Annotated in this window: 57 protein-coding genes and 1 tRNA gene (2 of these 58 running past the window's edge); 36 read left to right on the top strand and 22 right to left on the bottom strand. The window is 50.5% G+C overall.

Features of this window, described 5'->3' with window-relative positions; genetic code table 11:
• The 4 genes in view from AJ81_RS02990 to AJ81_RS02975 are tightly spaced (at most 3 nt apart) and all read left to right on the top strand, a layout consistent with a single transcriptional unit that may run on beyond the window.
• Positions 1–558 carry the final stretch of a nicotinate phosphoribosyltransferase gene (locus tag AJ81_RS02990; protein ID WP_031503942.1) on the top strand. It extends 744 nt beyond the left edge of the window, so 558 of the gene's 1302 nt are visible here — the last part of the coding sequence; its start codon lies off the left edge, out of view; it ends in the stop codon at positions 556–558.
• A gap of 2 nt (positions 559–560) precedes the next feature.
• Positions 561–1439 carry a pyridoxal 5'-phosphate synthase lyase subunit PdxS gene (gene pdxS / locus AJ81_RS02985; protein ID WP_031503940.1) on the top strand — a complete coding sequence of 293 codons (879 nt, stop codon included), beginning with the start codon at positions 561–563 and terminating at the stop codon, positions 1437–1439.
• A gap of 3 nt (positions 1440–1442) precedes the next feature.
• Positions 1443–2027 carry a pyridoxal 5'-phosphate synthase glutaminase subunit PdxT gene (pdxT, locus tag AJ81_RS02980; RefSeq protein ID WP_031503938.1) on the top strand — a complete coding sequence of 195 codons (585 nt, stop codon included), beginning with the start codon at positions 1443–1445 and terminating at the stop codon, positions 2025–2027.
• On the top strand, positions 2011–2676 hold the full coding sequence (locus tag AJ81_RS02975) for a nucleotidyl cyclase domain-containing protein (protein WP_031503935.1): 666 nt from the start codon (positions 2011–2013) through the stop codon (positions 2674–2676). Before pdxT ends, AJ81_RS02975 begins: the two co-directional genes overlap by 17 nt.
• 23 nt (positions 2677–2699) lie before the next feature.
• Here AJ81_RS02975 and AJ81_RS02970 read toward each other — a convergent pair whose 3' ends face one another.
• Positions 2700–3611 carry a D-2-hydroxyacid dehydrogenase gene (locus tag AJ81_RS02970; protein ID WP_031503933.1) on the bottom strand — a complete coding sequence of 304 codons (912 nt, stop codon included), beginning with the start codon at positions 3609–3611 and terminating at the stop codon, positions 2700–2702.
• The gene (locus AJ81_RS02965; RefSeq protein ID WP_096325179.1) at positions 3608–4759 is read right to left on the bottom strand and encodes a pyridoxal-phosphate-dependent aminotransferase family protein; all 1152 of its coding nucleotides are present in this window, start codon (positions 4757–4759) and stop codon (positions 3608–3610) included. The genes AJ81_RS02970 and AJ81_RS02965 overlap by 4 nt, the downstream gene beginning before the upstream one ends.
• Positions 4760–4984: 225 nt before the next feature.
• On the opposite strand from AJ81_RS02965, the gene AJ81_RS02960 reads away from it, so the two are divergent.
• The 9 genes from AJ81_RS02960 to AJ81_RS02920 are packed head-to-tail and all read left to right on the top strand — an operon-like array spanning position 4985 to position 12465.
• Positions 4985–6199 (top strand): aminotransferase-like domain-containing protein, encoded by a 1215-nt coding sequence (locus AJ81_RS02960; RefSeq protein WP_031503929.1) that lies wholly within the window; start codon positions 4985–4987, stop codon positions 6197–6199.
• Positions 6196–7263, top strand: coding sequence for a butyrate kinase (gene buk, locus AJ81_RS02955; RefSeq protein WP_031503927.1), 1068 nt, complete (start codon positions 6196–6198; stop codon positions 7261–7263). Before AJ81_RS02960 ends, buk (AJ81_RS02955) begins: the two co-directional genes overlap by 4 nt.
• Entirely contained in the window at positions 7256–8140 is an 885-nt protein-coding gene (locus AJ81_RS02950; RefSeq protein ID WP_031503926.1) for a bifunctional enoyl-CoA hydratase/phosphate acetyltransferase, read from the top strand. The genes buk (AJ81_RS02955) and AJ81_RS02950 overlap by 8 nt, the downstream gene beginning before the upstream one ends.
• A 13-nt stretch (positions 8141–8153) precedes the next feature.
• Positions 8154–9260 (top strand): butyrate kinase, encoded by a 1107-nt coding sequence (gene buk / locus AJ81_RS02945; protein WP_031503925.1) that lies wholly within the window; start codon positions 8154–8156, stop codon positions 9258–9260.
• Complete coding sequence (locus AJ81_RS02940; protein ID WP_031503924.1) at positions 9236–9886, top strand: hypothetical protein; 651 nt, start codon at positions 9236–9238, stop codon at positions 9884–9886. Before buk (AJ81_RS02945) ends, AJ81_RS02940 begins: the two co-directional genes overlap by 25 nt.
• Positions 9883–10122: a 4Fe-4S dicluster domain-containing protein gene (locus AJ81_RS02935; RefSeq protein WP_031503923.1), complete on the top strand. Its 240-nt coding sequence runs from the start codon at positions 9883–9885 to the stop codon at positions 10120–10122. The genes AJ81_RS02940 and AJ81_RS02935 overlap by 4 nt, the downstream gene beginning before the upstream one ends.
• Complete coding sequence (locus AJ81_RS02930; RefSeq protein WP_031503921.1) at positions 10119–11171, top strand: 3-methyl-2-oxobutanoate dehydrogenase subunit VorB; 1053 nt, start codon at positions 10119–10121, stop codon at positions 11169–11171. The genes AJ81_RS02935 and AJ81_RS02930 overlap by 4 nt, the downstream gene beginning before the upstream one ends.
• Before the next feature lie 2 nt (positions 11172–11173).
• On the top strand, positions 11174–11929 hold the full coding sequence (locus tag AJ81_RS02925) for a thiamine pyrophosphate-dependent enzyme (RefSeq protein WP_031503919.1): 756 nt from the start codon (positions 11174–11176) through the stop codon (positions 11927–11929).
• Complete coding sequence (locus AJ81_RS02920) at positions 11926–12465, top strand: 2-oxoacid:acceptor oxidoreductase family protein (RefSeq protein ID WP_031503916.1); 540 nt, start codon at positions 11926–11928, stop codon at positions 12463–12465. Before AJ81_RS02925 ends, AJ81_RS02920 begins: the two co-directional genes overlap by 4 nt.
• A 197-nt stretch (positions 12466–12662) precedes the next feature.
• On the opposite strand, the gene AJ81_RS02915 is transcribed toward AJ81_RS02920, so the two are convergent.
• From AJ81_RS02915 to AJ81_RS02895, 5 genes are all read right to left on the bottom strand, one after another.
• The gene (locus AJ81_RS02915; RefSeq protein WP_051368800.1) at positions 12663–14216 is read right to left on the bottom strand and encodes a S8 family serine peptidase; all 1554 of its coding nucleotides are present in this window, start codon (positions 14214–14216) and stop codon (positions 12663–12665) included.
• Positions 14217–14473: 257 nt separating this feature from the next.
• Positions 14474–15430 (bottom strand): DUF1175 domain-containing protein, encoded by a 957-nt coding sequence (locus AJ81_RS02910; protein ID WP_031503912.1) that lies wholly within the window; start codon positions 15428–15430, stop codon positions 14474–14476.
• Positions 15369–15839 (bottom strand): hypothetical protein, encoded by a 471-nt coding sequence (locus tag AJ81_RS02905; protein WP_231845400.1) that lies wholly within the window; start codon positions 15837–15839, stop codon positions 15369–15371. Before AJ81_RS02905 ends, AJ81_RS02910 begins: the two co-directional genes overlap by 62 nt.
• A complete protein-coding gene (locus tag AJ81_RS02900) occupies positions 15817–20433 on the bottom strand; it encodes an MG2 domain-containing protein (RefSeq protein WP_031503907.1) in 4617 nt (1538 codons plus the stop codon). The genes AJ81_RS02905 and AJ81_RS02900 overlap by 23 nt, the downstream gene beginning before the upstream one ends.
• Positions 20430–21422, bottom strand: a complete 993-nt coding sequence (locus AJ81_RS02895; RefSeq protein WP_051368801.1) for a methyltransferase domain-containing protein — start codon at positions 21420–21422, stop codon at positions 20430–20432. The genes AJ81_RS02900 and AJ81_RS02895 overlap by 4 nt, the downstream gene beginning before the upstream one ends.
• Positions 21423–21662: 240 nt before the next feature.
• Here AJ81_RS02895 and AJ81_RS02890 point away from each other — a divergent pair, with 240 nt between their 5' ends.
• Genes AJ81_RS02890 through hydF form a run of 5 tightly spaced genes read left to right on the top strand, consistent with a single transcriptional unit; the run spans position 21663 to position 25778 of the window.
• Positions 21663–21905 (top strand): TM1266 family iron-only hydrogenase system putative regulator, encoded by a 243-nt coding sequence (locus tag AJ81_RS02890; protein ID WP_038059677.1) that lies wholly within the window; start codon positions 21663–21665, stop codon positions 21903–21905.
• 9 nt (positions 21906–21914) lie between these two features.
• Positions 21915–23339, top strand: coding sequence for a [FeFe] hydrogenase H-cluster radical SAM maturase HydG (hydG, locus tag AJ81_RS02885; RefSeq protein WP_407636273.1), 1425 nt, complete (start codon positions 21915–21917; stop codon positions 23337–23339).
• Positions 23326–23607: a hypothetical protein gene (locus AJ81_RS10860; RefSeq protein WP_031503900.1), complete on the top strand. Its 282-nt coding sequence runs from the start codon at positions 23326–23328 to the stop codon at positions 23605–23607. Before hydG ends, AJ81_RS10860 begins: the two co-directional genes overlap by 14 nt.
• Complete coding sequence (gene hydE / locus AJ81_RS02875) at positions 23555–24607, top strand: [FeFe] hydrogenase H-cluster radical SAM maturase HydE (RefSeq protein ID WP_051368802.1); 1053 nt, start codon at positions 23555–23557, stop codon at positions 24605–24607. Before AJ81_RS10860 ends, hydE begins: the two co-directional genes overlap by 53 nt.
• The gene (hydF, locus tag AJ81_RS02870) at positions 24582–25778 is read left to right on the top strand and encodes a [FeFe] hydrogenase H-cluster maturation GTPase HydF (RefSeq protein ID WP_031503898.1); all 1197 of its coding nucleotides are present in this window, start codon (positions 24582–24584) and stop codon (positions 25776–25778) included. The genes hydE and hydF overlap by 26 nt, the downstream gene beginning before the upstream one ends.
• Here hydF and AJ81_RS02865 read toward each other — a convergent pair.
• Complete coding sequence (locus AJ81_RS02865) at positions 25762–26721, bottom strand: potassium channel beta subunit family protein (RefSeq protein WP_031503896.1); 960 nt, start codon at positions 26719–26721, stop codon at positions 25762–25764. The genes hydF and AJ81_RS02865 overlap by 17 nt on opposite strands.
• Before the next feature lie 86 nt (positions 26722–26807).
• Between AJ81_RS02865 and AJ81_RS02860 the strand changes: the two genes are divergently transcribed.
• Positions 26808–27350, top strand: a complete 543-nt coding sequence (locus AJ81_RS02860; protein WP_051368803.1) for a DUF6115 domain-containing protein — start codon at positions 26808–26810, stop codon at positions 27348–27350.
• Here AJ81_RS02860 and AJ81_RS02855 read toward each other — a convergent pair.
• The 6 genes from AJ81_RS02855 to AJ81_RS02830 all read right to left on the bottom strand — a co-directional run bounded on the left by AJ81_RS02855 (position 27301) and on the right by AJ81_RS02830 (position 33007).
• Complete coding sequence (locus AJ81_RS02855; RefSeq protein ID WP_031503891.1) at positions 27301–28560, bottom strand: HD-GYP domain-containing protein; 1260 nt, start codon at positions 28558–28560, stop codon at positions 27301–27303. The two genes, AJ81_RS02860 and AJ81_RS02855, sit on opposite strands and share 50 nt — an antisense overlap.
• A 207-nt stretch (positions 28561–28767) precedes the next feature.
• Positions 28768–29340 carry a ribosome biogenesis GTP-binding protein YihA/YsxC gene (yihA, locus tag AJ81_RS02850; protein WP_051368804.1) on the bottom strand — a complete coding sequence of 191 codons (573 nt, stop codon included), beginning with the start codon at positions 29338–29340 and terminating at the stop codon, positions 28768–28770.
• The gene (gene lon, locus AJ81_RS02845) at positions 29313–31667 is read right to left on the bottom strand and encodes an endopeptidase La (protein WP_031503887.1); all 2355 of its coding nucleotides are present in this window, start codon (positions 31665–31667) and stop codon (positions 29313–29315) included. Before lon ends, yihA begins: the two co-directional genes overlap by 28 nt.
• Positions 31654–32127, bottom strand: coding sequence for a tRNA (adenosine(37)-N6)-threonylcarbamoyltransferase complex ATPase subunit type 1 TsaE (tsaE, locus tag AJ81_RS02840; RefSeq protein WP_031503885.1), 474 nt, complete (start codon positions 32125–32127; stop codon positions 31654–31656). Before tsaE ends, lon begins: the two co-directional genes overlap by 14 nt.
• Positions 32128–32886 (bottom strand): inositol monophosphatase family protein, encoded by a 759-nt coding sequence (locus AJ81_RS02835; RefSeq protein WP_031503883.1) that lies wholly within the window; start codon positions 32884–32886, stop codon positions 32128–32130.
• Between the two features lie 46 nt (positions 32887–32932).
• Positions 32933–33007 (bottom strand) — tRNA-Val (locus AJ81_RS02830).
• Positions 33008–33173: 166 nt separating this feature from the next.
• Between AJ81_RS02830 and AJ81_RS02825 the strand changes: the two genes are divergently transcribed.
• The 7 genes from AJ81_RS02825 to argF all read left to right on the top strand — a co-directional run bounded on the left by AJ81_RS02825 (position 33174) and on the right by argF (position 42179).
• Positions 33174–35213: a methyl-accepting chemotaxis protein gene (locus tag AJ81_RS02825; protein ID WP_031503881.1), complete on the top strand. Its 2040-nt coding sequence runs from the start codon at positions 33174–33176 to the stop codon at positions 35211–35213.
• Between the two features lie 147 nt (positions 35214–35360).
• Positions 35361–36548, top strand: a complete 1188-nt coding sequence (locus tag AJ81_RS02820; protein ID WP_096325178.1) for a metallophosphoesterase — start codon at positions 35361–35363, stop codon at positions 36546–36548.
• Between the two features lie 4 nt (positions 36549–36552).
• Complete coding sequence (gene argS / locus AJ81_RS02815; RefSeq protein ID WP_031503878.1) at positions 36553–38190, top strand: arginine--tRNA ligase; 1638 nt, start codon at positions 36553–36555, stop codon at positions 38188–38190.
• Positions 38191–38195: 5 nt separating this feature from the next.
• Positions 38196–39482, top strand: coding sequence for an adenylosuccinate lyase (gene purB, locus AJ81_RS02810; protein ID WP_031503876.1), 1287 nt, complete (start codon positions 38196–38198; stop codon positions 39480–39482).
• A 15-nt stretch (positions 39483–39497) separates the two neighbouring features.
• Positions 39498–40691, top strand: coding sequence for an adenylosuccinate synthase (locus tag AJ81_RS02805; RefSeq protein ID WP_306452429.1), 1194 nt, complete (start codon positions 39498–39500; stop codon positions 40689–40691).
• An 11-nt stretch (positions 40692–40702) separates the two neighbouring features.
• Entirely contained in the window at positions 40703–41224 is a 522-nt protein-coding gene (locus tag AJ81_RS02800) for a nitroreductase family protein (protein ID WP_031503872.1), read from the top strand.
• Between the two features lie 13 nt (positions 41225–41237).
• A complete protein-coding gene (argF, locus tag AJ81_RS02795) occupies positions 41238–42179 on the top strand; it encodes an ornithine carbamoyltransferase (RefSeq protein WP_031503870.1) in 942 nt (313 codons plus the stop codon).
• Between the two features lie 43 nt (positions 42180–42222).
• On the opposite strand, the gene AJ81_RS02790 is transcribed toward argF, so the two are convergent.
• Positions 42223–42426, bottom strand: coding sequence for a cold-shock protein (locus AJ81_RS02790; protein WP_031503868.1), 204 nt, complete (start codon positions 42424–42426; stop codon positions 42223–42225).
• A 243-nt stretch (positions 42427–42669) separates the two neighbouring features.
• Between AJ81_RS02790 and AJ81_RS02785 the strand changes: the two genes are divergently transcribed.
• Genes AJ81_RS02785 through AJ81_RS02770 form a run of 4 tightly spaced genes read left to right on the top strand, consistent with a single transcriptional unit; the run spans position 42670 to position 47325 of the window.
• Positions 42670–42924 carry a double zinc ribbon domain-containing protein gene (locus AJ81_RS02785; RefSeq protein WP_038059674.1) on the top strand — a complete coding sequence of 85 codons (255 nt, stop codon included), beginning with the start codon at positions 42670–42672 and terminating at the stop codon, positions 42922–42924.
• 9 nt (positions 42925–42933) lie between these two features.
• The gene (gene iadA, locus AJ81_RS02780) at positions 42934–44097 is read left to right on the top strand and encodes a beta-aspartyl-peptidase (RefSeq protein ID WP_031503867.1); all 1164 of its coding nucleotides are present in this window, start codon (positions 42934–42936) and stop codon (positions 44095–44097) included.
• A 36-nt stretch (positions 44098–44133) separates the two neighbouring features.
• The gene (locus AJ81_RS02775; RefSeq protein ID WP_031503865.1) at positions 44134–44763 is read left to right on the top strand and encodes a redox-sensing transcriptional repressor Rex; all 630 of its coding nucleotides are present in this window, start codon (positions 44134–44136) and stop codon (positions 44761–44763) included.
• Positions 44764–44823: 60 nt separating this feature from the next.
• A complete protein-coding gene (locus tag AJ81_RS02770; RefSeq protein ID WP_031503863.1) occupies positions 44824–47325 on the top strand; it encodes an adenosylcobalamin-dependent ribonucleoside-diphosphate reductase in 2502 nt (833 codons plus the stop codon).
• Positions 47326–47369: 44 nt separating this feature from the next.
• Here the strand turns inward: AJ81_RS02770 and AJ81_RS02765 are convergent, their stop codons facing one another.
• The gene (locus tag AJ81_RS02765; RefSeq protein ID WP_031503861.1) at positions 47370–47693 is read right to left on the bottom strand and encodes a DUF1292 domain-containing protein; all 324 of its coding nucleotides are present in this window, start codon (positions 47691–47693) and stop codon (positions 47370–47372) included.
• A 205-nt stretch (positions 47694–47898) separates the two neighbouring features.
• On the opposite strand from AJ81_RS02765, the gene AJ81_RS02760 reads away from it, so the two are divergent.
• From AJ81_RS02760 to AJ81_RS02735, 6 genes are read left to right on the top strand one after another with little or no spacing between them, the layout of a single operon-like run.
• On the top strand, positions 47899–48876 hold the full coding sequence (locus AJ81_RS02760) for a BMP family ABC transporter substrate-binding protein (RefSeq protein ID WP_031503859.1): 978 nt from the start codon (positions 47899–47901) through the stop codon (positions 48874–48876).
• Positions 48873–50378, top strand: coding sequence for an ABC transporter ATP-binding protein (locus AJ81_RS02755; RefSeq protein ID WP_051368805.1), 1506 nt, complete (start codon positions 48873–48875; stop codon positions 50376–50378). Before AJ81_RS02760 ends, AJ81_RS02755 begins: the two co-directional genes overlap by 4 nt.
• Positions 50375–51400: an ABC transporter permease gene (locus AJ81_RS02750; RefSeq protein WP_031503855.1), complete on the top strand. Its 1026-nt coding sequence runs from the start codon at positions 50375–50377 to the stop codon at positions 51398–51400. Before AJ81_RS02755 ends, AJ81_RS02750 begins: the two co-directional genes overlap by 4 nt.
• On the top strand, positions 51381–52274 hold the full coding sequence (locus AJ81_RS02745) for an ABC transporter permease (protein ID WP_031503853.1): 894 nt from the start codon (positions 51381–51383) through the stop codon (positions 52272–52274). Before AJ81_RS02750 ends, AJ81_RS02745 begins: the two co-directional genes overlap by 20 nt.
• A complete protein-coding gene (locus tag AJ81_RS02740; RefSeq protein ID WP_031503851.1) occupies positions 52271–53119 on the top strand; it encodes a MurR/RpiR family transcriptional regulator in 849 nt (282 codons plus the stop codon). The genes AJ81_RS02745 and AJ81_RS02740 overlap by 4 nt, the downstream gene beginning before the upstream one ends.
• A complete protein-coding gene (locus AJ81_RS02735) occupies positions 53109–54512 on the top strand; it encodes a xylulokinase (protein WP_031503849.1) in 1404 nt (467 codons plus the stop codon). Before AJ81_RS02740 ends, AJ81_RS02735 begins: the two co-directional genes overlap by 11 nt.
• On the opposite strand, the gene AJ81_RS02730 is transcribed toward AJ81_RS02735, so the two are convergent.
• The 6 genes in view from AJ81_RS02730 to gyrA are tightly spaced (each overlapping or abutting the next) and all read right to left on the bottom strand, a layout consistent with a single transcriptional unit that may run on beyond the window.
• Positions 54513–55481, bottom strand: coding sequence for a histone deacetylase family protein (locus tag AJ81_RS02730; RefSeq protein ID WP_031503848.1), 969 nt, complete (start codon positions 55479–55481; stop codon positions 54513–54515).
• On the bottom strand, positions 55478–55918 hold the full coding sequence (rpiB, locus tag AJ81_RS02725) for a ribose 5-phosphate isomerase B (protein ID WP_031503847.1): 441 nt from the start codon (positions 55916–55918) through the stop codon (positions 55478–55480). The genes AJ81_RS02730 and rpiB overlap by 4 nt, the downstream gene beginning before the upstream one ends.
• Positions 55919–56275 (bottom strand): STAS domain-containing protein, encoded by a 357-nt coding sequence (locus AJ81_RS02720; RefSeq protein ID WP_031503845.1) that lies wholly within the window; start codon positions 56273–56275, stop codon positions 55919–55921.
• Positions 56268–56867 (bottom strand): transcriptional repressor LexA, encoded by a 600-nt coding sequence (lexA, locus tag AJ81_RS02715; RefSeq protein ID WP_031503843.1) that lies wholly within the window; start codon positions 56865–56867, stop codon positions 56268–56270. The genes AJ81_RS02720 and lexA overlap by 8 nt, the downstream gene beginning before the upstream one ends.
• The gene (locus AJ81_RS02710; protein ID WP_031503841.1) at positions 56864–57241 is read right to left on the bottom strand and encodes an archease; all 378 of its coding nucleotides are present in this window, start codon (positions 57239–57241) and stop codon (positions 56864–56866) included. Before AJ81_RS02710 ends, lexA begins: the two co-directional genes overlap by 4 nt.
• A protein-coding gene (gene gyrA, locus AJ81_RS02705) for a DNA gyrase subunit A (RefSeq protein WP_031503840.1) crosses the window boundary here: on the bottom strand, positions 57226–57246 show its final stretch. Its footprint extends 2409 nt past the window's final position; the window shows 21 of its 2430 coding nt (coding positions 2410–2430); the start codon falls outside the window, past its right edge; it ends in the stop codon at positions 57226–57228. Before gyrA ends, AJ81_RS02710 begins: the two co-directional genes overlap by 16 nt.

The following is a 57246-nucleotide window of genomic DNA, read 5'->3' as shown; positions in this document are numbered from 1 at the left end:
GCAGCGGCCATAGCTTTCGACAAGCACATGCCTGAGAACGTCAAACGAATCGTACTCGTGGATTGGGACAATGACGTGATAGGCACAACGTTCAGAGTCGTGAAGGCGTTTTACGAGTACCACATGAAGAGACCATTCAAACTCGGCGAGACAGACCCCTCGCCTATCATTGGTGAGGGTAAGGGGAAGATTTGGGGCGTCAGATTCGATACTTCTGGAAACATGAGGGACGCTTCGGTCGTACCGAGAGACGAATCTTCACTCGGTGTGTGCCCCGAATTGGTCTGGCGCGCGCGTCAGGAATTCGATAGGGTGGGTTTGAAGGATCTGAAGATAGTCGTTTCCGGTGGATTCGATGCGAAGAAAATAGAGCTTTTTGAAATACTCAACGTTCCAGCGGACGTTTATGCGGTTGGCTCAAAACTCTTGAGGCAGAAGGTGGACATCACGGCGGACGTGGTGGAAGTAAACGGTAAACCTTGTGCGAAGGCTGGTAGGTTCAAACGGGATCTGTCTCGTCTCGAATTGGTACCGAAACGTTACTGGGAGGAGGTGTGAACATGATAGAGAAAGGCACGTGGCTTGTGAAAAAGGGGTTCGCTGAAATGTTCAAGGGTGGCGTCATCATGGACGTCACCGATGCAGAGCAGGCGAAGATAGCCGAGGAAGCTGGAGCGGTCGCAGTTATGGCTTTAGAGCGTGTCCCGGCTGATATAAGGAAAGCCGGCGGTGTTGCAAGGATGGCAAGCATAGCGAAGATAAAAGAGATCATGGATGCTGTGAGCATACCGGTTATGGCGAAAGTGAGAATAGGACACATTGCGGAGGCAAGAATTCTCGAAGCACTCGGGGTGGACTTCATCGATGAATCCGAGGTTCTCACGCCTGCCGATGATAGGTTCCACATCAACAAACACGAGTTCAAGGTTCCATTCGTTTGCGGTGCCAGAGACCTCGGAGAAGCACTGAGAAGGATTGCAGAAGGTGCAGCCATGATCAGGACGAAGGGTGAGGCAGGTACGGGTAACGTGGTTGAAGCTGTGAAACACATGAGAAGAGTGATGGACGAGATCAGGCGTGTTCAAACCATGGCCGATGAGGAACTCGTGAGCTATGCTAAGGAAATAGGAGCGCCCGTGGAATTGGTCAGGGAAGTGAAAAGGCTCGGGCGTCTACCCGTGGTGAACTTTGCAGCGGGTGGTATCGCAACACCAGCGGATGCGGCGCTCATGATGATGCTCGGTGCAGACGGTGTATTCGTCGGTTCGGGAATATTCAAATCCAAGGAACCCGCAAAGATGGCACGGGCGATGGTCCTTGCCGTGACGTACTGGAACGATCCAGAGATGTTGTTGAAGATCTCTGAAGACATAGGTGAACCAATGCCGGGTCTGGAAATAGGAACTCTCGAAGTACACATGCAGGAGAGAGGGTGGTAAAGCTTGCTCATTGGCGTGCTCGCACTGCAAGGAGATTTCAGAGAACACATTTGGGCGTTACAGAGGCTTGGTGTTGAAGCGTTTGCCGTTAAGAGTCTCTCAGAACTGGAGAAGGTCGATGGCCTGATTATACCCGGTGGTGAATCGACGAGCATCGGCAGGATCGCACAGGTGACTGGTATCGGAGAGCGGATAGTTCAACTCGCAAAGGAAGGTCTCCCCATATACGGAACCTGCGCCGGTATGATCCTGTTGGCAAAGAAGATCGTGGATCACCCGAATCAGTACACTTTTGGTCTCATGGACATCAACGTTCAGCGAAACGCTTATGGAAGACAGATCGAAAGTTTCGAGGTCTACCTCGATGTCGCAAAATTTGGCAGAGTGAAGGCTGTCTTCATTAGGGCACCGAAAATAGTGGAACTGGGCAAGGACGTCGAAGTTTTGGCAAGTTATGACAACACACCCGTCTTGGTTCAGCAAGCCAATCTGCTCGCAAGTTCTTTCCATCCAGAACTCACGGACGATCTGAGGATACATGAATATTTTGTCAAGATGGTAGCTGATCGTCATGAGAGTGTACGTTGAACTGTCGGACAAAGATACTTTTGAAAAGCTTTGCTCAGCGATATCTTTGAGTGGCGGAGTGGTCGTTGCGCGCCAGATCGATGCAGACTTGTTTGTTGGTGAAAAGATTCATTCGTTTCTCGGCACAGTGCTCATTGCGAACGAAGTGCCGGAAGATCTCACTGGCGTGATCGATGTTTTGCTGCCATCACGGTCGCTCGAATACTATTTGCTCAAGTTCAGAATGATATTTTACAGCTTGGCGTACGGAGTGAGTTTGGAAGACTTTCTGAACGAAGAGATCTACAAATCGCACAGGTACAACTTTCCACTGAGTGTTCTCATGGCTCGATTGATGAATTTCGACGTTCACTTTCTGCAGAGAATCTACAACGTTTTCAAGACCCAAGCACGTGAGTCCGACAAACTCTTTGTCCATGACAGCTCAATAATCGGGGTTCTTCCCTACACAGACTTGGAAGGCGCAAAAGTTTTTGCCAAGAGAGTGCTGAGGAGATCGAGAACCGTAAACTACAGCGGGAAAACGCCTGAACTGGTCATTTCCGTAGCTCAAGTTTCACGGGACGATGAGGCGTTTGATCTGCTTGGCAAGCTTAAGTTTATTATCGAAAGAGCGATCCAGACGGGGCAGAGAATCGTGTTAGCTTGAAAAGAAGGGGGCGTGTGCCCCCTTCATATTTTCAGTTCCTCAAAGAGCTTTTGCAGCAATTCTTTCGCCACCCTTGATTGTGCTTCGATCGTTGATGCACCAATGTGTGGTGTCGCAACCACGTTGGGTAATTGCAGCAGTTTCTTTCTCAGCTCATCGTTCGGTGGTTCAACTTCAAAGACGTCCAGCGCAGCGGCGTAAACTTTTCGAGCAACGAGCGCATCGTAGAGTGCTGCTTCATCTATGACACCGCCACGTGACGCGTTCACGATGATGACTCCGTCCTTCATCTTCGCTATCGTGTCGGCGTTTATCAGATGCTTCGTCTCCTTCGTCAGAGGAACGTGTAGAGTGATGAAATCGGAAACAGCGTAGAGTTCATCCAAATTGGTAAGTTTGACTCCTTCGAAGTGCTTGACGTACGGATCGTAAGCCACGACGCTCATCCCAAAAGCGATGGCCCTCTTCGCGACTTCTTTGCCAATCGTTCCAAGCCCTATGATGCCCAGCGTCTTGTTGAACAACTCGACTCCCTCGAGTTCTTTCTTCGTCCACAAGCCGTTCTTCAGGTCCATCGTTCCCCTGGCGATGTGCCTTGCGGCCGAGAGCATCAAACCGAAGGTGAGTTCGGCCACCGATATCGCGCTCGCACCAGGCGTGTTCAGAACTTTTATTCCTCTTTTTTGAGCAGCTTCGACGTCTATGTTGTCCAAGCCCACACCTGCCCTGCAGATCAGCCTGAGCTTGGTGCCTTTCTCTATCAACTCGGAGGTTACCTTCGTTGCACTTCTGACTATGAGAACTTCGATTTCTGGCATGACAGCGAGGAGCTTGTCCTTGTCGAGATGTTCGCAGGTGACCTCGAGTTGGGGTTTCGATTTGAGAACCTCCATGGCTTCCTTTTCCAGTGGATCGTTCACATGGACCCTTATCATCCGGCGACACCTTCTTTATGGAACGTTTCCATGGCGGCCCTGACACCTTCACCGAACTTCACCGGATAACCCAGCTCGTGCAGAGTGAACTCCAGAGCGCTGATGGCCGATATCGTATCGAACAGAGACACATAGCCAAGGTGTGCGATCCTGAAGATGGTGTTCGAAATCTTGCCTTGACCACCCGCTATGGTCACACCGTATTTGTCCCTCATGAGCTTGGTTATCTTCTTTGACTCCAGTCCTGCGGGGACTTTGACGGCTGTGCACACGTTCCCAGGCCTTTTCGAAAACAGCTCCAAACCGAGCGCTTTAACAGCGTTTCGCGTTGCTTCGCCTAAGATTCTATGCCTTTCCCAAACGTTTTCTATTCCCTCTTCTTTGATCATCTTTATGCTCTGATTCAACATGTAGATCATGTTGACTGCTGGTGTCCAAGGGTTGTCCGGATAGTTCTCTTCGTAGTATCTCAAGTCGAAGTAGTACCTTGGACACTTGTTGTTCTTGACGATTTCCCAAGCTTTCTTGCTGAGCGTGATGAATGCCAGACCCGGTGGCATCATGATGCCTTTCTGTGAACCGGCCACCACGACGTCAACGCCCCATTCGTCCATCTTCAAAGGCTCAGCTAACAGACCGCTGACCTCGTCGGTCACGAGTACTCTGTCGGTATTCCTCGTGATCTGTGCTATAGCTTGTAGGTCGATCACCGTTCCGGTGGAGGTCTCACTGTGCGTGGTGAATATCACCTTCGCATCTGGATGTTCTTTCATCGCCTTCTCGATCTGTTCAGGTGTGACGGCTTCTCCCCACTCGAGGGCTATTTCAACGACGTTGATTCCGTAAGCTTCACAAATCTCCTTCCACCGTTCTCCAAACTTTCCTGCGACGACGACGATGGCTTTTTCACCGGGATTGACTAAGTTCGTGACGGCTGCCTCCATAGCACCAGTTCCCGAGGAAACGAACGCGTAGACACGGTTTGACGTTTGGAACAGATAGCGCGCCTCATCCAGCGTTTTTTCCATGATCTCAAGAAACTGAGGAGTTCTGTGATGTATGGTTTCCTTCGCTCCTGCCAGCAACACATCCACCGGAACCGGTGTGGGACCCGGCGCCATGATGTAGTGTTTCTTCAGTTTGAACATGCGCATCCCCCCAGCTCAGAGTTCTCAGACACAATTAGTCTACCATCTCTTGTGACAATCTTTTTGGTTTTTCCTTAGCAAAAATGTGCTTGCAAGACTTTGCACTGTGCAACTCGTTGCAAAGAACGCTTTTTCGCTTATGATGTGGCAAGGGCCTTGCTGGTATGGAGTGGCACGAATTTGATATCATGTTCTGGGGTGAACGCTGTGGAATATCGCTTTTCCATGCTCGCGAACAAGTTGAAGTCGTCCATGATCAGGGAACTGCTCAAGTATGCGAGCGTGCCCGGAGCGGTTTCGTTCGGAGGTGGCACTCCGGATCCTGAAACCTTCCCCAGACACGAGCTCGCAGAACTCGCCAGGGAAGTGATCGAGAAAGAGTACAAATATACCCTCCAGTATGCTACCACCGAGGGTGATCCCGAGCTGATAAAACAGATCCTGATTCTGCTGAAAAGAGTCTACAACCTCGATGGATTGTTGCCTGAAAACGTGCTCATAACCGTTGGTTCACAGCAGGCGCTCGAGTTAGTGGGTAAAGTCTTGCTCGATCCCGGAGATTACGTGATCGTGGGTGATCCTGAATATCTCGGTGCGCTCAGCGCTTTCAGAATGAGAGATGCGAGATTCTTGGTTGTTAAGTTTGAAAAGGATGGTCCAGATCTGAACCAAGTGGAGGACCATCTGAAACGTGCACAGAGAGAGAACGAACTGTCGAGGGTGAAGTTCATCTATGTCGTTTCGAACTTTCAAAACCCGTCTGGCATAACCACCTCACTGGAAAAAAGAAAAAATCTGGTGGAACTTGCGGAAAAATACAACGTTTTAATTGTTGAAGACGATCCTTACGGTGTTTTGAGGTTCCGAGGAGAACAGCTGCCATCTATCATGAACTTTGGGGGTACCGACAGGGTTATTCTGCTCAACACCTTCAGCAAGATTCTTTGTCCTGGTTTGAGAATAGGCGTGGTGGTGGCAGACAGGCAGATCGTCAGAAAGATGGTTTTAGCGAAACAGGGGACCGATCTCTGCAGTCCCTCTTTGACCATGAGACTCACCGCGCGTTATCTGGAACGTTACGACGTGCTTGAGCAGATAAAACCAGCGATAGAACTCTACAGAAAGAAGAAAGAGACGATGATAGAAGCGCTCAAAGAAGAGTTTTCCGACGTGACGGATGCTCAGTGGACGGATCCGGACGGAGGCCTCTTCGTTTGGACCACCTTGCCCGATGTGGACACGATGGAGATGTTCAAATACGCTGAACAAAGGAAGGTCTTCTACATTCCAGGTGAAGCCTTCAAGCCCTACGAGGAACCTTCAAGTTCGATGCGCATGTCTTTCTGCCTGCCAAGCTTCGAGCAAATAAGGGAAGGCGTTCGCAGATTGAAACAGGCTTATCTGGACTACATCGAAGCCAAGGGGTTGAGATGTAGATGAAGGTTTTGGTCATAAACCCAGGTTCAACATCCACTAAAGTGGCTATCTACGAAAACGAACGGTGTATCTTCCTGGAAACGTACGAACACAGTCCTGAAGAGCTCGCGAAATGTGAAACGTTGATGGACCAGGAACCGTTGAGAAGAAACTGCATCCTGTCGGCCTTGGAAAAGGCGGGTTTCAAGATCGAAGACTTCGATGCGATTGCCGCGAGAGGCGGTATTCTTCCTCCATTGGAGAGTGGAACCTACGTCGTTGACGAACGTATGGTGAACTACTTAAAGCATGAATCACCTGTGAAGCACGTTTCAAACCTTGCCTGTGTGATTGCGTACGAACTGGCTAACGGGAAAGTCCCTGTCTACACCACCGATCCCGTTTCAGTCGACGAGATGGTGCCTGAGGCGAGGTTTTCTGGCATTCCCGAGATAGAGAGAAAGAGCCTGTCACACGCACTGAACATAAAAATCGTGTGTAGAAAAGTGGCAACAGAACTCAGTAAGGCACTCGAAGAACTGAACGCCGTTGTGGCACATCTCGGCGGTGGGATATCCATCGCTGCGGTGGAAAAGGGCAAAATCATAGACGTCAACAACGCCAACGATGAAGGACCGTTCAGCCCCGAGCGAACCGGGGAGCTTCCCGTGGGTGATGTTGTTCGCATGTGTTTCAGTGGAAAATACACGAAGGATGAGCTAAAGAAGAAATTCGTCGGTCGTGGTGGTCTGGTCGCGTACCTTGGTACGAACGATTTGAGAAAGGCGTTGGAGATGGCGAAGAAAGATCGTAACGCCTTGCTCGTTGTCAAAGCCATGGCCTACCAGATTGCGAAGGAAATTGGTGGCATGTGTGCGGTGCTGAAAGGAAAAGTAGATGCGATCATTCTCACCGGTGGCATGGCACACAGCAACGAGTTCGTCGAGATGATAAAGGAACACGTCTACAAATTTGCGCCCATTTTCGTTTTGCCTGGCGAGTTCGAGATGGAAGCGCTGGCTTTGGGAACTCTCAGGGTTATGAAAGGTGAAGAGAAGGCGAAGATCTGGGGTGGTCCGAATGGATAGACTCGCGTTTCTTGTCGAAAGAACGCGCGGTTTAAGAAAGAAGATAGTTGTTGCTGGTTCGGACGACGACGTGGTGCTGAGTGCTCTGAGGATGGCAATGGAACACGACATCGTCGAGCCAGTTCTTGTTGGTCCTGAGAGCGAGACTAAGGAACTCGCAGCAAAGGTCGGTTTGAAATTCGATCACTGTGAACTGATAGATTGTCAAAAGGATCAGAGCGCAAGATTGGCCGTCGAGATAGTATCGAAGCGTGGAGAACTCTTGATGAAAGGCTCCGTCAAGACAGGCGATCTGATGAAAGTTGTGCTCGAAGATCAGTACAACCTCAAGACTGGTTCGACCATCACGATGGTGAGTGTCTTCGATGTCCCAACTTACCACAAGTTGTTGGCTATCAGCGATGCTGGTATGATCATCGCACCAACTCTGGAACAAAAGATCGATATGATCAACATTTCAGTCAAGCTCATGAAAAATCTGGGTGTCGAAAGACCAAAGGTCGCCATCATTGGTGCCATAGAAGTGCCCAACGCGAAGATGCCCGCCACTCTGGATGCGGCAGTGTTGAGCAAGATGAACGATCGTGGTCAGATAAAAGGTTGTGTCGTCGATGGACCGTTCGCTCTGGACAACGCGATTTCTAAAGATGCGGCAAGACACAAGAAGATAGAAAGCGTTGTGGCAGGAGATGCTGACATACTCATCATGCCAGACATAGAAGCCGGCAACGTTCTTTACAAAGCTTTGGTGTTCTTTGCGAACGCAACCGTTGCGTCCGTGATCTTGGGAGCGAGGATCCCGATCGTCTTGACATCGAGGGCTGATTCGGACAAAACCAAGCTTTATTCCATAGCACTCGCCGCGAGTTTGTCTTGAAGAGGTGTGGAGAATGTTCAGAATCTTGGTGATCAATCCCGGTTCCACTTCGACGAAGCTTGCGATATTCGAGGATGAAGATTGCAAAGTTTCTCAAACGATCTACCATGACGCCGGTGAGCTTTCAAAATATGCTCATCTGTTCGATCAGTACGAATTTCGCAAGAAGGCGCTTTTGGAGTTCCTCGAGAAATCTGGTTACAGTCCGAACGATTTCTCGGCTGTGGTTGGTCGTGGAGGATTGATCAGGCCCATACCTTCGGGTACGTACGAAGTGGACGAGACGATGCTCGAAGAACTGAGACAAGCCAAGTATGGTGAGCACGCTTCGAACCTTGGAGCTGTGTTGGCACACGAAATAGCGAAATTGGCTGGCGTGAAAGCCTACATCGTTGATCCAGTGGTTGTCGACGAGATGTGGGACGTTGCAAGAATCTCGGGTCATCCAGAATTCGAAAGGAAATCGATTTTCCATGCGCTGAATCAGAAGGCCGTGGCGCGACGTGCCGCAGCTGAGCTTGGAAAAAGGTATGAGGATGTCAATTTGATCGTGGTTCACATGGGTGGTGGAATATCGATTGGTGCACACATGAAGGGCAGAGTGGTCGATGTGAACAACGCATTGGATGGAGATGGTCCTTTCACGCCGGAGCGCAGTGGTACGTTGCCACTGACCCAGCTCGTAGATCTGTGCTTCAGTGGTAAATACACCAAAGAATGGATACTGAAACGCATTAAGGGCAACGGAGGACTCGTGGCGTACCTTGGAACGAACAGCGCTGTGACTGTTCAGGAAAGAATCAGCAAAGGTGATCAGCAAGCCGAGATAGTCTACAGGGCCATGGCGTTTCAGATCGCCAAATGGATAGGCAAGATGGCCGCTGCGCTGAAGGGAGAGGTCGATGCCATCGTGCTCACTGGGGGCATCGCTTACGATCAAAGGTACATGGTGCCGTGGCTGAAAGAGTATGTTTCTTTCATAGCACCTGTTCTGGTGTATCCCGGTGGTGACGAGGAAAGGGCGTTGGCACTCGGTGTTTTGAGAGTGCTCAAGGGCGAGGAAAAAAGCAAAAGCTACAAGGAAGAGGCGGAGAAATGGCAAAGAACAAAGTCTTCTTAGGTCTTTACGGATCTGGAAAAACCGAGATCGCGATGAATTTTGCCATAAAAAGTAAGGTCAACGGCGTGCGGGTTGCCATCGCCGATGTCGATGTGACCGCGAGTTACTTCAGGGTTCGAGAATTCAAAGACATGCTCGAGAAGAAGGGGATCCGAGTCTTGACTCCCGCTGAACAGTTTATGAGGGCTGATCTTCCGTTGATCGATGCGAGCGTGATGGGTTATCTTCAGAATCCAGATTATTTGGTCGTGCTCGATGTCGGTGGCGATGAGAAAGGTAGTATCGTGCTTGGATCGTTGAAGGAGCATCTCTCGGATGCTGACGTCTACTTCGTCGTGAACGTTCGAAGACCATTCTGCGAGACGGCAGAAAAGATTTGTGAACATATTGAGAGAATCCAGCGTGCCGCATCGATCAGCGTGAACTATCTGATAAACAACAGCAACCTCGCGAGTCAAACCACGGTTGATGTGGTCAGAGAAGGTGAAGAGATCGTCAAAGAGGTTTCCAAGATGATGTCTATTCCTGTTGCGTTCAACGTCGTCGCGGAGCCTTTGGATTACAGAGGTGAGTTCGAGACGTTCAGAATAAAGAGGTATCTGATCGGAAAGGAGGAACCGTTTTGAAGAAAGCTTACATCGAGATAGATGAAGAAAGGTGCAAGGGTTGTGGACTGTGCATAAACGTTTGTCCACAGAGGATCATAAGGTTTTCCGAACGTTTCAACAGCAAAGGTTATCATCCCGCGGAACCGAACGATCCTGAAGGCAAGTGCATTGGTTGTGGTTTTTGTTACATGATGTGCCCGGATGTGTGCATAACCGTCTACAGGCTCACACCCGTGAGAGGTGAAACACAATGAAGAAGATCATGATGAAAGGTACAGAAGCGATTGGTGAAGCTGCCATCATGGCAGGCTGCAGGAATTTCTTTGGCTATCCCATCACGCCCCAGAACGAACTGACGGAGTACATGGCCAGGCGCTTGCCCGAGGTGGGAGGTTGTTTCCTGCAGGCTGAGAGCGAGGTCGCAGCAGTGAACATGATCTACGGTGCGGCGAGCGTCGGAAAGCGTGCGATGACTTCGACTTCTTCTCCCGGTTTCAGTCTCATGCAAGAAGGAATCTCTTACATAGCGTGTGCGCAGCTCCCAGCAGTGTTTGTAAACATCGTCCGCGGTGGACCGGGCCTTGGAGACATTCAGCCTTCTCAAGGAGACTACTTTCAAGCGACCAAAGGTGGAGGTCACGGTGATTACAGATTGATCGTCTTGGCACCTTCCACGGTTCAAGAGGCAGTGACTCTCACCGAACTTGCGTTCGAGTTGGCTGACAAGTACAGAAACCCCGCGCTGGTACTTGCAGATGGCTTACTCGGTCAGATGATGGAACCGGTGGAGATCGAAGAAAAACAGGTCAGTTACGACAACAGCAGCTGGGCACTCACAGGTGCAAAGGACAGGCCACCGAGAAAGGTGACGTCTTTCAACATAGACCCTTACGAGCTTGAAAAGATGAATCTTCAACTTCAGGAAAAGTACAGAAAGATGGAGCAGGAAGAGCCAAGGTGGGAGGAGTTCCAGACCGAGGACGCCGAAATACTTCTTGCCGCATATGGAACCGTGGGAAGAATATGCAAGAGTGTGGTGAAGATGGCGCGAGAGGCCGGTTTGAAGGTTGGTTTGTTCAGACCCATAACCTTGTACCCGTATCCTTACAAGCCTCTCGAAGAGCTTGCGAAGCGCGTCTCTCTGATCCTCACCGTTGAAATGAGTTCGGGCCAGATGCTCGAAGATGTGAAACTCGCGGCGTTGAGATTGACCCGCATAGAGTTTTACGGCCGCATGGCCGGAGTCGTTCCAACACCTGGAGAGATTCTCGACCACTTGATGCAACTCGTTGGGAGGCGCTGACGATGGAATACAAAGTTGCTTACAAAATGCCTGAGTCGTTGAGTAAGAAGCAGTTTTCGTACTGTCCGGGCTGTCACCACGGCATCGTGCACAGGCTCATCGCAGAGGTTATTGACGAGCTCGGAATAAGGGAGAAGACCATAATCGTTGCTCCGGTTGGTTGTTCTGTTTTCGCTTACGAATTCTTCGATTTGGATGGTACGGTGGCTGCACATGGAAGGGCACTCGCCGTGGCGACAGGCATGAAGAGGGCAAGACCTGATCTGGTGGTTTTCACCTATCAAGGCGATGGAGACCTCGCAGCCATAGGTACCGCCGAAACGATCCATGCGGCGAACCGTGGAGAAAGAGTGACAACGATCTTCATCAACAACGCCATATACGGTATGACGGGAGGCCAGATGGCACCGACGACCCTCCTGGGCATGAAGACGACGACGTCTCCTTACGGTCGGACTCCCGAGCGCGAAGGTTATCCCATACACGTGTGCGAAGTTTTGAAAGAACTGAGGGGTGTTGCTTACCTGGCACGTACGAAGGTGAACACACCGAAAGATGTGATCAACACGAAGAAACACATCAAGAAAGCATTTCTCGCGCAGCTGAAAGACATCGGTTTCGGTTTGGTTGAGGTGCTCTCCACGTGTCCAACGAACTGGGGTATGGATCCGCTCAAAGCGGGTCGATGGGTCGACGAGCACATGGTGAAAGAGTATCCCTTGGGAGTGTTCATCGACAAGGTCGGTGAAGAGAAATGACGTTGAGCTTCGTACTTGCTGGCTTCGGTGGACAAGGCGTCATGTTGATGGGTCAGATCTTGGCTCAGGCTGGAATGCAGGAAGGCAAGAACGTGACTTGGTTTCCTTCCTATGGTCCAGAGATGCGCGGTGGCACGGCGAACTGCACGGTGGTCATAAGCGATGAACCTGTTGCATCGCCGATTGTTGACAATCCGGATGTAGTTGTTGCCATGAACATACCTTCACTTTTGAAGTTCGAACCCAGGTTGAAGAAGAGTGGCTTTCTTTTTCTGAACTCTTCTGTGATCGATCGAAGGCCGAACCGAAACGACATCAAAATAGTCGAAGTACCTGCAAACGAGATCGCAGATAAGATTGGTAACCTCAGGGTCGCCAACATGGTGATGCTCGGTGCGATCATCGCTGTGACGAATTGCGTGAGAAAAGATTCTATCGTGTCTGCTTTGCAGTACAAGCTCGGTGAGAAAGGTTCCTCCCTTTTGAAACTCAACATCGAGGCCATAGAAGCAGGTATCAAGCACGTAGGCGGATGAGATAGACCCACCCATTGGCCGGGGCGAAAGCTCCGGCGTTTTTTATTTCACAGTCCTAAAGAAATTCTTAAGAGGACATGTCCGCAAAAAATCGCATATTTGTCGCGACGAAAAGAGCGCCATGTTTCATCAACTCATTCTCATTGAACGAAAGGCCGGACACACGCCCGGCCCTTCATCTTCTCTGCAGTTCCATGTTAAGGAACAGAGATGCTATCGCAACTCTCAACGTTTGCATCTGAATCGTAGACCCAGCCATCCTTCACCACGTTCGTTACGCAGAAAGTGAACGTAGTTCCAGACGATGGACTCCGCACGCGGGCTGAAGTGAAGGTCACTTTACCGTTGCTGTCCGTTGTACCGGAGACGTCACCGGTGGTAGCGCCGCCCCATTTTCCGTACACGGTGGCACCTTCCACAGGCTGATTATCGCTTGAAACGATAGTGACAGTGGCACGCGCCCTCACCCAAGATCCTTGGTAAGCCAGCGACATCGTGATATCACCTACGTGCATTGTGCGAGGTTCAGGTTCTGGGGAAGGTGCACTGCCCACCGCGAGATCGGCACGCACCAAGCCATATCCGTAGTACGGATCGCGACCTGATGGTCCCAAGTCTTCAGCGGTTTCGATCAAGCGCTGGCGAACTTGTTCGTTGGACCACGTCGGATTGGCGTACCACACGAGTGCAGCTGCCCCAGCAACGTGCGGGGATGCCATGGACGTTCCACTCATTTCTCCGTAGCCACCACCCAGAAGTGTGGATTTGATCGCCGAACCGGGTGCAGCCAACTCCACATCCGGCCCGGTGGAAGAATAACTCGCTCGGCTGTCCGTCTTGGTGGTTGCCGCCACTGCGATCACCGACGTGTAACGTGCTGGATAGCCCACGTTATCCCCACGCCCGGCAGGATTCCCACTGTTTCCTGCTGACGCTACATGGAGTATACCTGCGTTGTAAGCAGCATCGAATGCTTCTTTCACGATTGTCCCGGGATCTTGGGAGCTGCCGTAACTGTTGTTTGTGATCTGAACACCGTTTTCTACACACCACTGCAGGGCGGCGATGACGTTGGAAAAGCTACCACTACCTTTGGCATCAAGTACCTTGAGTGCGTACAGTTTCACCTTTGGTGCTACACCCACCACTCCGTATCCATCGCGCGCGGCGGCGATCGTTCCAGCAACGTGGGTGCCGTGTCCTTCATCGTCCATCGGATCGTCATCGTTGTTGACGAAGTCATAGCCACCAGCGTACACACCAAAAAGCTCTGGATGGTTGTAGTCGATGCCGGTGTCGAGTACCGCGACCTTGATACCATCTCCTTCGTTTCCAGCGCTGTGTACGTTTCCCGCACCGATGCGTTTCACACCCCACGTGTTGTCCAGCTCGGATGTGTAATCGAGAACGTGGATCGTAACGTCTGGTTCAACCACGCTTATGCGTGGGTTAGATCGCAACGCGCTGATCGCCGGCTCTGGCACAGTCGCTGCGATCGCCGGAACGATCCAGTAAGTGAATCGCACCTTCCCTCCCAGCGCGCGAACCAGAGCTTCCTCAGCTGGACCTGGAAGCGAGCGGAACTTGATGAGCACTTTCGCTTCTCCGTTCACGAACTCGAATTCACTGAGGTCATTGGTGAAGAGAGATTTCGTCGTCTCGTCCTGGTGATTCGCCAACTGACTACAACCTGCGATGATGAAAGCGAGGACAAGCAAGGTGAACGAACGCCGAATCATCTTCTTGTTCATCCAACCCACCTCCATTCGAACTCGGTCTATGAACCACAAAAAAGAATATTCTAAATCATGCTAAATCTGATGAACTGTCGGCATCTCAAAAAGGCTCGTCAGTTACCGTGAACAAGCCTAAAGTTAACCCATTATACTGTTTATATTCTACCACGGTTATGCTCGTCCGGGTTGTTGACCCGACGAACAATGGCAGTCCGCAGCACACAGTGTCGTCCACATTCAAAAGAAATGCCGAAACGTGGTTCTTCAGACTCTCAGTTCAGGAATTTGAACCTGTAGAATCCCAGAAAGTTGTGGTTGTTTTCCGTGGGCCTCCACGTGGGATCGTAGTTCATCAACTCTTTGAGCCTGACCAACCTCAGTTCTCCAGGACCATCCCCAATCGGGCCTGTGTGGTAAATGAGCCAAGTTTCATCTTTCGTCAGAATCTCACCGACGTAGATCATGAGATGGTAGGGGAACTCGAAATCCTGTGGGTGAAAAAACACTAAGATGTCCCCGGCTCGCGCTTTCTTGATGTCCTTCGTTACGAATCTCAAACTGCATTCGACGAGGATCCTCGCCGTGGCAAAGTACGAAAAATCCTTTTCGCTTTCAAACTTACCCTTGACGATCCTGAACATTTTCTCACCAACCAGCGGCAAGTTCGGATAATTGTACTTCTGAACGTCCTCGAATACGGGACCCGAGTATTTCGTAAGTCTCAACCACCACTCATCGTGTCTTTTGAGCGCTTCGCGGGCGCAGTAACGGACGAAACCTGAACAATCTCTCTCTTCAACATTCCAGAGCACTGGATCGTTCATGAGAGCGGAGAGAGCGATCCAGACGAACCAGTTTCTGAATCGCTCACTGTCTTCTCTGTCCAGTTCAAGGCTGTCTGGATAACCGTCCTCATCGTTGTCAAGTGTGCTTGCTTTGATCACGATTGTCTGGAACAGTTTTCTTTTGAAAATACCTCGGCTTTCGAAGATCAGCTCGATGTTTTCGCCTGGTTTGGCGTTTTTGATCAAAATGCCTCCATCCATTCTTTCAACGCTCTTGTTGCTCTTGATCTTTGCAAACTTCACGTTCGCTTCCACAAACAAATCTTGTACAGAACCGAGCACGAAATCGTTCGGCTGAATCTCGACATGGAAAGACAAACGATCAACGAGATTCAATATCAGAACGGCGCCTGTAACGATCCACAACCAGAGGAATTTCTTCATAGCTCACCTCCCTCATGAACCACAAGAGGTATTCTTTATGCCGGCCGGAAAGCTTCTGGGGTTTCGCGCCGGTCAGATACAGGATCAAGCCCTCCTGCATCCGGTCGGGAAGATCGAAGTTAAGAGAGACGATGTGGTGAAGTAGCTCATGCAACAGAACATCTTCCAGCACACCCTTGGATCTCAGTACTTCGAACGGTTGGCTCACGATGATTCCTTTCGAGTAGACCGCACCGATCACGTAAGCTCGGCCGGTGAGCTGGTAAAATTCGCTGAGCGTTTCACATTCGACGATCAGGACGTCGAAGTTTGGCTCCACTCCAAGAAGATCGCAGATTCTGACGAGTTCTTCAAGCCTGGTTCTCAGAAAACCACTAACCAAGAACTCATCTGCCCTCCAGAGCCTCACCGCCCAAGCCAACGTGGAGCACAGAAGGATCAGAATGAGCGTAAAGGTCCTGTTTGTACATCGAATACACCCGTGCCGGAAGCAGCTGATAGATTCCATCCGCGGTAACCCTCCATATGTAACTGAACGTGTCGTTCCAACAGTATGTGGCGAAGAAAGCTATCCTGTCCATGTGGAGTTCCCTGGCAGAGTACCAGAGGTCCCACCGTTTGTACCAGCCATAGTCGAACTTTTCGTAATATTCCTCCAAGTTCTTCTCACGGTAGTTGGTGAGTAGCTGAGCGCAGGATGCGAAGAAGTCTTCGACCACAAGGTACTGACCATCACACTCACTCACCTTCAAGATCGTCTTCGCAATGTCGCCTGATCGAAGTTTCACAGGTTCAGGTTTGAAGGTGACGCGGAACGTTGCATTCTCGAGTTCTGAGTCGTTTCCTGAAAATTTGATTCCACTTGCCAGAAGGTTCTCTCCATCCCAGTGATAGATGTTCCGCGCAGTGAAAGGAAGCGCAATGAATTTTCCATCCTTCAACCAGTACGTTTTGTCGCGTGCTTTCAGGAGAATTTCCCGCTCGGTGCAGGTTATCTCTTCGACATCGTCTGGAATGGTTGTGAAGGGAGCCTCGTTCAGCCAAAGTGTGTTTTCTTTCAAGATCAAAACGTTCGGACCGAGCAGCGCGATGTCTCTCACGCCTTGGTGAATAACGATCCTTTTGCTTCCCGTATCGCATACCAGAGCAGCGTTGCCTTCAAGTTTTACGACGATCAGTCCCGAGCCTGCGGTGAGCTTTTCGAAATTGTAGTTCACATCGAACAGCGTGAGAAAGTTGTCAATCACTGAGAATCTGACTTTGTTGTACTCGAAGTTCTTCGCTTTCCGGTACTCATAAGCGTACGCACGGAGCATTTCGTCCGTTACTTCAGCCCGCTCAATTTTGACCGGTACCAGATCTGTCCCGAGCGGTATGAACGCATCAACGACTTGTTTGTCTTTTTCCAGATAAAGTTCGTATCTCTTGTAGATTTGCCTCTCTATCTTCAAGCCTTCACTGACCGGTCCGACGGGACGTTCCAGATAAACCACGTGTACCTCGACGAGTCCATCACCTTCGATTTCGAGGAAACCCTTTTCCAACGATATCTCTCCTTCTGTGTTGAGGAAGAATTCTTTGTCGTTGTTTCTGATCGAAATTTGTGGTCTGTCATACGTCGGCAGAGCCTCGAGGAGCGCGAGCACGGAGTAGGAGGTATCCTTCGTCGAGTACCAGAAGTATCCGTCTTTTCTGGTCAGCAGATAGTTGATCAGCTTCGAGATGAGGGAAGAATCTTTTTGCCATTTCAGCAGTGACCTGAGCAGAACGGCAGACAGTTGAACCTCGCTCAGAAAATGATCTTCGGGTTTGATCTTCACATGCGCAAACCTTTCGCTCTCTTCGACCAACTTGAGTGCTTTCTGCAAAGCCTCAGCCGATACCATTGCGCTGAAAATGAGATCCACATCGCTCTGAGGTTCAAAACTTTCGACGTTGAGTCCATACAGTGCGAGAACGTGAACACCATAACCAGACATGTTATTCGAGAGATAGTCTATGCCCCTCCGAACGACGGCATCCGGCACATGGTAACCTGCCTTGATCGCGTGGTACAGCCCTTCCATCACGTAGGCGCTCATCAACGGATGACTTTCATCCGTCTTCCACCAGCCCCATCCTCCATCTGAATGCTGATGATCGTAAAGTCTGAACAAGCCTTTCTGAACGATGTCATCCAGATCTGCAATCTTTAGTCCCATCTTAGTGGCAACGACCGCCGGCAGAAAGCTACTCATCGTCTGCTCGGTGCACCCATAGGGATAGTGGATGAGCTTTTGAATGCTCTGATTAAGGATAGGCATGACGCTCGTCAGGATCCTCAGCCTCGCTTGAACGTACTCTCCCTCAGGCAATGTGAGCTTTCTCTTTCCATCGATTTTTTCGAGGAAATAGAACTCCCTCTCGAAGGCAAAAGGCTTGACGGGTACGTTCAGGGCAACTGCGTCTGTCAGATTCGATACCGCATAGAAGGTGAGCGTGGATGGATCCAGAGGTCGAACCGCTCGAACGAGATAAGATTGCGTGAACGAAGAGTTCGGCTGGACGATCGTTTCACCTGCCACACCTTGCATGGCTTTCACCGAGTCGGGCAGTTCAACCCAGTAGTTGGTTTTCAGAGGTTCTTCAGTCTGATTGAAGATCGTTGCGCCGATGCGCACCACGTCGCCTTCTCTGAAGAAGCTGGGCAAATGCGGTCGAACGTAGAAAGGTTTGGTCACGGTCATGGAACCAAAGCCTTGAGAAAAGAGCGAGCGAGAGAATCCGTAGGCCGTGGCTCGAAACGTGGTGATGCTGTCTGGTACTTTGAAACGGATCGTTGCGACGCATCCTTCGAGCGACAAAGATGGTATCCAGAGCGCCGTGTCCGGGAAGTATTCTCTCACGTTGATCTTCTCCATCACCGCGCTCTTCTTGAAGTCTTCGAAGCTGGTTTCTTTCGACGCCAGCTCTGCAAACATCACTCGTGTCGCCGAGTAAAGCCTCCAGGTGTAAGCGAAATCGTAACTGACGTTGGGATAGTCGTTTTCAGGATACAGGAAACTTTCCAAGCTGGGTGGATCTCTCCTAACCATCGCGTATATGGCTTCATCGACGAGCATCAGACACACGTTGTTGGCGTCGGCCTCGATTCTCACAGTCGCAGTTTCACCCGGTTCGTACCTTTCCTTGTCGAACGTTATCTTCAAAGTGGAAAGGTTCAGTTCCCGCTCAACGGAAACCATCGATTGTTTTTCCACTCGTCTTCCACCCTCGAGCCCCAAAAACACCACGAACAGGTTCCTTTCAGCAAAGTTCTCGGGCACCTTCAAACTGATGGAAATTTGCTGCGATGCGTCTATCGCCACCGTTTCGTAGATCTTGTCGGCGAGCAGTGCCAGCACACCAGTGATTCGGTACGCAGAGGCCAGGTTTACTCGTATCGTTTGACCCGATTGTACTTTCTTCTGATCCACCAGCAGTGTCAGTTCACTCGGTCTGTAGCCCTCAGCAAAGGCGTAGACGTGAAGTTGTTTTTTCACCTTTCCAAACGTGAGTTCGATTCGGTACTCTTTGGCTCTTTCTGGAAGGAAAACGAGCTCAGCTTTTCCATTCACGACCAAGACCTTTTGGATTGTACCCTCCACGTTCACGATCAACGTTCCATCGAGTGGCTCACCAGCCACATTTGTGATGGCAAGAGGTATCTTCAACTCTTGACCTGGACTCGTCCAGATGTACTCATCTTCCAGCTGGATGTTCACGTCGTCTGCCCAGACGCGAACGGACTTTGTCTCTTCAACCTGACGTTGGCTCTCATCCGTAGCGATGACCTCTATCGTGTAGTAGCCATCAAAACCTTCATCAGTTTTGACTTCGACGGTGAAACTGCCAGTCTCGTCCGTCACTTCGAGCCCCCTGTAAGCTAAGAAGGACTCCTTATAGTATGGCTCTGCGTGGACGTAGTAAGCGACTCGAGCGTTCGGGACGGGCTGATCGTTGAAATAAGTAACGTGGATGGTGAACTTCAGCGTTTGGCCAGAGAAGATCGGTTCTTCTGGAGTGTCGATCGAGATCTTGTATTCGGGTTTTCTATACTCTTCCACCATGAAAGAGTCGTAGTAGGTTTTGCCTTTGTGAAGGACGTTGATCTCGTACACGCCGACGGACGCAGTGTCTGGAAGTTTGAACTCGTCAAAGAAACCTCCGAGCTCATCGGTGGTGAGGTCCTCTGTGTACACATCGTTGTCCTTCGGATCCTTGACGATCACTTTCACCGAGCTCGCACCGCATGCTTCGTAGAGATTGTCGCGTTTGCTGAACAGCTGGCCTCGAAACTTGACCACATCGTTCGGTTTGTATATGGGACGATCCGTGATCAGAAACAGTTTTTCATCGGCGTATTCCTTCTTGTAGGGGAAGTAGATCTCACCGAAGATTGATGTGTTTTCTTTCTTGACGTAGAAGAAATCGCATGCATTTTCACATATTGCTATTCCGTTGGTATCGGTCTTCGCCTTCAAGACGAGTTTCGAATCATTGTAGAAGTTCACCTCCGCGTTGCTGACAAATCCCCCGTCTTTGTTCATCACGTACAGGATAGTTCTCTCACCATCACTGAAATGGATCGCCTCCATGTCCGTGACGAGAAGGAACGTTTCGTCCAGCAAAGTCTTACCTCCCTTTTCATCACGGCCTGTCAGAGTGGCGTAGTACGTTCCTAACCTTTCGAACTTCAATGAGAACGTTTCCCAGTCCTTCACTGGTGTGAACCTTCTCCTCAGGACAACTCTACCGAGTACTTGCTCGAGATCCGTCTGTCCGTGAAGCAGTTTCGAAAGCAGAGCCTCGTCATTCCTGACTTCCCAGATTGTGAGCTCCACACTGCTGAGGTCTTTTCCATAGACGACAAACCCCAAATCCTGCCCCTTCGTCAACAACCCGGCTTGGCTGAAATACGCATAGTTCGCCACACTGAGTATCGAGAGCAGAACCAAAAGACTCACGAGGATCTTTTCCCTCATGTTTCATCCCACCTTTCCAATCTTTCGAAATTCATCCTGTGGTCGTAGCCAAACCTCAAAAGCATCATAGGAGTGAATCCAGTCTTCGCCCATTCTTCAGCGATGCGTTTGATCAGTTCCATTTTTCCAAACACTTCCCAGCCACCTTTCCAACGTGCAAAACCTTCATCTTCGACAAAGTAAATCCAGCCACTTTTCTCACACAGTGACCAGCTGGCCAGGTGAAACACTCCAACGGCTTCGTAGCTGCCAACTGGAATGCTCAAGAACTCTACCGGCGTTGAGAACCTCTTCTCTATTTTCGACAGTCTCTCGAGATTGGTTTCGTTGAGGTTTCCAAGTAATCCGCCAGCCTTTATGAACTTGGTCTCCACAAGGTGTTTTGCCACGATGCTGTCGCTTGTCTTTTCGAACACGAATGCCGGTTGTCTATCGATCGTGTAAACATCGATGGGACCAACAACTCTTCCTCCTATTTTCAGCTGATCTACCCAATGCCGTGAGACCTTGTCCACGGCCACGGTGATCACTATCGCATCGTACGGTGAAAGTTTTTCATAGCCATAGAATCCGTCGCCGTTCACGAAGATAACGTTTTCAATGCCCAACTTCGAAGCCACCTCAACGCTCCTCTTGAAGAACCTTTGGTTGGATTCGATTCCGACGACGAGACCATCCTCTCCGACGACATGGGCCATGACGCAGGCGTTGTAGCCTGTACCCGAGCCGATCTCCAAAACCTTCATGCCCTCTCTCAAGCCGACCACGCTCATGAAAAGGGCCATGAGCGAAGGCTGACTCGAGGTAGAGTAACTGTTTCCGTCCCTCGCCGTTACGATCACGTTGTCGCTGTAAACAACGTCCAGATCGTAGTGAAACTCGCTGAAGACCTCTCTGGGTACTTTAAGAAACGCGTTGAGAATCCTCTCGTCGAAATCACCGGCAAGCGAGATCTGTCTGACCAGCCATTCCTGCCAGGATCGGGTCATGTTCTACCCTCTCTGGATGAAAGTTCTGTTAAATACATTTTACCACCGAACGGGACACACGTTTCGTCAAATTGGGACCAAACTTCTCAGTAGATTCTAAATGGGTTGACCCGCACCGAGGAATGTGATATAATTCACTTGGAACCTTCTGAGGTGGAGGAGGAATCTGACACCGAGGAAGGGAGGTGAAGCAGCATCCAATTTGCCCCCTTCCTCGGCGAGAGGAAGGGGGTTTTCATTTTGGAGAGGTTCTACATCGTGAACATCATCGTGGAGGACCGGCAGAGTGCGTACAAACAGGTGAACGAGCTTCTGCACGATTTTGCGGACGTGATAAAACTCAGAATCGGCTATCCCGTACCTGACGAGAACATGGCGATCATACTCTTGATCGTGAAAACCAGTAACGATGTGATCGGAAGCCTGAGCGGGAAACTCGGCCAGGTGAAGAGTGTCAAGGTGAAGACGATGCCTTTGAAGTGAGGTGAGACTGTGTTGACGTTACTGAGGAGGATCGAAAGTATCGAGGACCGAGAGAGTTTCATCCCGCATGGCGAGATAGAACAACTGTTGAATGAGACGAAGAATCCTGACACAGAACTGATACGAGAAATCGTTGAGAAATCGTTGCAAAAGGAACGACTCACACCCAAAGAGACAGCCACGCTCTTGAACGCAGAAAAGCCAGAGCAGATCGAACTCATATTTCAAGCGGCGAGAAAGTTGAAAGAGGAGATCTACGGCAACAGGATCGTTCTCTTCGCACCGCTTTACATTGGGAATCAGTGCATCAACAACTGTTCGTACTGCGGTTTCAGGGCCGAGAACACGCAGGTGATCAGAAAGACATTGAGCGAAGAAGAGCTCGAAGCAGAACTTCACGCGCTCACCTCAAAGGGCCACAAGAGGCTGATCGTTGTCTTTGGAGAACATCCCATGTATTCACCGACCTTCATAGCCAAGACGATCGAGAAGATATACAGTTACAAGAATGGACATGGTGAGATAAGGCGTGTGAACGTGAACGCCGCACCTCAGACGATTGAAGGTTACAGGATCATAAAGCAGGTGGGTATAGGCACCTTCCAGATCTTCCAAGAGACTTATCATCTGCCCACCTACAAGAAGTACCATCTGAAAGGTCCGAAGGCTTCCTATATGTACAGGCTCTTTGGTCTGGACAGAGCCATGCTTGCCGGCATAGACGATGTGGGTATAGGTGCTCTTTTCGGACTCTACGATTGGAAATTCGAAGTGATGGGGCTCATGTACCACACAAAACATTTAGAAGAAAGGTTCGGCGTAGGACCACACACCATCTCCTTTCCGAGGATCGAGCCAGCAGTGAACACACCTCTCGCCCAGAGGCCACCCAAACCCGTGAGCGATGAAGAATTCAAACGTTTGATAGCGATCATAAGGCTGTCCGTTCCCTACACCGGCATGATTCTGACCGCCAGAGAAAGCCCTGACATAAGACGAGAAGGTCTGAGGCTCGGGGTATCTCAGATAGATGCCGGTTCGAGCATAGGTGTTGGTTCCTATTCGAATCAGGATCCAGAAACGATCAAAAAGAGCCAGTTCATCTTGGGTGACACCAGATCTCTGGACGAGGTGATGAGAGAGCTCGCTCAAAACGGTTACATACCGTCCTTCTGTACAGCGTGTTACAGGGCCGGCAGAACGGGTCAACACTTCATGGAGTTCGCGATACCAGGTTTCGTGAAGGAGTTCTGCACACCGAATGCCTTGTTGACGTTCAAAGAGTATCTGATCGATTACGCTTCGGAGGAGACAAAAAGGATAGGGGAAAGGCTCATCGAAAGCGAACTCAAGAAGATGCCGGAGGAAAGAAGAAAGGTTGTGGAAAAGCTTTTGCAAAAACTGGAGGCGGGAGAAAGGGATGTCAGACTGTGAAAAACTTCTGGAGAAGATCGCGGAACGTTTCGGGTGCAAAGTCTGGGTGTGTGAGAAGATTGGAAAAAGGATCTCTCACATTCCAGGCCTGAAAGCAGGAGAGGAAAGGTTTCTTCCACCGATGGTGGGGTTTGAAGATGAAAAGTACGTCGTGTTCGTTCAGGCAGACGAAATGAGCGATCAACTCAAAGACATGTGTGAGAAGGTGATCGAGTGTGTACGGAGTGATCGAAAAGATCGTACACCACCCCGAAAAGGTGACTCTTGAAGAGATCGCTTGGATACTGGCAAACGACGAGCTGAATGAGCAACTTTTCGCAGTTGCCGACGAAGTCAGACGAAAATATTTGGGCAAAGAGGTATATCTTCGTGGCATCATAGAGTTTTCCAATTACTGCAGGAACGATTGTTTGTACTGTGGCATCAGATCGTCCAACAAGAACGTCAAACGTTATAGAATGAGCGTCGAGGAGATCGTCGAACGTGCGAGGCTTATTGCGCAGATGGGTATAAAAACCGTGGTGCTCCAGTCCGGGGAGGATCCTTATTACACGAGAGAAATGATCGGTGAAATGGTAACGAGGATCAAGAAATTCAACGTCGCGATAACGCTTTCCGTTGGAGAGAGAGAGTTCGATGAGTATGCGTACTGGAAAGAACTTGGAGCAGATCGCTACCTGATGCGCCACGAGACGGCGGACGAAGAGCTCTACAGAAAACTGCATCCAAACGATTCTTTTGAGAACCGCAAGGCACACTTGCTGAAACTCAAGCAGCTCGGCTACGAAACTGGCGCAGGTTCCATGGTGGGACTTCCCGGTCAGGACGATTTCTCCTTAGCGAAAGACGTTTTGTTTGTGTACCAGCTCGATGCGGACATGGTGGGTATCGGTCCGTTCATACCCCATCCTGACACACCTTTGGCCGAATGTAAAGCGGGCGAACTGACGAAAACGCTCAAACTCATTGCACTCACGAGACTGTTCTTACCGGATGCAAACATTCCTGCCACCACGGCGCTGGGAACCATCCACCCCTTCGGTAGGCAACTCGCACTGAAGTGTGGTGCGAACGTGATCATGCCGAACTTCACTCCCTCACCCTACCGGGCACAGTATGCACTCTATCCCAACAAGATATGCATCTTCGAGAACGATGTCGCGTGTGGCGAGTGCACGAAAAACTTAGTCAGATCAGTTGGTTACGAGGTCAGCGAAGATTTTGGATACAGGAGGAAGGCTCATGAACGTACCTCATGCAGGCTTTAGGAAATACATAGCGATCGTTGGTAGGAGGAACGTTGGGAAATCGTCTTTGATCAACGCGATCGTTGGTCAAGACGTGGCGATCGTCAGCGATGTTCCAGGAACAACCACAGATCCCGTTTACAAAACTCTCGAGTTGCACCCTTTGGGTCCGGTGACGCTCATCGACACACCGGGTCTGGACGACGAAGGTTTTCTCGGTGAAAAGAGAGTTGAAAGGGCCAAGAGAAGCCTGTACCGCGCGGACGCCGCCATTCTCGTTGTTGACGATGTGCCAACCGAACATGAACGTTTCGCCGTAAATCTGCTGAGGCAACTCGAGATACCATTCATCATCGCCATCAACAAATTGGATCTGAAGAACAATTTAAGAGACGCATACATTGATTTTGGCGTGCCGATCGTCGAAGTCTCTGCCAAAACGAAAACGAACATAGAAACTCTCATCAAAACCGTTTGCGATATCTTGCCGGAGGAAGAGCCCAGACCAATGCTCGCTCACCTCATCGGCGAATACAGAACAGTCGTGCTTGTAGTGCCCATAGACACCGCTGCACCGAAAGGAAGACTCATCATGCCGCAGGTTGAAGCGATAAGGGAAACGATCGATCATGCCGCGACGGCAGTGGTTACAAGGGACACGGAGCTTGCGCAAACTCTGGAAAAAGTGAACTTCAAAGTCGATCTGGTGGTGACCGACTCACAGGCGATAATGAGGGTTGAAAAGATCGTGCCAAAGCAGATCCCACTCACCACGTTTTCAATTCTCGAATCCGCAAGCAAAGGCGATGTGAAGCAGTTTTTGGAAGGAATCGATGCCCTCAAGAATCTGAAAGACGGTGACACGGTAGCCATCGTTGAGGCGTGCTCACACGTTCCGACGTGCGACGACATAGGTAGAGTCAAGATCCCCCGTTGGATCTCCGAAAAAGTCAAGCTCGAGCTTGAATACAGGTTTTTCGCTGGCAAGGAATTTCCAGAGGTCGAGCAACTTTCAAACTGCAAGCTGATGATACATTGTGGTGGGTGTGTGCTGAACAGAACAGCATTCATGAGACGTATGAGGCTGGCAAAGAGACTGAACATTCCTGTCGTGAACTACGGCATGCTCATATCCCACCTTCACGGCGTGCTGGAGAGAGTCGTAGAACCAATCCTCAAGAAGCAAGGATAGTTTCGATCTGTCTCGTCACATCTTCACTGAGTTTCTCTTTCACCTCTACAGCCTTGATATTTTCTTCGAACTGCTCCAGTTTCGAAACACCGAGTATGACGCTCGAAACGTTCTTGTTCTTCAAAATCCACGCGATCGAAAGCTGCGCGAGTGTACAATCCAACTCTTTCGCAAGGTCTCTGAGTTTCAACAGTTTCGAGAAAGTCTTTTCACTGAGAAGTCCAGTTTCCTCGAACCTCTTCCTCAAAAATTCGTACCTTGCGAGTCGTGAATCAGTCGGTATGCCCTCAAGATACTTGCCGCTCAGCAGTCCAGACGCAAGGGGACTGAACGTCGTCAGGCCCATGCCATATTTTTCGTACAGGGGTGCGTACTCTTTCTCCACTCTCTCCCTCACGAGCAAGTTGTACTGAGGTTGTTCCACGATGGGGGGAATACAGTTCAGCTTTTTTGCGGTTTCATGTGCCTCTTCTATCTGCTGGGCACTCCATTCGGATGTTCCCCAGTACAGAGCCAGTCCACTTCTCAGTATCTGATCCATCGTCCAGACGATCTCTTCCATGGGCACTTCCGGATCCGGTCTGTGACAATAAAGTATGTCAACGTAGTCCATTTGCAATCTCTTGAGTGAGGCCCACGTGCCCTCCAGTAGATGCTTCCTGGAGAGTCCGCGATCGTTCGGTCCGTTTCCACCCCAAAAGATTTTCGTGGACACGACAAGGTCAGATCTTCTGAAATCCTTCAATATTTCACCGAGCATGGCTTCAGCAATTCCACCCGCATAAGCCTCAGCGGTGTCGAAGAAGTTGATGCCGGCATCGAAGGCTTTTTTCACCAGTATCTTTGCAGAGTCCAGATCGAGCTGATTTCCAAAGGTGATCCAGCTTCCAAGAGAAAGTTCGCTGATTTTGATGCCCCATTTTCCAACCTTTCTGTATTCCATGTGAAAAACCTCCTTCAACTGGCAATCGGTTCAAAACAATTATACAATATCTAATTGTAGAATCTAAACGTGCTGGAGGTGGAGACTTGTCAGACATCGTGTATTGGTTGGTTGTTCTATGTACGGTCGGCACGGTCACATTCGCGTGGGGAGTTTTCCTCAACCAAGTGTTGCACAAACGAACGAAGTTGGACGAAGAGTACGAAAAGTTTGAAGAGCGGATCCTCGAGTTGATGGGCCAGTTCCGTCACATGTCCGCTGTGAGGTTACAGATGCTCGATCGGAAAGTAGAAGAACTGAGAAAACTCATCAAACAGGCCAATTCGCTGTACAGTCAACTGTGCGTTCGTGAAACAGAGCTGATGAACTCTTTCGGCAATGTTGATCAAGAGCGAGTCGAAAACCCAGTTGAAACGAAGCAGCCACACAAGGAACCCGAACCTGTGAAAGAAGTCAGACGGGTCGAGAACAGCCAGGAAGATTCAGACCTTTCCATCGAGCGAAAAATCTTGCTCATGTATCAGGAAGGTAAGGACGAGCATCAAATCGCGAAGGAACTGAACATGGGGGTAGGCGAGGTCAATCTCGTTCTTTCGCTTTTCCGTTTCCGGAGTGATTCATACCAATGACCTTGAGGAAAGCATCAACAACTCTCGGATCAAGGACCGTTCCGCTCATCTGCTCGATCATTTCGATGGCCTCTTCTTTGCTGTAAGCCTTTCGGTAGGGCCTATCGCTGGTCAGGGCCTCATAGATGTCCGCTATTGCTATGATCCTTGAAGGTAGAGGAATCTGTTCACCCGAAAGACCGTCCGGATAACCCAGTCCATCCCACCGTTCGTGATGATGCCGAACCCACTTAGCCTCTTCGCGCAAGCCTTTGACGCTCTTGAGCAACTGTTCCGATTTCGTTGGGTGAGTCTTGATGACCTCAAACTCGGAATCTGACAATTTTTCAGGTTTTCCGAGGATGTAATCGGGAATACCTATCTTGCCCACATCGTGAAGTGTGCACGCCATCTTTATCCTCTCACAGAGCTTCTCGCTCAAACCCAGAGCTTTGGCTATTCTGTAAGCCAGTTCCGCGGCCCGCTCGCTGTGACCACTCGTGTAAGAATCTCTCATCTCGAGGCTTTTTGCCATGAGCTTGAGCTTGTCCAGCTTGGACTGCTCATACTCGTTTCTGAACATGTTTCCAACTTGTATCGCGGTGAGTATGGCAAACACTAATGGGATCGCTGAGATACCGACCAATTCGTACAACAGGTAAGAGACGGCGACGAGAGGAAGCATGAGTGAGGCGCTCAAGAGCGGACTTTTCGTTGCGAGTTTCAAACTGGTCAAGATACCGACGTTCCCAGTAAAATACACAGCAAAGGTTGATTGAATTGCGTTCAGAAGCATGTAGACTGATCCGGCCAGCAACACGAGCCACATGTTCGTTATCAAGCTTTCAGTCTTCAACGTTTCGTAGGTCACCAGTGCAACGAACGTGCTCAGACCTATCTGAGAGACGTTGAAAAGATAACTCGTCAGCCGTTTGCTCTTCACAAGAAACAATCCTGCGAAGATCACTGAGGCTGTGGCTATCAGCATGGCTGAAGCGTTTTCAAGAACGACCGCTGCTAAAACGTTGATCAACATACCGCCAGTGATCCTCACCTGGGATTTCACGTTAGTGTTTATCCAAAAACCGATCGCTTCTGAGGCGAGCCCAAAGGCGAGGAACAACAGGAAGCTCCAACCGAACTGCGCGGGACGGTTCAGATAAAGGACCGTAATCGAGAGAACATAGAGCGCGAACAGCGACGTCGAATAATACAGAAAAGCCTTCTTCACACCATCAACTCCGCTTGTTCCTGCCGGGGAGCCTCTCAAATCGTCACCAGACCTCGATGTTACCAACCGCAGAGATCAACATCGCCAAGAAGCTTCCTGCGATGAGCAGAATTCTCCACAGTTTCTTCATGGCCATCCCCCCTCACCCAGTCTTTTTTGACCGGCTCCGCTTTCCCTCCGCTGAGGGGACAGCCCCGGCAGGAATTTTCATTCCAAAGCCTGTGCTAACCTGTTGACGATCTCTTTAACCCCTCTTCTTGTCAACGCAGAATAAGGAATCACTTCGCTACCAAACTCGTCTGAAAAGTATTGTACCACTTTTTTCAATTGAGCTTCACTCAACTTATCTGTCTTACTCAGAACGATGAGCAGATTCAAACCATAGTACTCACAGTATTCTACGAAAATCTTATCACTTTCCTGAGCCGTGAGTCTACTGTCAACGAGCAAAACGCTGAGCTTGATCTCATCCTTTCTGAGCGAGAAGTAATTCTCGATCAGTTTCTTCCATTGCTGTCTTTCCGCCTTCGAGACTGCCGCGTAACCGTATCCGGGCAGGTCCACGAAGTAATATCGTTCGTTGACCAAATAAAAATTGATCGTTCTGGTTTTGCCAGGAGTCTTACTCACCTTGGCGAGCTTCTGGTTGAAAAGGATGTTCAGAAGCGTCGATTTTCCAACGTTCGACCTTCCGGCGAAACACACCTCGCCCTCGAGCGGCTGCGGAAACTGTTCAACGCTGCGAGCTGCAATCAAAAATCTTGCCGATCCCACAAGCACGAATCTCTCACCGCCTGCTCGATGTTGTCTATGAGTATTATCTCAACGTTCCTCAAAACTCCCTTCGGAAGCTTCACCAAATCTTTCTCGTTCGACTTTGGGAGTAACACGCGTTGGATGTTGTGCCTGTGCGCTGCCAGTATTTTTTCTTTCACACCTCCGACTCCCAGAACTTTTCCCCTGAGAGTGATCTCTCCCGTCATTGCAGTATCGCTTCTCACCTTTTTCCTGAGCACACTCGAGATGATTGCGACACTCATCGTCACCCCGGCCGAAGGACCATCCTTCGGTACCGCACCTTCAGGAACGTTTATATGAATGTCGCTGTTTTCGAAGATGTCTTTTGCGTCCGGTCCACAGAAGGCTCTCGCAACGCTCAGTGCGATCCTGGCGGATTCCTTCATCGTTTCTCCGAGTCTTCCAGTGAGTATGAGATTTCCTTTCCCTGGCATCAAAGCGCACTCGACCAGCACGAGTGCACCTCCGTACTCGGTCCAAGCAAGACCTTGAACGGCACCAACCTCCGGTTCTGAGAGAGCGTGAAGATCCATGTTTCTTTCCGGACCGAGTATCTTGCTCAGGCCGCGCACGTTCACAACGAATCTGTCTCGCCCCTGTTCCAGGCCCAACACCGCCGTCCTGACCACTTTTTCCAGATTTCTTGTGAGCTGCCTCACACCAGCTTCTCTTGTGTAGGAACGGATGATCTTCATTATCGCTGCATCGCTCATCTTGAATACTTTCTCATCGACGTTGTGCTCCGAAAGAATCTTCGGAAGGATGTAATTTTCCCCTATCACGAACTTCTCCTGCTCGGTGTAGCTCTCGATCTCTATGATTTCCATCCTGTCCAGGAGTGCAGGTGGTATCGTGTATGTCATATTCGCCGTGGTGATGAAGAGAACCTGTGACAGGTCGAAGGGCAACTCGATGTAGTGATCGACGAACTCTTTGTTCTGCTCTGGGTCGAGGATTTCCAAGAGCGCGGCTGCGGGATCGCCCTGAAAGCTCACCGCAAGTTTATCTATCTCGTCGAGCAGCATCACGGGGTTCTTACACTGTGCAGACCTGATGAGTTGAATGATTCGACCTGGCATGGCACCAACATAGGTGCGTCTGTGGCCCTTGATCTCGGCTTCGTCTCTCAAGCCTCCGAGCGACATTCTCACGAATTTTCTGTTCAAAGCCTGTGCCACTGCACGGCCCAAGGAAGTTTTACCGACACCGGGTGGGCCGACCAGACACAGTATGGGAGCTTTCGCGTTCTTGCTTCTCTTTCTCACAGCGAGGAACTCGAGGATCCTCTGTTTCGGCTCGGTTAATCCAAAATGACTCTCCTCGAGCACCCGTTGGGCGTAACGAAAATCGTCGTTCTCTTGCACCACAGTCTCCCAGGGCAGGTTCAAGATCCAGTCCAAATAGGATCTCACGACCGTTGCTTCGGCAGAATACGGTGACATTCTTTCCAGCCTTTGAATCTCCAGAAGAGCCTTCTGATGAACGTGATCTGGAAGCTTGAGGGAGGCGAGTTTCTGTCTCAACTGTGTTGCCTCGCTGTCCTTTTCGCCGAGTTCCTCGCTGATCGCTCTGAGCTTTTCTCTCAAAAAGAATTCTTTCTGTGTTTCCTCTATACGTTTTCTGACCTTGCTATCGAGCTGGTGTTCGATTTCGAGCAGTTCGTTCTCTCTTATCAAGATTTCCAGAATCTTTTCCAGTCTCTTAGTGGGGTGAATCTCTTCCAGCAAGAGTTGTTTCTCGTCGTTGGAGATCGTTAGTAGCGAAGCAACGAGGTCTGAGAGTTTGTCCGCATCGTCCACGCGAAGTATGCCCTCGATCATCTCAGGGGAGTATCTCTGAGTGTAGCGAGCGTACTTCAGGAAGTTGTCACGAACGCTCCTGATCAACGCTTCAATCTTTTTGCTCTTCCTGTATTTGCTCCTCCGCAGTTCTATCTCCACCAGGAGTGGCTGTTCCTGAGCGATGTTCTTTACGCGTGCGCGTACCTTTCCCTCAAGCAAGACTCTGAAACTTCCATCGGGCAGATGCACAGCCTGAAGTACAGTGCACACGGTGGCGGTGTTCGACAACGTGGCTTGAATTTCCATCGAAGCGTCCTTCTGGTAAGCGATGAGGACGTATTTGTTGTACGATTCAATCGAGACTTCAAGTGCGCTCAGCATTTCTTCAGACGTCACATGCACGGGTACGACGGTCTGTGGAAAAACTACCGGCCCGCCAATGAGCCTGACGAACGGCACGATCTTCGGTATGGATTTCTCACCAGTGGTTTCCTTGGCCAGTCTTTCGAGTTTCTCAAACTTGCGCAACTTCTAACCACCTCTTTGATAGTTCTGCCAACAAGCTTTCGTTTTGTGCCTCTACTGAAACGATCCTTCCATTCTCACAGAAATCGAAAGTGATCTTGATCTCTTCACCACTCCAAAACGTATCGATCCTGTCTGCCCATTCGACGAAAACAATCCCGTCTCTTTTCTCCAAGATCTCTTCCAACTCCATCAGCACTTCGACATCTCTGTCTATCCTGTACAGATCGATGTGATAGACCCTCACCCTCCCTTCGTAAACGTTCACGAGGGAAAACGTCGGGCTACGCACCTGTGTTGGGTCCAACCCCAACTTCGATGAACAGTGCTTGACGAAGCTCGTCTTGCCAGAACCAAGCTCTCCGACGAGCAAGACGACCACACCAGGCTCAAGAAGATCGGCAAAAACTTCCGCCAACTTGGCGAAAGCCTTTTTCTCGAGACAGCCGAAGATTCGCCTCATCTAAGTTTTCGCAACCTTCTCGATTATTTTGAGCACACTCGAGTGAACTTTGCCGTTGCTGAAGAGATACTCCCCGCTCGACAGGTTCGCGGGTCTACCCTGCAGATCACTGACGCACCCACCGGCTTCTGGAACAATCAACAACACGGGTGCCACATCCCAAGGGTTGGCTCGTTTTGCGACGAAGAAGTCGAACCGTCCACACGCTACGTAAGATGCCGCGAGAACAGCACTTCCAACCATGCGCATCCTCCGCACGTGTTTCTCTATGGCGTTTATGAAGTGTCCCGTGAAGCCAACGTAAAAACCAACGTTTCCTATCGATTCTTTGAGTGTGGTTTTCTCTGAGACGCTGATCCTCTCACCATTTTTGTACGCCCCTCCGTTTCTGACGGCATAAAAAGTTTCGTTCAGAACAGGGTCGTGAACGACACCAAGCAAAATGTTGCCACCTTCAGAATACGCTATACCTACTGCGAAAGAAGGCAAACCATGCACGAAGTTCATCGTTCCGTCTATGGGATCGACTATCCAGAGCTTCTGACCCGTCTCAAAGTGATCTTCTTCGGCAAGTACAGCCTCTTTTGGAAAATGTCTTTCGATCTCGCTCAAGATCATCTGCTGAGCGTGTTTGTCGCAGTCACTAACAATATCCTGAAAAGAACTCTTTTCCTTCACGTTCAATGCGTTGCCCCAGTGTTGCAACAGATAGAACCCCACTCTTCGGGCAAGTTTTATCGCGAAATCAAGCCTGTCCAAAAAAACCGCCTCCCACGAAAGAATAAGGGGTCCGTTAGGACCCCGTTGGTGGGTGCGGCAGGGATTGAACCTACGACCTCTTCCTCGTCAAGGAAGCGCTCTCCCACTGAGCTACGCACCCACGCATTTAAATATTACCACAGCGAAGTTGAAGATGCAAGTACCTTTTTCATCAAGACCGTTTTTGCACCACAGTTTAACTGTTGTGAAACCAATCTCGAAGGAAAGACGATGCTATAATTTTATGGAAAACAAAATCATGAGAAGATCATTTTGGAGGTGTGTGTATGAAATCCATTAGAGGAAGAATTTTATTTTGGTTCCTAACAACGACTCTGGTGCTTCTCGCAATTTTGGGTTTGTTTATTTATTTTCAAACGCAGAACACCGTGCTCCCACTCACTCAGGAGTTGGCCTTGCAGGTTGTGGATGGGAACGCTCGCATGGTCTCAGAATGGTTGAGCGGTCGTTCGTTCGAGCTTAAGTCGATCGCGATGGGACTGGAAAGCATGGTGGCGATAAAGATATTGCAGCAAAAAGATGTGGTAGCTGGTACTCTCTACTCGATAGCTCTGCAACTGTCGAGCAAGCTCAAGGAAAGAAAAGATGTGTTCGACACTTATTTCGTGGCGGATTACCGTGAGGGATTGCTCTACGAAACTGACGGAGCGAGCGTGGTCTCCTCGAGTGCGAAAGAAAGGGAATTCTACAAAAAGATCATCGAAGAAGCGCAGGATTCCTTCATGGGTGAGCTGCGCGTGTCTGAGTTAACGAAACGGCCCGTCTTCATCATCGCACACAAGGTCGTCGACTCTTTTGGTGACGTCGTGGGTGTCTTCGGTGCGACGATTCCGTTGGAGAGTTTGTCCAAGATGGTCTCGCGCATCGCGATGGGTGAGGTAGGTTACGGCTGGATAGTGGATGGTACAGGCTTAGTGTTGGCACACCCTGAGCGCTCCATGGTGGGTCAATTCAACGTCTTGAATAGCTCCCAGGCTGGGTACAAGGGATTGGAAGAACTCGCGTCGAAGATGGTGAAGGGTCAGCAGGGTTTTGGAACTATTCTCGCACCTGATGGCAAAAGACTGTTCCTCGCCTTCACACCCATCCCAGCTACACCCAACTGGACGTTGGGATTGGCGATAGCGGAATCGGAACTGTTCGCAAGGGCAAATAGAATGATCTTCATGGTCCTGATAGTTTTGCTGATCATCGTCGGTATGATCGTTCTGGTGTCGTTCATCGTTGGCCAGAGCATATCCAAGCCGATCAAATCTTTAGCACAGTCCGTTCAGAAGTTCGGTTCCGGCGATCTCACAGTCGAGTTCTCCGTTAAAGCGAGGGACGAGACTTCACAAATGGCTTCGGCGCTCAAGGACATGGCTCAGTCTTTGAGGAGTTCTCTCAATCTCACCAAGAGTTCCGCGTCGGAACTGGATAGATTCTCCAGCATGCTCGAGAGCGTCGCCAAGGAGAGTGAACGACTCGCAACCATGTTGAGTGAGCAGGCGGATCAACTCAACAAGAACGTTCAAAACGTGTCTGCTTCCATGCAACAAGTAGGCTCAGGCGTTGAAGAAGTTGCGGCGAGCGCACAGAACGTTTCGAAATCGGCGCAACAGCTGAGTGAAAGATCAGAGAGAGTTTCCAAAGCCGCAAAAGAAGGCGAGCAAGCCGTCGAGAAAATAGTTCAAATAGTGAATTCCGCAAAGCAGATGGCGAGTTCCACGGTACAAACTGTTGGTAAGCTCGCCGAAGATGCGCAGAACGTCGCAATGGTTGTCGAGACCATAAACGCGATCGCCGAACAGACGAACTTGCTGGCGCTGAACGCAGCGATCGAAGCTGCCAGAGCCGGTGAGGCAGGAAGAGGTTTTGCCGTGGTCGCCGACGAGATAAGAAAGCTCGCAGAACAGAGTAAAGAGGCAACAGGTAACATAGCCAACATACTCAAGAAGATCCAGCAGGGTGCGAAGGAAGCGGACGAGAAAACGAGTGAAACGGCAAAAGTTGTGGACGAAGCCGCGAACCAAGCAACGGCAGTCGGTGGGAAGTTGAAGGACATACTCTCAGAGGTCGAATCGATGGCCAGCATGGTGGAATCGACCGCCGCGAGTGCACAGGAACAGAGTGCGGCGGCCGAGGAAATGGCCAGCGCTGTCGACGGTGCCACGAAGGCGATCGCTGACATAGCGGCGAGGCTCGAAGAGATGGTGAAAGGCGTCAAGAGACAGGCAGAGCTGGTGGTTCAGAATCGTCAGATAGGCGATGAACTCAAGCAGATATCGCACAAACTTCTGGAATCGCTCGAGAAGTTCAAGCTTTGATGATAGAATTCTTGTACGAAAGCGCCGCGACTGCGGCGCTTTTGCATTTTTTCGGTTTGATGATCTTCGCATTGAAATACCAGTTTTTAAGCGATGACTATAGTATAATTCGCATGTGAGAAGAGTTGGGAACTGGGGATTGACCGAATGAGGCAGATCTTCATCAGTGACCTACACATAGGTGATGGTTCGGCAAAAGATGATTTCGAGTTCGACGAGGAACTCATCGATCTACTTGAACACTTCTCAACGCAACCAGACGTCGAGTTGATCATCGTTGGAGACGGGTTGGAACTGCTCGAGAGCCGTGCGGTCAAGGATTTTGGCCTGACATCGTTCGATGTTCTGGTCTCTTCGCTGGATGGAACGGTTCTATCGAACATAGAGAGTAGGCATCCAAGGCTCTTTGAAAGCTTCAGAAAGTTTTCAAAACAGCACAGGATCATCTACGTCGTGGGAAACCACGATTACTATGTGCTCGGCAATCAGAGACTGAAAGATGAGCTGCGAAACTTGCTCAGATGCGAGGTGATGCCTTACTATTACAACGAAGACGCTGGGCTTCTCGCAATGCATGGAAACCAGTTCGATCTCATCAACAAGTTTTCGAAGGACGGCGATGGGACCATTGTTCCTCCGCTTGGTGATTACATGACCAGGTACATGATGTTCCACTTCGACGAGTACCTCGAATCTTTGGTTCCAGCCGAGATCCTATCAGACTACGACAACGTCAGGCCAAGCCTCGACGTGTTCCACTGGTTCGAACGGGTGCAGGAAGTTTACGATCTGGGAGTGGACATTCTCGAACTGTGGGTAGGTGCGTTCCTCAAGATGATGCAGACCGCCGAGGCACGCATTTGGATGAAGAAGAATTTCCCGCGCCTGAGGTGTCTTTCGAAGGTTTTTCTGAACAAATGGGGTGGAATAACGCTCGGTTCTCTCTTGGTCAGGGCTGTCATGAAAATTCGAGGAATGCGTCGTAGCGATTATCTCTTCAGAAAAGCGAAGAGGTTGTTCAGGGAAAAAGCTTTGACGGCCGACGAGCTAATAGGTTATACCGATGGGGAACTCCGTTTGCCAGAGTTGAACGTCGTAGTTTTTGGTCACATACACCATCACGCCTTTCGTGTGGTTCCAGTGAAAGGACAGAACAAATTCTACATAAACTGCGGTACCTGGAGGCCAGTTGTCGAGAAGGTCAATGGCAGAAAGAAGTATGGCTTTCAGAAAAAGGCGGAGCTCTTCTACGCGATCGTTTCGGTTCCGAGGAGCGGAGATCTGGATATCACGACGAACGTGAAGAACAAGACCAGTAAGAGCAAATTCCTGTGAGGTGATGTTGTTGCTCAGGAGACTCGTTCATGATCTGGTGCAGAAAGCGCTCAGCGAGTTCGGTCTTTCGTACCACTTCGAAGTCGAAGTCCCACCCGAAGGCTTTGGCGATTTTTCAACAAATGCAGCCTTGACAGGTGCCAGGCACGCGAAGCGTCAGCCTATGGAACTCGCAGAAAGAATAGCCGAAAAGTTGAAGGGTGAGGATGTTTTTGACTCGGTGGAGGTTGCGAGACCTGGGTTCATCAACTTTAGACTGAGCAGGAAAGCCTACGTTGACGTTTTGAGACAGATAATAGTCAACGAAGCTTATCCCGTACGCAAATCCGAGCCGATGAAAATCCAGTTCGAGTACGGTAGTGCCAACCCAACGGGTCCGTTCACGGTGGGGCACGGCAGGCAGCTCGTCATCGGAGATGTGCTTTCAAACGTTTTCAAGGAGCTTGGCTACGAAGTTACCCGAGAGATGTACATCAACGATGCGGGAAGGCAAATAAGCCTGCTGGCCAAATCTCTGTGGGTGAGGTACAACCAGTTGCTCGGTTCACAGGATCTCGACATACCCGAAGACGGTTACAGAGGAGAATACCTCATAGACATCGCCAAGAAACTCTTGAAAGAAGTTGGAGATGTTTACAAAGACCGATGGGACTCTGAAACGGAAAGGTTCTTCAAGCGTTATGCCGTGGAAAACATACTGGCTAACATGAAAGAAGATCTCAACTCTCTCGAGTGCGAGTTTGACGTGTACTTTTCCGAGACGAGCCTGATCGAAGACGGGACTGTGCAGAAGGTACTCGAGTTTCTCAGGGAGAAGGGGTTCATCTACGAAAAGGATGGTGCCGTCTGGCTTAAAGTTTCACAGTTCGTAGAAGACAACGACAAAGTACTTGTCAAGAGCGATGGGAGTCACACGTATTTCTTGACCGACATCGCCTACCATTTCAACAAGTACAGTAGAGGTTTCCACAAGGTTTACGACATATGGGGCAGCGATCATCATGGGCACATACCCAGAATGGTGGCCGCCATGAGGGCTTTGGGTATCGAAGATGGATTTTTCAATGTGATACTCCATCAGTTCGTGACGCTCAAGCGTGGTGAGGAGATCGTACGCATGTCGACACGTGCGGGCGAATTTGTCACGTTACGACAGCTGATCGAAGAAGTGGGCAAAGACGCCGCGAGATACTTTTTCGCCATGATAGATCCAAACACACACATGGTTTTCGATTTGGAACTCGCAAAGACGAGAAGCATGGATAATCCCGTTTACTACGTTCAGTACGCGCACGCGAGGATCTGCAGTCTCTTCGAGCAAGCAAAGAGCAAGTCCATAACCTTCAACAGGAACTCAGACCTCGAATTACTCGACGATCCAGCCGAGTTCGCTGTGATAAGGAGACTTGACATGTTCGAAGATGCCCTGCACGAGGTTGAAAAAACCCTTTCACCCAACAAGCTGACCCAGTATCTTGAAGCTCTCGCCTACGACTTTCACAGCTTCTACACCAAGTGTCTCATCCTCGATCCAAACAATCCACGTTTGTCAAACGCCAGATTGAACCTCGCCTACGCGACGTTGCTCGTGCTCAAGAAAGGTTTGTCCCTGTTGAAGGTCAGCGCGCCGGAAAGGATGTGAACCGTGTGGTCGAAAGGTACGCACTATCACCGATGAAAGAACTCTGGAGTGTTCAAGCCAGTCTTCGTAGGTGGCTCTCAGTGGAACTCGCCGTCATGGAAGCTTACGAGCAACTCGGTCTGATCCCTCTTGGTGTGAGTGAAAAGGCGAGAAAGAATGCAATGATCGATCTTTCATTGTTCGAGAGTTACGAACGTGAAACGGACCATGAAGTGATCGCGTTCATCAAGATGGCGACGAAGAACATGCAGGATGAGGCGAGGTATTTCCACTACGGACTGACGTCCTCGGATGTCATAGATACTGCGCTGTCCCTTGCGCTGGTCGAGAGCAGCGACATCCTGCTCGAGGCGCTGTCGAAGCTCTTGAAGTCTCTCTGGGTTCTCGCCAACAGGCACAGATACACCGTCACGATCGGAAGGACACATGGGGTACACGCCGAACCAACGAGTTTCGGTCTCAAGGTGTTGAACTGGTATGCGGAGATGAAACGAAACCAAGAAAGGTTGAGGATCGCTCGGGAACAGGTGAGGGTTGGCAAGATCAGCGGTGCGGTTGGAAACTACGCGAACGTTCCACCCGAGGTTGAGGAACTCGCGCTGACCAAGCTGGGTCTGAAGCCAACACCGATCTCGAGTCAAGTCGTTGGCAGGGATCATCATGCGTTCTTCGTCATGGTCCTCGCGTTGACGGCAAGTGGCGTGGAGAGGATCGCAACCGAGGTGAGGCACCTGCAAAGAACGGAAGTTCTGGAAGCTCAAGAACCTTTCAAAGAAGGTCAGAAAGGCTCCAGTGCCATGCCGCACAAACAGAACCCGATCCTGTGCGAGAGGCTCTGCGGTCTTGCGAGGATCATGCGTTCTTTCGTGAGCACATCCTTAGAGAACAACAACCTCTGGCACGAGAGGGATATATCGCACTCTTCGGCAGAACGCTACATCTTCCCAGATGCCACGCAGACGCTCCACTACATGCTCGTCAAGACGAACCATCTGATAGAAAATCTCACCGTGTACGAAGACAGGATGCTGAAGAATCTGAATCTGACCCGCGGGCTCGTTTATTCGGAGAAAGTGATGCTCAAACTCGTTGAGAAGGGCATGAGCCGAAGTGAAGCTTACGATCTTGTGCAGTCTCTCGCGCTCAGATGTTGGAAAACGCAAGAAGATTTCAAAACCCTCGTGGCTCAGAACGTGCCGTTTTTGAATGAAGAAGAGCTGGAATCTATCTTCGATCCAACCCAGTTTTTGAAACAAGTTGATCGAATCTTCTCACGGTTCGAAGGAGAGTGAATTCAGTTGAACACTGTGGTGGTTGGTCTTCAATGGGGAGACGAAGGAAAAGGAAAGGTGGTCACGTACCTTTCGAGGAATTACGATTGTGTCGTTCGTTACAGTGGCGGGAGCAACGCAGGTCACACCGTGGACTACGGTCAGTTCAAGCTCGTGCACCATCTGGTTCCTTCTGCCGATTTGAGGCTTCGCAAGGGTATGTACATAGCCACGGGAGTTGCGGTGGATTTGAACGTGCTTTCGCAAGAGATCGAACAGCTGGAGCAATTCTTTCCAGGCAGCGGTGAGGCGCTCCAGGTGTCCAAACAAGCGCACGTTGTCATACCTTTCTATAGAGAACTCGATGGAAAGATCGATGCGGCACGCAGTGAACCCGTTGGCACCACTCGAAGAGGTATAGGCTTGTGCTATGCCAATCGAGCGTTGCGTTTTGGAGTGAGACTTGAAGATTTTGAAGACGAGGTGTTGCTCGAAAGAAAACTCGCAGAGCTTGTGAGAGTGTGGAATCTCGACATCGATGCGAACTCGATTCTGAAGCAGATGCTCGAAATTTACCACAGTCTCTCTCATCACTTGATCGACAACGTTGAGGCTTTCGAAAGACTGAAAGGCAAAGACCTCTTGTTTGAGGCCACCCAGGGTGTCTTGCTCGACGTGGACGCGGGGACGTATCCTTACGTCACTTCGACGAACTGTTCGAGTAGCGGTGTTCAAGCAGGTTTCGGTTTTCCCATCAAGCTGGACAAGGTGATCGGTGTGACGAAGGCCTACACCACCAGAGTGGGTGAAGGCCCATTCCCAACGGAACTGAAGAACGAAATGGGTGAGAAGATCAGAAGACTCGGTGATGAGTACGGTGCGACAACGGGTAGGCCCAGAAGGTGTGGCTGGCTCGACTTCGTGCTGCTCAGATACGCTGTGAAAGTGAGCGGGTGTGACGAATTGATCCTCACCAAAGCTGACGTGCTGAACGGACTGGAAAGGTTGGCCGTGTGCGTCGCTTACAACGTTGACGGGGTGAAAGTCCGAGATGTGAAGAATCTGAGGAACATTCACAAAGCTGAGCCAGTGTACGAAGAAATCGAAGGATGGAAAGATTTGAACTCGCCTTCCTTTGAAAAGTTTCTGAGGAGAATCGAGCAGGAAACCGGCGTGAGAATCTCCCACGTTTCCACGGGCTCCAAGGTGGAAGACATCGTCGTGCTGTAGGGGGGATGTGGATGGAACTCATAGAAGCGATAAGAACCAGAAGGAGCATTCGGAAGTACGACTCAAGCAGGGACGTTCCAAAGCAAACCATCGAGGAAATCCTTGAGCTTGCCCTCAACGCACCCAGCGCAGGGAACAGACAACCGTGGCGATTGCATGTGGTGAGGAATCCATCCTTGAAGAAAGCGCTCTGTGAGGCTGCGTTCGGACAGACCTACATCGAAGAGGCGCCATGGGTCATTTGTGTCGTCGCTGTACCCGAGGAGAGTGGCTCACGTTATGGCGACAGGGGAAGAAACCTTTACTGCATTCAAGACACGGCTGCGCTGATCACTTACATCATGTTGATCGCACGAGAATTTGGCCTGGACACGTGCTGGATTGGCGCCTTCGACGAAGAGAAAGCGAACAAGATCTTGGGTCTGCCGGCGGGTCAGAGATGCGTTGCGATGTTGCCGATCGGTCATGCGGCTGAACCGAGAAAAAACCGGCCAAGGAAACCTTTGAGAGAGATCCTCACATACCACGAGTAGGGAGGTTTGAAAGATGGCGGTGAACCTTACAGGAAGATCGCTGCTGACGCTCTTGGAGTACACACCCGAAGAGATAAGCTATCTGCTCGATCTCTCGTTCCAGGTGAAGAGAGAAAGCAGGGCGAAGGTCGTTCACAGAAGGTTCGTTGGAAAAACCTTGGCGATGATATTCGAGAAGAGGTCCACGAGGACGAGGCTCGCTTTCGAAACAGCTTTCGCGGAAGAAGGTGGCCATCCCATCTTTCTTTCGATCCAGGATATTCAACTCGGAGCGAAGGAATCTGTAGAGGATACCGCAAGAGTACTCGGCAGGATGGTCGATGCGATCATGTTCAGGGGTTTCAAACAGGAGACAGTGGAAGCCTTGGCGAAGTATTCGGGAGTTCCCGTCTACAATGGACTCACCGACGTTTTCCACCCGACGCAGGTACTCGCGGACCTCATGACCGTTCAAGAAGTCTTTGGAAGATTGAAAGGTATCAAGCTCGTGTTCATGGGTGATGGAAGAAACAACATGGCCAACTCACTCATGATAGGCTGTGCGAAGATGGGCATGCATTATGTCGTGTGCTCCCCGAAAGAGCTCAGGCCTGACGAGAAACTGTTCAAGACTTGTCTTGAGGTTGCCAAAGAGACGGGTGGGACCATTCAGATAGAGGAAGATCCGGAAAAGGCCGTAGAGGGAGCCGATGTGATTTACACGGATGTGTGGGCCTCGATGGGTGAGGAAGACAAACAAGCAGAGCGCGAGAGACTACTGAGGCCATACCAGGTGAACGAGCAGCTCATGAAGAAAACGGGCAAGAGCGAAACGATCTTCCTCCACTGCCTGCCCGCCGTCAAGGGACAAGAAGTCACCTTCGAGGTCATCGAAGGAAAGCAGAGTAAAGTCTGGGACGAAGCCGAGAACAGAAAACACACGATAAAGGCACTCATGATCGCAACTTTACTATAAAAAAGCGGAGCCTTTCGGCTCCGCCTTCTCTTCAGCTCGACTCTCAGTTTATGGGAGTCACATTGACAGCTTGGGGTCCTTTACTGCCCTGCTGGATTTCGAACTGGACTTTCTGGCCTTCCCTGAGCGTCTTGAATCCGTCGACCTTGATCGCGGAGAAGTGCACGAAGACGTCCTCTCCGTTGTCTCTGGTGATGAATCCGTAGCCTTTCTTAGAGTCGAACCACTTCACTGTACCGTTGTACATGCTTCTAACCTCCTAATCCTTGGTGCCTTCCGCACCGTGATGATTTAATATAACACGTGTTGGGGAAGAAAGTGCCGAAGAGCGAGAAAAACATCTTGGTGGAATTAAATCGTTACATATATCGCGCCGATGTCGGACCTGAGCGGGGTGAGCTATAATGGAAAACGTGATTTTCCACATCTTAGAACGTGTCGTTTGAACGCGGAGTCGAATTGTGGGACGTTTGTGGAGGGAGGTAAGAGCATGGGTGGATGGAAGAGATGTCCGCAATGTGGAGAGAAATGCAGGAACAACGTGAGAAAGTGCCCTTCTTGTGGCTACGTCTTTGAGAAAAAAGAATGTCCAGACTGTGGCGCCGTCATCGACGACGATATCGACGAATGCCCCATCTGCGGTTGGCTCTTCTCTGATGAATTCTTCGACGAGCGTGACGAAGATTATGATTACGAAGATCTCGAGGATTTTCACGATCTGTCCGATTATGAAGACGAAGATTGAGGTGTTGCTATGATACTCTTGAAAAATGCCACAGTCTACTCGCCAGAGCCTCTCGGCGTCAGAGACATCCTCCTTGCCGTTGACAGAATCGTCGCGATTGAAGAACAACTGACGGTGTGCCTGCCGAATCTCTCAGTCATCGATTGCTCGGGTAAGATTGCTGTTCCCGGATTCATCGACAGTCACGTCCACATCTTGGGTGGTGGTGGCGAGGGAGGCTTCAGGACACGTACCTACGAACTTTCCTTTTCGGACCTCGTACGCGCCGGTATCACCACGGTGGTGGGCTGTTTGGGAACCGACGGGGTGACGAGGAGCTTGGAGTCGTTGTACGCGAAGGCCAAAGCGCTCGAAGAGGAAGGTGTTTCGAGTTACATCTACGTTGGTTCCTACCGTGTACCGCCCGTAACGCTGACTGGAAGCATCATCAAAGACATCGTTTTGATCGACAAAGTCATCGGGGTCGGAGAGGTGGCAATCAGCGATCACAGATCTTCGCAACCGACTTTGGACGAATTGAAGAGGCTTGCAGCCGATGCACGCATCGGAGGCATGCTCAGTGGTAAGGCTGGGGTGGTCAACGTTCATGTGGGTGACGGACCAACGATGCTGGAACCACTCACAAACGTGGTGAAAACGAGCGAGATACCGATCACGCAGTTCTTGCCCACACACATCAACAGGAATTCGAAGTTGCTGCATTCATCGATAGAATGGTTGTCGATGGGAGGATTCATCGATCTCACGACGAGCATCGGTGGCCTTCTTGATGAGGAGCTGTTGCCGTGGCGTGTATTCAGAGAACTCTCAAACGAGGGATTCGAAGGGCAGATCACGTTCAGTTCCGACGGACAAGGAAGTTTGCCGCGCTTCGACGAAAAGGGAAACTTTGTGGGACTGGACGTCGGCAGGGTCTTGTCCTTGTACGAACAAGTGAGGATGGCCGCTGAACATGGAACACCGCTGGAAAAGGCTTTGCTGCCTATCACGAAAAACGTGGCTAAGATCTTGAAGCTCGTGAGCAAGGGCACTCTTTCCGTTGGAATGGATGCGGACATCGTGCTCTTGGATCAAGATCTCAAAATAGACACAGTGGTAGCGAAAGGCAAAATTCTCATGCTGAACAAAGAACAAATTGTGAAAGGGACGTTCGAGGCAGGAATTGAGCTATAATACCCTTGAGAAAAATTGCACTATGGAGGGGTAACGTTGGAGAAGGTCCCAAGACCTGTCATACGCAGACTTGCAGTGTATTTGCGCTGTCTCTCTAACTTGGAAGAAAAGGGGATAAAGGTGGTCTCCTCCAAACAACTCGCTTCGATGTTGCAGATAAAGGACTCACAGGTTCGAAAGGACCTATCCTATTTTGGTAACCTCGGTCAAAGGGGCCTTGGTTACGATGTGAAAAAGCTGTCAGAGAAGATACGTGAAGTGCTCGGTCTCTACAAAATGTGGTCTGTGATAATACTGGGTGCAGGCAACATAGGCAAAGCGCTCGCGAACCACAAGCGTCTGGAGCAGAACAACTTCAAAATCGTCGCAGTCTTCGACTCGGACGAGCGCAAGATCAACAAACAGATCGCTCCGGGCTTAAAAGTTAGGAATGTTTCCGAGCTGCAGCAGTTCGTGAAGGAACATGGAGTGGACATAGCGGTGCTTGCCGTACCCGCTTCCGTGGCAAACGATCTGGCGTGTGAACTTGAGAAGGCAGGAGTGAAGGGTATCGTTTGTTTTGCACCGACGACTTTGACCTGCAGGATCCCCGTGGAGTACGTCGACATAACTGTGTTCTTCAAGACCCTGGCTCACAGCATCGTGAACAGTTCATACAACATATAGTATACTATTGAACAAAGACACAAGAGGTAGTATAATCACCCCCGGAAAGGGGGTTTTTTCATGCACGAGCTCGTGAAGAAGTGGCAAAACGTAGCTCCTTCTCAAAACGCTGAGAAGATTTTGAGAGAGAGGTATTATCTGAAAAATCGCGAAGGGGAGTATCTGGAAAACAGCTGGAACGAGCTTTCAAGAAGAGTAGCGCGTGTGATCGCTGCCGCGGAATTGTTGAACAATCCTCGCCTGCAACAGATGACACCTGCGGAACGTCTGGATCACATCAAAAGCTGGGAGGAGGCCTTCTACGAGCTGATCTCGAGTCGCATCTTCATTCCGAACAGTCCCACGCTGTTCAACGCGGGCATGGGTGTGGATTTCGAGCTGCTGTACAAGCCTCTGGAAAATATGAAGCTCGAAGATTACGAGAAGATCGTCCAGCAAAGGAACCACCTTCACATGCTTTCAGCTTGCTTTGTCGTACCCGTCGACGACAGCATAGACGGCATCTTCACGGCGGTGAAAGAGTACGCAATGATAACCAAGGTCGGTGGCGGTATAGGGAGCAACTTCAGCGCGCTCAGACCGAACGGAAGCTTCGTTGCCGGTACCCACGGCAAGGCATCGGGCCCCATAAGCTTCATGCACGTTTTCAACTCCGCAGTCTCCGTGGTTGAGCAGGGTTACAGGAGGCGCGGTGCGTTGATGGGCATTCTGAACATCGATCATCCAGACATCGTTGACTTCATCCAGGCAAAGCGCGGTAACGACGGAGAACGCGTGCTCAGATTCTTCAACATCTCCGTTGGCATTCCGATGCAGCGTGAAGAGATCTTGAAATTGTACGAGCAAGATGGCCAGATCGAGCTGCACCATCCAAAGTGGGTTGGTAAGAAGCAGGTCAGGGTCAGAGAAATATTCCAGTTGATGGCGCAGAACGCTTGGGAGACGGGCGATCCGGGCATGGTGTTCCTTGGAGAGATGAACAAGTACTACGCACTATATCCGGTGAGACAGATCATCTCGACGAACCCCTGTGGCGAGATCGGGCTTGGACCTTACGAGGCATGCAACCTCGGTTCGATAGATGTGGCGAAACTCTACGATGGAGGAAAATTCGCGTGGGATGCACTCGAAAAGATCGTGCGAGTTGCAGTTCGCTTTCTGGACAACGTCATCGATGTGAACGTGTTTCCCATAGACAAGATCGAGTGGGCCGTGAAAGAGTCCAGGCGACTCGGCCTGGGTATCATGGGTTTTGCGGACCTACTGTACCAGATGGAAATACCCTATGACAGCGAAGAGGCAAGACGTTTTGCCAGAAACCTGATGGCTTTCATCTCTCTGCACGCGCACGAAGCTTCTTCGGATCTCGGTGAGGAAAAAGGAAACTTCCCGCTCTTTTCACAGAGCAGGTATGCCAAAGAAGAAAACTTCGTGCCATTCTCCATGGACGTGAGCGATTACGATGACGAAATCAAGCAACACTTCAAAACGCGGGCCAAGAAACACAAGAGAAACGTTGCGGTGCTCGCCATAGCGCCGACCGGTTCCATATCGAACATCGCCGACACTTCTTCCGGCCTCGAGCCCAACTTCCTGCTGGCTTACGTCAGGTATGTGAACAAACAAAGCAGCGGTGAACGGGAGCCACTTCTGTACGTCAACGAAGTTCTCAGAAAGAAGATGCCAGCCGAGGATCTGAAGAGGATTGAAAGCGAGTTGATAGAGAAGGGGAGCCTGAAGAATCTGGACGTCGATGAGAAGTGGAAGCGGATCTTCGTGGTCGCACTCGATATAAGTCCTATGGACCATCTCTTGATGCAGGAGGCTTTTCAATGTTATGTCGACAACAACATTTCCAAGACGATCAACATGCCGAACTCGGCGAGCGTTGATGACGTGCTGGACATCTACGTGGAAGCGTTGAAGCACAAAATTCGGGGTTTGACCGTCTATCGTGACGGCTCGTTGAGGACCCAGGTTCTCACCACGGCCAGATCCGCGCACAAGAAGGAAGCAAAGCTGCAGTTCTTCATCGTGGACGAAAAACACAAGCTGAGACCCAGGCCGAGGAAAGAAACGTTGAGGAGTGTGACCAGAAAGTACAGGACCTCCGATGGCACGACCTACATAACTGTTTCTTTCGACGACAATGGTGAGGCAATAGAGATCTTTCTCTCCAACGGGACGGAGACGGCCGAAGCCATAGGAAGACTCTGTTCCATCGCCTTGCGTGCGGGCGTTTCGCCGGACGAGATCATCGAACAGCTGACGAAGGTGAAGGGAGAATATGTCAGGAACGTTGGGCTGGAGATCAAGAAAGCGATCGAGGACTTCTCTTCGCTCTGGTCTTCGACCCAACAGAACGACTCTTGGGATGGAACCGTTAAGAGCGCCGAAGAGATCGAAAGGTTTGTCCAGGCGAACAAGCTCGAATGGCAGGAAGGTTATTACGTTGATTCCAGCGGGAATGTTTACTGTCCGTCGTGTTTGAGCAAGAATTCTCTGTTCAAACAGGAAGGATGTATCGCCTGTAGAAACTGTGGTTGGTCAAAGTGTAGTTAAAGACGAAGCCGGCCTTTCGGCCGGCTTTGTTCGCCTTCTGAGCATCACTCGTGTTGTTGATCTTCGGGCTCAACAAGTTTCCTCAACTCTTCATCCTTTGTCAAAAGCTCTTCCCACGCCTTCGACACCCGTTCGAACTCCTCTTCGGATTGCACCGAATCTATGTAGAGTCCACCATCTTCCGCTTCCTTCACTTCGAACGGGTAAATGTCGCCGAACTGTTCGATCTGTCCTTCTTCGTTCATCATGATCTCTTCGCAAATCCAGTATTTCTTCATCCCATCTTCGATCTCCGCCAGGATAACGAAGTGATGTTCGTGACCTTCCTCGTCCGTCAACACGAAGACATCGAGATCCTCTTGACCCATGATACCAACTCCCTTCGAACCGAATGGTGAATAGATCATACCACACTTTTCGCAAGAAGTCTCAGGGCAAAATAAGATGAAGTTTGAGTTAAGGAAAGGTACAACACACAGTAGGATGGCATTTGTGGTAAAATGATTTCGGAATATGTGAAATGATTTCGAGACACACGTTTCCCCATTGATTATACCAGAGGAGGTGGATGCTGTGAAATCGTTGGTATTCTTCTTGATATGCGTAACCACCCTTGTTCATGCCTATTCCGTGGCGCTGCTCATCACGGGTGAAGTTGCGGGCAACGCGATCTACGAAATGATGGTGGCCGGTGCGCGCAGAGCATCGCAAGATTTTGGGTTCGATGTCAAGATCATCGAAGGCGGTTACAATCCCGCGCGCTGGGCAACCCTTCTCACGAGTCTCGCAGCATCCAAGAGCTACGATCTGATTGTCACCTTCACCGAAGGTATGCCGAAGAACGTCGAGAACACCGCTAAAGCCTTCCCAAACCAAAAGTTCATTCTCATGGATGCACTGGCACCAGTTCTGCCGAACGTTTATTCAGTCGCCTTCAAGGATGAAGAGATGGCTTATCTGGCAGGTTACTTCGCCGCACTCGTCACGAAGAGTAGAATGCCACGTGCAAACGAACAGTTGAAGATCGGTATGATCGCAGGTGACGTTTATCCCGCCATGATGGAGAAGATGAAACCGGCATACGAAAAAGGTGCAAGAGATGTCGAGCCGAACATTCAAGTGTTCTTCTCCGTCGTCGGGAGCTGGGCTGATCCGAGCAAAGGTGCCGAGCTGGCCCAAGTTCAGTACGAACAGGGAGTGGACGTCATCTTTCTGGTTGCCGGTGGCTCTGGCATGGGCGCGGTCAGAAAGGCGCGGGAGATGGGAAGGTACGTGATAGGAGTCGATTCTAACTACATCGAGAAAGATCCTGAAGTCATCCTCGCCTGCGCTTTGAAACATGCGGATAAAGCCATCTACGAGGTCCTCTCGAAGGCTGTCAGAAACGAGTTGAAGTTTGGCACGAGAGAGGTGTGGGGTGTCAGGGAAGGTATGATAGGTTTCACTTTCGATGATCCGAACTACATCGAGAACGTGCCTCAGGAGATTAGAAGCGAGATGCTCAGAGTTTACGAAAAACTGAAGGAAGGCTCCATCCAACCTCTGCCATGAGAGGCAAGACTATCGTACAGCTTCTGAACGTTCAAAAAACGTTTTATCCTTCCGGCGTAAAAGCGTTAAAGGGGGTTAACCTGTTTCTCGAGGCCGGGAGCGTGCACGCGCTCCTCGGTGCGAACGGAGCTGGAAAAACTACGTTAGTGCGGATCCTCGCTGGTGAAATACAACCGGACGCCGGTGAAATCTTCGTAGACGGCAGAGCTGTGAATTTCAGAACACCGAAGGACGCGATGCGTCAGGGCATTGCTCTGGTGCATCAGAACCTTTCTCTCGTGGAGGAGCTGACCGTCCTCGAAAACCTGTTCCTTGGAAGGGAACCTCGCAGACTCTTCTTTCTGGACAAGAAGAAGGCCGAGCGAAGGGTGAAGGATCTTTCCGAAAGACTCTCTCTGATCGAGCTCAACAAGAGAGTTGCCGATCTGAGCATGTCAGAAAGACAGAAAATAGAGATAGTGCGCGCTTTGATGTTTGGTGCACGCGTGCTGTTGCTCGATGAACCCACAGCTTATCTCAGCGAGAATGAAGAGGAGAGACTGTTCGAATTACTCGTGGGCCTGAAAAAATCCCAGTGCGCCATCCTGTTCATAACGCACGATGTGAATCAGGCTCTGAAGATCGCTGACAGGGTGACCGTGCTGAGGGAGGGAGAAACGGTTCTGAGCGAGGAGACTTCAAAGCTGAACGTTCAACGAGTGATCGAGGCGATGGGTTTTCGTTCCTCAGAATCTCCTCGCGCGCGCGTAAAGATCGGTGAGGAGCTCTTGAGAATCTCGGACCTCACGTTCAAGTCTGGAAAGAGGCTCGTTCTCGATCGCGTGTCTCTTTCTGTGAGACAGGGCGAAGCGGTCGGCCTCTTTGGCCTCGGGAACGATGGTCAGTTCGATCTGCTCGAGGTGCTCATCGGTTTGAAAAAACCTGTCTCAGGGCGAATTTTCTTCCAGTCTCGTGATATAACACATCTTCCGATCCGCGAGAGAAGAAGGCTCGGAATAGCGTACGTGCCAAAAGATCGTTTGAGGGAAGCTTTGAACCTGGAAGGGTCAATCTTGGAGAACGCCATGGTGAACGTTTACCGCGAGATTCCGTTCGCGAAATTCGGGCTCCTGAACTGGACACTCTTACAACGTCACATTCACGACATGTTGAAAGAGTTCCAGGTGAAAACTGCCTCGCTCGCACAACCCGTCAAAACGCTCTCTGGTGGGAATCTGCAACGTTTGATCCTTGCCAGAGAGCTCTTTCAAAGACCGAAGTTGCTTCTTGCCTGTCGGCCCACATCCGGCCTGGATGCTCAGGTGCAATATTATGTAGCCGAGAGATTACAGCAGTTAAGATCCTGGGGCTGTGCGTTGATAGCCACTAACGATGCCGAGGAGGCTTTTGGTCTCTGTGACAGGGTGCTGGTCTTTTCCAAAGGTAAGTTGAAGAAAACGCTGTACAGAGAGCAGCTGACTGGACCCAGCGTACTCGTCTCGTTGGTTGGTGAAGAAACATGACGCAACGAAAGATCCTTTCACCGGTTCTCACCGTCGCCATAGCCTTTCTTGTGAGTGCTGCCATCCTTGGCATCACCTCTCACCAGCCGCGAGAGACTCTACGCTGGTTCTTCCTCGGTCCGTTTTCGAACCTCTACTTTCTTGGAAACATGCTGGCTACGTCGATACCTCTCATTTTCACAGGACTCGCCGCTTGCCTCGCTTTTTCAGCCGGTGTGTTCAATTTAGGACTCGAGGGTCAGCACTATTTCGGTGCGATAATCGGGACCATCGTCGTTCTGAACGTTCCCACATCCAAGGTATCCTCGATGGTTCTTGCTCTCGCAGTTTCTTTCTTAGTGGGCGCGTTGTTGGCATTGGTTCCGATGTTGCTCAGGGTGAAGTTAGGCTTCAGCGAGCTCATAAGTTCGTTCATGATCGGACAGGTCTTCATCTATGTTGGGGATTTTCTTCTCAACGGTCCTTTCAGAGATCCAGAGGCAGCCTTGGCTGCCACAAGGTATCTCGACGAGACGGTTGTGTTGGCAAAAATCTTGCCACCTTCGAACCTTCATGCCGGCTACTTGATTGCAATAGCGCTGTGTTTAATGTTCGCCTTCGTTCGCAGACGCTCCGTTATGGGATACGAGTTCAAAATGGTGAGAGGAAACCCACGTTTTGCAAAGATTTACGGGATGAATGTGGAGAGAATCTGGTTGCTCGCGATGATCTTGAGCGGTGGAGTTGCCGCCCTTGGAGGGATGGTCGAGATTCTCGGCGTTTATGGCCGTGCGGTGAGAGGTTTTTCTCACGGTAATGGATTCAACGGCATAGCTGTTTCTCTTTTGGTCAGAAACGATCCTGCGCTGATATTTCTTTCCGCACTGTTCTTCGCGTATCTGGAGAGTGGCGCTGAGATCGCTTCGCTGATGGTGCAAACGCCGGCAGAAATCGTCAGGCTGGTTCAGGGCATCGTCTTCTGCCTGGTAACTGCGGAGTTTCTTTTCAGTCGAGGTGAACGGGATGCTGACTCAATTGCTTAGATCGTCCATCTCCTCGGCCCTTCCGATAACTGTGGCGGCGATCGGTGCGAGTTTCACGCAGACAGTTGGAAAGTTGAACATAGCGATCGAGGGGACGATGCTGGTCTCATGTTTTGTCTCCGTTTACGTGGCGGTTGGTTCGAACAGCTGGCTTTTGGGTGTCACTGCTGCCATGGCCTTGTCATGCCTCCTCTCGTTGTTCGTTTGGCTCGTCCACAGATATTTGGGTGCGAACATCTTCGTCGTTGGTCTTGGCGTAAACCTTGCCGCTTCAGGCCTGGTTGTTCTCTTGTCTTCAACACTCTTAGGCTCAAAAGGCACCATCTTCTTCGAAGAAATGCCGAGGATCCCAGCACTTCGACTCGAAGTTTTTGAGCACAACGAGACACTTCTCACTTTGCTGTCCGATTACAACGTGCTGGAACTCACGGCGATGCTTTTGGTGTTTGTTTCCTGGCTCATCACGAAAACTCCATTGGGATTGAGAATGAAGGCGGTTGGTAAGAACGAATCCGTGGCGAGACAGCTCGGCTTGAACATCGACGGGATCAGGATTTCGTCCTTCATCTTCTGTGGGCTCTTCTGCGGTCTGGCAGGTTCTATGCTCTCGTTGCCACTCAGCCTGTTCGTCTCGGGCATGACGAACAATAGAGGATGGCTCGCGTTGGTGGCTGCCGTTCTTGGAGGCGATAACCCCCTCGGCGTTCTCGGTGTGTCTATGGTGCTCGGCTTTTCTGTGGCCCTGTCCAACAGGCTGCAGCTTTTCACAGCGTTGCCGGCCGAAATCGTGCTCTCCATTCCCTTGATACTGACGCTCTGTGTGGTTTTGATCTACAGTATATTGAAAACTGGAGAAAGGGGTCGATCGCCGTGAAAAGGAGTGTCTATCACAGACTCAGGGACCTTCTTCCCCAGCTGAGAGGTGTACACGGTGAGATCGCCCGACACGTGATAGAAGACCCAAGCTCGGTGCTGGAAATGAAAATAACCGATTTTGCCAAGAAAATAAACGCTTCGCCAGCTTCTCTCGTGGATTTCTGCAAAAAGCTGGGTTTCAGCGGTTTCAAGGAGTTTCGTCTCGCTTTGGCACAGGAGATAAGCTTGCTCGAATCGATGAAGCCCGACGTTGAGAAAATATCTGAAGTGTCACGTGATTACATCAACTTCATCATCGAAGAAGTCAAAGAATCGTTGAAACTGGTTGGCGACGACGATCTCACGAAAGCCACGAACGCACTGATGAAAAGCAACGTGGTGGAAATAGCGGCGTACGGTTTCGACACCGTCGCTGCGCGAGATCTTTTCTTGAAGCTGAAGCAGTTCGGATTTCAGGTGAATTTCTTCGAGAACCCATTCTTGCAGAGCATTTCTGCCTCGTTTCTGAACGAGAACTCTTGTCTGGTTGCGATCTCGAGCAGTCATTCCTCGCGTGATCTGCTCGATGCGGTCAGTTACGCCAAGAGGGCCAAGGCAACCGTGGTAGCGATAGCACCGCCGAGCAGTGCGGTGTCTGACTTGGCAGACGTGTTCCTGGCAGTGTACGTTAAGACGGAGGTGTTTCCAGAGGGTGGTTTTCTGACGAGGTTCTTGCAGTTATTCGTGATCGACATGTTGCTTCTGAAGATGTTCGAATTGGATAAAGAAAGGTTCAGGAGCGCTTACACACACTTCGAAGAGGTGTTGAGGTACAAGAGGAGGGGAGATCGAGGTGTCTTCTGACCTGGTCATGGCAGTTGATATCGGCACCACCAACGTCAAGTTGGCGTTGTTCGATACGGAAGGAAGAAAGCTCTTCCATTTCGAAAGACAATGCAGAGAAGACGTTTCCAACGGGAGACACGAAATAGATCCGCAAAAATGGTGGACAGCCTTCGTCCGCGGTGTGCACGCGGCAAACGAAGAACTTAGAAAGAGAGTTCGGGCCATCTGCATCAGCAGTCAGGGGCCAACCATCGTGCTGGTCGATCGGGAAGGCCGACTCGTTGGTAAGGCGATTGGCTGGCTTGACAACAGGGGCCAGCAGCACTTGCAGTCTTTGAGAATGCAAAGCATCGATGAACAGACGGCCTCGGCCGTGGCCAAGCTGATTGAACTAAAAAAGGTTTTGAACGATAACGCCTATCTGCTTCAACCTGCCGACTATTTGATCATGAGATTGACAGGTAGAATCGTTAACGCCACCTTTCCGCAGTACGGATATTCTCCCTGGTACAAGGAGATTCTTGACAGGTTCGATCTCTCGCAAACCTTCATCGTTCCGGAACTTGTGGAACCTTCGAATGTCATTGGCAAGTTACTTCAAAATGTGGCTCGAAGACTTGGGTTACCAGAAGATGTGATCGTCGTGGCTGGCGCTCCCGATTTTGCGGCTGCGCTCCTGGGGACGAACACACTCAGGCCAGGCGTCGCGTGTGATCGTGCTGGAACCTCTGAAGGTATCACACTGTGCAGTGATGTTGAAGTTCACGCACCGGGTTTGATAACCACACCTTTCTTCATCGATGGACTGTGGAAAATAAGCGGTTTACTGACAACTTCGGGGAAGGCCATCGAATGGATGGCAAGCCGTGTGGCTCGATACAGAAGCGTGAAGGGTCTTTCACTCTCGAACGTCAAGAGGCCCACGGGTGTGATCTTCCTGCCACACTTAGTGGGAGAAAGGAGCCCGTATTGGAGTCCAAAACTGAGAGGAATTCTCTTCGGTCTGGACCTGGAGAGCAACTCCAAAAGCTTGATTGTCTCCGCTGCGGAAGGAGTCGCCTTCGCCGTGAGGCATATCGTTGACGAGATGAGGAAAGCCGGGGCGAGGGTCGAAACCATCAGGACCACAGGAGGACAAGCGACCAACGAACTGTGGAATCAGATAAAGGCTGATGTGCTCGGAATGAACGTGGAACTCGTAAGGCCTGACGCGGAGTTGTTCGGCTGTGCCATACTGGCGATATCCTGTTTGAATGGAGAATCTTTCACACAAGTTGCAGAAAGACTCGCGAGTGTGAAAAAACGCTTTACACCTGATCCCGAGAGGCACAAACTCTACAACAAGTTTTACGAGATTTATCTCGAGTTGCACGAGAGAAACCTCGATCTGTTCGAAAGACTCGAAGGCTGATCAGACGAGTGCCGAGAAGAACTTCACAGCGGCCGACGCATTCGCCCGCGGGTTGTATCCACCCTCCTGCACGACCAGCGTGGGAATCTTGAGTTTGCTTATGGCTTTTCCCATGAGCCCGTAATCGTCGTCTTTGAGGGAAAATCCACCGACTGGATCGTCCGCGTGCGTGTCGAAACCCAGCGACACTATGAGCACATCGGGATAGTAATTTCTGATTTCCCTCAAAGCCTGTTCCAGCGCTTCTGAATACTTTCGCCAGTCAGACTTTGGGGGCAATGGCAAATTGATGTTGAAACCCTCGCCGGGTCCCTGACCCGTCTCACTCTCCCTGCCACTGACCCATGGATAAAAGATATCCGGATCTCCGTGTATCGAAACGTACAGGACCTCGTCCGTCTCGTAGAATATGTCCTGAGTACCGTTGCCATGATGAAAGTCGAGATCCAGTATCGCAACACCATCAGCGTTTCCTCTGGAGAGAAAGTACATGGCCGCGACCGCCGCGTTGTTGAAATAGCAGTACCCTCCACAGGCACCTCGAGTTGCGTGATGTCCGGGTGGCCTGACAAGTGCGTAGACCAGATTCGTCCTTCCGCTCAGCAAACTCGCCGCTGTCAGTGTTACGTCGACTGCACGCTTCGCTGCGTCGAAGGTCCAATTGCTGATCGGAGTTCCGGTGTCGAAACACAGATCGTACCCGAACAGCTCGGTTATGTACTCCTCATCAGGCTCAAGGGATACGCATTTGTTTTTCAACCACTTGACGTACCGTTCGTCGTGAACCAGATACACGTAACTCATGGGAAAACTGTTCGGAGAGTGTATGTTGTCGAAACCGTTCATGATCAACGCGTCCTTTATCGCTTCGATGCGTTCGGGTTTTTCGGGGTTCTCTATGAATTTGCCCCTGTCTATCTCCTTCGTCGGCCTGTGGAGGACGTGTTTTGGATCGTAGACGATCTTCAATCTTCCATCATCCTTTCTATCTTCTCAATTCTTTGGCTGTGCCTGCCACCCTCGAAATTCGATGAGAGAAAGGCGTCCACGATCCACTGGGCAAGTTCCACTCCGAGAAACCGACCCGGAAGGACGAGCACGTTGGCATTGTTATGCTCCCTGGCCAACTTGGCCATTTCTGGAAACAGACAAAGAGCCGCCCTTATACCTTTTACCCTGTTGGCCGATATGCTCATACCTACGCCCGTGCCGCAGATCAATATGCCGAAGTCGGCGCGGTTCTGCTTGATATCGTGTACGACCTTCTTGGCGAGATCAGGATAGTCCACCGCATCTTCGGAGTACGTCCCTTCGTCGAGGACTCTGAAGCCTTTCGAAGCTAAATAAGCTTTGATGGCTTCTTTCAATCGGAACCCTGCGTGGTCACAACCGAGTGCGATTCTCATTCAGTTACCCTCCAGAAAGAATTTTAAAGCTTCTTCAACCGCTGGATAGATCTTGAAAACGCCCTCCAGAGAGGTTATCTTCAAAATCCTGGCGAGGTTCTCGTGGAGACCGCACAGCGCGAGGGAACCTCCATTCAAGCGTGCAGCGCGCTGTAAACCGAGCAAAACTCCAAGCGCTGAGCTGTCCATGTACTCGACTTCCGACAGATCCACAATCACGTTGCTTTTGCCTGCACTTATGTATTTATCCTTGACGAAACTTTTGAACTGGAAAGAGTTGTTCATGTCCAGTTCGCCGTGCGGCTTGACAACGACCACGTTCTTGAGTTCAATCGCCGTCCAGTTCTGCTCACTCATAGATGCGGATCACCCCAACAACTTTGCCCGTTATCTTGACGCGAGATGGTTCAAGTTCCATGGGTTTCAAAGAAGGGTTTGCGGGTTTCAGTATGATCTTGTCCGGCTCGAAGTATATCTTCTTGAGGGTTGTCTCTCCGTTATCGACGAGTACGGACACGATGTCGCCGTTCTCCGCGGTGTTCTGCTTCCTCAGCACGACGTAGTCGTTCTCGACGATGTGTTCGTTCACCATGCTGTCACCTTTCACCTTGAGCACGTAGTGCTCGAAACCGCTCTTCAACATTTGTTTCGGTACCTCGATCGCCTCGACGACACGTTCTATGGCTTCGATCGCGTTCCCCGCAGCTATGATCCCGACCACAGGAAGTTTGACGGCCTCAGCCATGTTCAAGAGCTTTATGCTTCTGGCCTTCTTCGAGCGGGATATGTAACCTTTCTTCTCGAGCGCGACCAGATGCATCATGGCTCCACGAGGTGTTATGCGAAAGGCTTTGGCTATATCTCTGATGCTCGGAGAATAGCCGTGTCTCTCCATGTAGGAAATGATGAATTCCAAAACCTTTTTTTGCCTCTCTGTCAGTTGCCTCACGTGTCAAACACCACCCTCAAAACGATTTTGTCTGACCTTTCAACACCCAGACCATGGTACGTGAGAGCTTTGAGCTCGGTACCTTCGATCTCTTCAAATTCCCTGAACGTGCAAACCAGTTTGTCGTTCTGGATGTGACAATCGTACGGAAAGAGCTTTCTCGATTCGATTAGGTAGATCCAGTCGTTCACGATGTCGAAGACGGCATCTTCAAGGTTCTTAGACAGATCGTACTCGAGCTTCGTCTCCTGTTCTTTCAGTCTTACAGAGTAGTGATCCTTGAAGATCCTGACGAGCTCTTTGAAGACCTCCTCTTCGCTATCGCAAACTATCTCGTAACGTACGTCCGCCGTGTGGTTCAACTGTCTGTACACGTTTC

The organism is Pseudothermotoga hypogea DSM 11164 = NBRC 106472, assembly GCF_000816145.1.
In the GTDB taxonomy this organism is placed as follows: Bacteria; Thermotogota; Thermotogae; order Thermotogales; family DSM-5069; genus Pseudothermotoga_A; species Pseudothermotoga_A hypogea.
The sequence above is the reverse complement of the archived record's forward strand: the minus strand, read 5'-3'. Positions and strand labels throughout refer to the sequence as shown.

What these genes read in the sequence shown, in the direction of transcription:
- AJ81_RS02930 (WP_031503921.1), top strand. Translation starts at nt 10,119, where the DNA reads ATGAAGAAGATCATGATGAAAGGTACAGAAGCGATTGGTGAAGCTGCC.
- iadA (WP_031503867.1), top strand. Translation starts at nt 42,934, where the DNA reads ATGATACTCTTGAAAAATGCCACAGTCTACTCGCCAGAGCCTCTCGGC.
- AJ81_RS02910 (WP_031503912.1), bottom strand. Translation starts at nt 15,430, where the DNA reads ATGAAGAAATTCCTCTGGTTGTGGATCGTTACAGGCGCCGTTCTGATA.
- buk (WP_031503927.1), top strand. Translation starts at nt 6,196, where the DNA reads ATGAAGGTTTTGGTCATAAACCCAGGTTCAACATCCACTAAAGTGGCT.
- AJ81_RS10860 (WP_031503900.1), top strand. Translation starts at nt 23,326, where the DNA reads ATGTCAGACTGTGAAAAACTTCTGGAGAAGATCGCGGAACGTTTCGGG.
- AJ81_RS02770 (WP_031503863.1), top strand. Translation starts at nt 44,824, where the DNA reads ATGCACGAGCTCGTGAAGAAGTGGCAAAACGTAGCTCCTTCTCAAAAC.
- argF (WP_031503870.1), top strand. Translation starts at nt 41,238, where the DNA reads ATGGCGGTGAACCTTACAGGAAGATCGCTGCTGACGCTCTTGGAGTAC.
- AJ81_RS02790 (WP_031503868.1), bottom strand. Translation starts at nt 42,426, where the DNA reads ATGTACAACGGTACAGTGAAGTGGTTCGACTCTAAGAAAGGCTACGGA.
- hydF (WP_031503898.1), top strand. Translation starts at nt 24,582, where the DNA reads ATGAACGTACCTCATGCAGGCTTTAGGAAATACATAGCGATCGTTGGT.
- AJ81_RS02785 (WP_038059674.1), top strand. Translation starts at nt 42,670, where the DNA reads ATGGGTGGATGGAAGAGATGTCCGCAATGTGGAGAGAAATGCAGGAAC.
- AJ81_RS02800 (WP_031503872.1), top strand. Translation starts at nt 40,703, where the DNA reads ATGGAACTCATAGAAGCGATAAGAACCAGAAGGAGCATTCGGAAGTAC.
- AJ81_RS02970 (WP_031503933.1), bottom strand. Translation starts at nt 3,611, where the DNA reads ATGATAAGGGTCCATGTGAACGATCCACTGGAAAAGGAAGCCATGGAG.
- AJ81_RS02975 (WP_031503935.1), top strand. Translation starts at nt 2,011, where the DNA reads ATGAGAGTGTACGTTGAACTGTCGGACAAAGATACTTTTGAAAAGCTT.
- AJ81_RS02915 (WP_051368800.1), bottom strand. Translation starts at nt 14,216, where the DNA reads ATGAACAAGAAGATGATTCGGCGTTCGTTCACCTTGCTTGTCCTCGCT.
- AJ81_RS02765 (WP_031503861.1), bottom strand. Translation starts at nt 47,693, where the DNA reads ATGGGTCAAGAGGATCTCGATGTCTTCGTGTTGACGGACGAGGAAGGT.
- rpiB (WP_031503847.1), bottom strand. Translation starts at nt 55,918, where the DNA reads ATGAGAATCGCACTCGGTTGTGACCACGCAGGGTTCCGATTGAAAGAA.
- AJ81_RS02960 (WP_031503929.1), top strand. Translation starts at nt 4,985, where the DNA reads ATGCTCGCGAACAAGTTGAAGTCGTCCATGATCAGGGAACTGCTCAAG.
- AJ81_RS02755 (WP_051368805.1), top strand. Translation starts at nt 48,873, where the DNA reads ATGAGAGGCAAGACTATCGTACAGCTTCTGAACGTTCAAAAAACGTTT.
- AJ81_RS02950 (WP_031503926.1), top strand. Translation starts at nt 7,256, where the DNA reads ATGGATAGACTCGCGTTTCTTGTCGAAAGAACGCGCGGTTTAAGAAAG.
- AJ81_RS02965 (WP_096325179.1), bottom strand. Translation starts at nt 4,759, where the DNA reads ATGTTCAAACTGAAGAAACACTACATCATGGCGCCGGGTCCCACACCG.
- AJ81_RS02825 (WP_031503881.1), top strand. Translation starts at nt 33,174, where the DNA reads ATGAAATCCATTAGAGGAAGAATTTTATTTTGGTTCCTAACAACGACT.
- AJ81_RS02720 (WP_031503845.1), bottom strand. Translation starts at nt 56,275, where the DNA reads ATGAGTGAGCAGAACTGGACGGCGATTGAACTCAAGAACGTGGTCGTT.
- AJ81_RS02920 (WP_031503916.1), top strand. Translation starts at nt 11,926, where the DNA reads ATGACGTTGAGCTTCGTACTTGCTGGCTTCGGTGGACAAGGCGTCATG.
- AJ81_RS02900 (WP_031503907.1), bottom strand. Translation starts at nt 20,433, where the DNA reads ATGAGGGAAAAGATCCTCGTGAGTCTTTTGGTTCTGCTCTCGATACTC.
- pdxS (WP_031503940.1), top strand. Translation starts at nt 561, where the DNA reads ATGATAGAGAAAGGCACGTGGCTTGTGAAAAAGGGGTTCGCTGAAATG.
- AJ81_RS02925 (WP_031503919.1), top strand. Translation starts at nt 11,174, where the DNA reads ATGGAATACAAAGTTGCTTACAAAATGCCTGAGTCGTTGAGTAAGAAG.
- AJ81_RS02940 (WP_031503924.1), top strand. Translation starts at nt 9,236, where the DNA reads ATGGCAAAGAACAAAGTCTTCTTAGGTCTTTACGGATCTGGAAAAACC.
- AJ81_RS02820 (WP_096325178.1), top strand. Translation starts at nt 35,361, where the DNA reads ATGAGGCAGATCTTCATCAGTGACCTACACATAGGTGATGGTTCGGCA.
- AJ81_RS02895 (WP_051368801.1), bottom strand. Translation starts at nt 21,422, where the DNA reads ATGACCCGATCCTGGCAGGAATGGCTGGTCAGACAGATCTCGCTTGCC.
- AJ81_RS02745 (WP_031503853.1), top strand. Translation starts at nt 51,381, where the DNA reads ATGCTGACTCAATTGCTTAGATCGTCCATCTCCTCGGCCCTTCCGATA.
- argS (WP_031503878.1), top strand. Translation starts at nt 36,553, where the DNA reads ATGTTGTTGCTCAGGAGACTCGTTCATGATCTGGTGCAGAAAGCGCTC.
- AJ81_RS02865 (WP_031503896.1), bottom strand. Translation starts at nt 26,721, where the DNA reads ATGGAATACAGAAAGGTTGGAAAATGGGGCATCAAAATCAGCGAACTT.
- buk (WP_031503925.1), top strand. Translation starts at nt 8,154, where the DNA reads ATGTTCAGAATCTTGGTGATCAATCCCGGTTCCACTTCGACGAAGCTT.
- AJ81_RS02750 (WP_031503855.1), top strand. Translation starts at nt 50,375, where the DNA reads ATGACGCAACGAAAGATCCTTTCACCGGTTCTCACCGTCGCCATAGCC.
- tsaE (WP_031503885.1), bottom strand. Translation starts at nt 32,127, where the DNA reads ATGAGGCGAATCTTCGGCTGTCTCGAGAAAAAGGCTTTCGCCAAGTTG.